The organism is Gemmiger formicilis (assembly GCF_018784445.1).
GTDB lineage: Bacteria > Bacillota > Clostridia > Oscillospirales > Ruminococcaceae > Gemmiger.
The window spans coordinates 1-57,671 of sequence record NZ_WQOH01000010.1 but is presented as its reverse complement, the minus strand read 5'-3'; the positions used below and the strand labels follow the sequence as shown (position 1 = coordinate 57,671).

General features: G+C 52.2%; 56 protein-coding genes and 1 pseudogene. 19 read left to right on the top strand and 38 right to left on the bottom strand.

Annotated features, from left to right (window positions below):
* Window positions 1–197 precede the first annotated feature (197 nt).
* The 6 genes from GPK89_RS04090 to GPK89_RS04065 all read left to right on the top strand — a co-directional run bounded on the left by GPK89_RS04090 (window position 198) and on the right by GPK89_RS04065 (window position 8,059).
* Window positions 198–2,171 carry a hypothetical protein gene (locus tag GPK89_RS04090; RefSeq protein ID WP_215691692.1) on the top strand — a complete coding sequence of 658 codons (1,974 nt, stop codon included), beginning with the start codon at window positions 198–200 and terminating at the stop codon, window positions 2,169–2,171.
* A 188-nt stretch (window positions 2,172–2,359) separates the two neighbouring features.
* The gene (locus tag GPK89_RS04085) at window positions 2,360–3,019 is read left to right on the top strand and encodes a response regulator transcription factor (protein ID WP_078785444.1); all 660 of its coding nucleotides are present in this window, start codon (window positions 2,360–2,362) and stop codon (window positions 3,017–3,019) included.
* An 89-nt stretch (window positions 3,020–3,108) separates the two neighbouring features.
* Window positions 3,109–4,458 (top strand): hypothetical protein, encoded by a 1,350-nt coding sequence (locus GPK89_RS04080; RefSeq protein WP_215691691.1) that lies wholly within the window; start codon window positions 3,109–3,111, stop codon window positions 4,456–4,458.
* Between the two features lie 10 nt (window positions 4,459–4,468).
* A complete protein-coding gene (locus GPK89_RS04075) occupies window positions 4,469–5,914 on the top strand; it encodes a sensor histidine kinase (protein WP_215691690.1) in 1,446 nt (481 codons plus the stop codon).
* Window positions 5,898–6,683 carry a hypothetical protein gene (locus GPK89_RS04070; protein ID WP_078785441.1) on the top strand — a complete coding sequence of 262 codons (786 nt, stop codon included), beginning with the start codon at window positions 5,898–5,900 and terminating at the stop codon, window positions 6,681–6,683. Before GPK89_RS04075 ends, GPK89_RS04070 begins: the two co-directional genes overlap by 17 nt.
* The gene (locus GPK89_RS04065) at window positions 6,680–8,059 is read left to right on the top strand and encodes a hypothetical protein (protein WP_078785440.1); all 1,380 of its coding nucleotides are present in this window, start codon (window positions 6,680–6,682) and stop codon (window positions 8,057–8,059) included. Before GPK89_RS04070 ends, GPK89_RS04065 begins: the two co-directional genes overlap by 4 nt.
* 324 nt (window positions 8,060–8,383) lie before the next feature.
* On the opposite strand, the gene GPK89_RS04060 is transcribed toward GPK89_RS04065, so the two are convergent.
* A complete protein-coding gene (locus GPK89_RS04060) occupies window positions 8,384–8,599 on the bottom strand; it encodes a hypothetical protein (RefSeq protein WP_215691689.1) in 216 nt (71 codons plus the stop codon).
* Window positions 8,600–8,774: 175 nt separating this feature from the next.
* Between GPK89_RS04060 and GPK89_RS04055 the strand changes: the two genes are divergently transcribed.
* The 6 genes from GPK89_RS04055 to GPK89_RS04030 all read left to right on the top strand — a co-directional run bounded on the left by GPK89_RS04055 (window position 8,775) and on the right by GPK89_RS04030 (window position 12,927).
* Complete coding sequence (locus GPK89_RS04055; RefSeq protein ID WP_215691688.1) at window positions 8,775–9,692, top strand: ParM/StbA family protein; 918 nt, start codon at window positions 8,775–8,777, stop codon at window positions 9,690–9,692.
* Between the two features lie 6 nt (window positions 9,693–9,698).
* Window positions 9,699–10,019 (top strand): hypothetical protein, encoded by a 321-nt coding sequence (locus GPK89_RS04050; RefSeq protein WP_215691687.1) that lies wholly within the window; start codon window positions 9,699–9,701, stop codon window positions 10,017–10,019.
* Window positions 10,020–10,286: 267 nt separating this feature from the next.
* Window positions 10,287–11,213: a helix-turn-helix transcriptional regulator gene (locus GPK89_RS04045; RefSeq protein WP_215691686.1), complete on the top strand. Its 927-nt coding sequence runs from the start codon at window positions 10,287–10,289 to the stop codon at window positions 11,211–11,213.
* Window positions 11,206–11,844 carry a hypothetical protein gene (locus GPK89_RS04040; RefSeq protein WP_215691685.1) on the top strand — a complete coding sequence of 213 codons (639 nt, stop codon included), beginning with the start codon at window positions 11,206–11,208 and terminating at the stop codon, window positions 11,842–11,844. The genes GPK89_RS04045 and GPK89_RS04040 overlap by 8 nt, the downstream gene beginning before the upstream one ends.
* Window positions 11,845–12,043: 199 nt before the next feature.
* Complete coding sequence (locus tag GPK89_RS04035) at window positions 12,044–12,361, top strand: hypothetical protein (RefSeq protein WP_215691684.1); 318 nt, start codon at window positions 12,044–12,046, stop codon at window positions 12,359–12,361.
* Between the two features lie 128 nt (window positions 12,362–12,489).
* Window positions 12,490–12,927, top strand: coding sequence for a hypothetical protein (locus GPK89_RS04030; RefSeq protein ID WP_215691683.1), 438 nt, complete (start codon window positions 12,490–12,492; stop codon window positions 12,925–12,927).
* 107 nt (window positions 12,928–13,034) lie between these two features.
* Here the strand turns inward: GPK89_RS04030 and GPK89_RS04025 are convergent, their stop codons facing one another.
* From GPK89_RS04025 to GPK89_RS03995, 7 genes are read right to left on the bottom strand one after another with little or no spacing between them, the layout of a single operon-like run.
* On the bottom strand, window positions 13,035–13,418 hold the full coding sequence (locus tag GPK89_RS04025) for a hypothetical protein (protein ID WP_215691682.1): 384 nt from the start codon (window positions 13,416–13,418) through the stop codon (window positions 13,035–13,037).
* Between the two features lie 51 nt (window positions 13,419–13,469).
* Window positions 13,470–20,594, bottom strand: coding sequence for an MSCRAMM family protein (locus tag GPK89_RS04020; RefSeq protein WP_215691681.1), 7,125 nt, complete (start codon window positions 20,592–20,594; stop codon window positions 13,470–13,472).
* A gap of 43 nt (window positions 20,595–20,637) precedes the next feature.
* Window positions 20,638–21,405, bottom strand: a complete 768-nt coding sequence (locus GPK89_RS04015) for a class B sortase (RefSeq protein ID WP_215691680.1) — start codon at window positions 21,403–21,405, stop codon at window positions 20,638–20,640.
* A complete protein-coding gene (locus GPK89_RS04010; RefSeq protein ID WP_215691679.1) occupies window positions 21,402–21,803 on the bottom strand; it encodes a recombinase family protein in 402 nt (133 codons plus the stop codon). Before GPK89_RS04010 ends, GPK89_RS04015 begins: the two co-directional genes overlap by 4 nt.
* Window positions 21,804–21,816: 13 nt before the next feature.
* Window positions 21,817–21,957, bottom strand: coding sequence for a hypothetical protein (locus GPK89_RS04005; protein WP_215691678.1), 141 nt, complete (start codon window positions 21,955–21,957; stop codon window positions 21,817–21,819).
* Window positions 21,941–22,744 (bottom strand): hypothetical protein, encoded by an 804-nt coding sequence (locus tag GPK89_RS04000; RefSeq protein ID WP_215691677.1) that lies wholly within the window; start codon window positions 22,742–22,744, stop codon window positions 21,941–21,943. Before GPK89_RS04000 ends, GPK89_RS04005 begins: the two co-directional genes overlap by 17 nt.
* Window positions 22,744–25,653, bottom strand: a complete 2,910-nt coding sequence (locus GPK89_RS03995) for a VirB4 family type IV secretion system protein (protein ID WP_215691704.1) — start codon at window positions 25,651–25,653, stop codon at window positions 22,744–22,746. Before GPK89_RS03995 ends, GPK89_RS04000 begins: the two co-directional genes overlap by 1 nt.
* 258 nt (window positions 25,654–25,911) lie before the next feature.
* On the opposite strand from GPK89_RS03995, the gene GPK89_RS03990 reads away from it, so the two are divergent.
* Complete coding sequence (locus GPK89_RS03990) at window positions 25,912–26,214, top strand: type II toxin-antitoxin system RelB/DinJ family antitoxin (RefSeq protein ID WP_147610283.1); 303 nt, start codon at window positions 25,912–25,914, stop codon at window positions 26,212–26,214.
* Window positions 26,211–26,522 (top strand): type II toxin-antitoxin system RelE/ParE family toxin, encoded by a 312-nt coding sequence (locus GPK89_RS03985; protein WP_215691676.1) that lies wholly within the window; start codon window positions 26,211–26,213, stop codon window positions 26,520–26,522. Before GPK89_RS03990 ends, GPK89_RS03985 begins: the two co-directional genes overlap by 4 nt.
* A gap of 53 nt (window positions 26,523–26,575) precedes the next feature.
* On the opposite strand, the gene GPK89_RS03980 is transcribed toward GPK89_RS03985, so the two are convergent.
* The 9 genes from GPK89_RS03980 to GPK89_RS03940 all read right to left on the bottom strand — a co-directional run bounded on the left by GPK89_RS03980 (window position 26,576) and on the right by GPK89_RS03940 (window position 33,088).
* A complete protein-coding gene (locus GPK89_RS03980) occupies window positions 26,576–27,796 on the bottom strand; it encodes a M23 family metallopeptidase (protein WP_215691675.1) in 1,221 nt (406 codons plus the stop codon).
* Window positions 27,797–28,951: a hypothetical protein gene (locus GPK89_RS03975; protein WP_215691674.1), complete on the bottom strand. Its 1,155-nt coding sequence runs from the start codon at window positions 28,949–28,951 to the stop codon at window positions 27,797–27,799.
* 11 nt (window positions 28,952–28,962) lie between these two features.
* Window positions 28,963–29,673, bottom strand: coding sequence for a hypothetical protein (locus GPK89_RS03970; protein WP_215691673.1), 711 nt, complete (start codon window positions 29,671–29,673; stop codon window positions 28,963–28,965).
* A 34-nt stretch (window positions 29,674–29,707) separates the two neighbouring features.
* Window positions 29,708–30,094, bottom strand: coding sequence for a fimbrial protein (locus GPK89_RS03965; protein ID WP_396347129.1), 387 nt, complete (start codon window positions 30,092–30,094; stop codon window positions 29,708–29,710).
* Window positions 30,095–30,219: 125 nt separating this feature from the next.
* Window positions 30,220–30,729 (bottom strand): hypothetical protein, encoded by a 510-nt coding sequence (locus GPK89_RS03960; protein ID WP_177716117.1) that lies wholly within the window; start codon window positions 30,727–30,729, stop codon window positions 30,220–30,222.
* Window positions 30,730–30,923: 194 nt separating this feature from the next.
* A complete protein-coding gene (locus tag GPK89_RS03955; protein ID WP_215691672.1) occupies window positions 30,924–31,235 on the bottom strand; it encodes a hypothetical protein in 312 nt (103 codons plus the stop codon).
* 68 nt (window positions 31,236–31,303) lie between these two features.
* Window positions 31,304–31,591: a winged helix-turn-helix domain-containing protein gene (locus GPK89_RS03950; RefSeq protein ID WP_215691671.1), complete on the bottom strand. Its 288-nt coding sequence runs from the start codon at window positions 31,589–31,591 to the stop codon at window positions 31,304–31,306.
* On the bottom strand, window positions 31,578–32,159 hold the full coding sequence (locus GPK89_RS03945; RefSeq protein ID WP_215691670.1) for a hypothetical protein: 582 nt from the start codon (window positions 32,157–32,159) through the stop codon (window positions 31,578–31,580). The genes GPK89_RS03950 and GPK89_RS03945 overlap by 14 nt, the downstream gene beginning before the upstream one ends.
* Before the next feature lie 152 nt (window positions 32,160–32,311).
* Window positions 32,312–33,088: an RICIN domain-containing protein gene (locus GPK89_RS03940; RefSeq protein ID WP_078785205.1), complete on the bottom strand. Its 777-nt coding sequence runs from the start codon at window positions 33,086–33,088 to the stop codon at window positions 32,312–32,314.
* A 141-nt stretch (window positions 33,089–33,229) separates the two neighbouring features.
* On the opposite strand from GPK89_RS03940, the gene GPK89_RS03935 reads away from it, so the two are divergent.
* Complete coding sequence (locus GPK89_RS03935) at window positions 33,230–33,688, top strand: phage holin family protein (protein WP_078785204.1); 459 nt, start codon at window positions 33,230–33,232, stop codon at window positions 33,686–33,688.
* A gap of 149 nt (window positions 33,689–33,837) precedes the next feature.
* Here GPK89_RS03935 and GPK89_RS03930 read toward each other — a convergent pair whose 3' ends face one another.
* Genes GPK89_RS03930 through GPK89_RS03920 form a run of 3 tightly spaced genes read right to left on the bottom strand, consistent with a single transcriptional unit; the run spans window position 33,838 to window position 35,360 of the window.
* Entirely contained in the window at window positions 33,838–34,524 is a 687-nt protein-coding gene (locus GPK89_RS03930) for a VanZ family protein (protein ID WP_078785203.1), read from the bottom strand.
* A gap of 59 nt (window positions 34,525–34,583) precedes the next feature.
* Window positions 34,584–35,033 (bottom strand): ATP-binding cassette domain-containing protein, encoded by a 450-nt coding sequence (locus GPK89_RS03925; RefSeq protein ID WP_078785202.1) that lies wholly within the window; start codon window positions 35,031–35,033, stop codon window positions 34,584–34,586.
* 24 nt (window positions 35,034–35,057) lie between these two features.
* A complete protein-coding gene (locus GPK89_RS03920) occupies window positions 35,058–35,360 on the bottom strand; it encodes a hypothetical protein (protein ID WP_078785201.1) in 303 nt (100 codons plus the stop codon).
* 11 nt (window positions 35,361–35,371) lie between these two features.
* Here GPK89_RS03920 and GPK89_RS16730 point away from each other — a divergent pair, with 11 nt between their 5' ends.
* Complete coding sequence (locus GPK89_RS16730) at window positions 35,372–35,521, top strand: RNA polymerase sigma factor (RefSeq protein WP_078785200.1); 150 nt, start codon at window positions 35,372–35,374, stop codon at window positions 35,519–35,521.
* A gap of 37 nt (window positions 35,522–35,558) precedes the next feature.
* Here GPK89_RS16730 and GPK89_RS03910 read toward each other — a convergent pair whose 3' ends face one another.
* The 9 genes from GPK89_RS03910 to GPK89_RS03870 all read right to left on the bottom strand — a co-directional run bounded on the left by GPK89_RS03910 (window position 35,559) and on the right by GPK89_RS03870 (window position 44,227).
* Complete coding sequence (locus GPK89_RS03910) at window positions 35,559–36,239, bottom strand: LytTR family DNA-binding domain-containing protein (RefSeq protein ID WP_078785199.1); 681 nt, start codon at window positions 36,237–36,239, stop codon at window positions 35,559–35,561.
* 52 nt (window positions 36,240–36,291) lie between these two features.
* Entirely contained in the window at window positions 36,292–37,269 is a 978-nt protein-coding gene (locus GPK89_RS03905) for an ABC transporter permease (RefSeq protein ID WP_215691669.1), read from the bottom strand.
* 23 nt (window positions 37,270–37,292) lie between these two features.
* The gene (locus GPK89_RS03900) at window positions 37,293–38,852 is read right to left on the bottom strand and encodes a biotin/lipoyl-binding protein (RefSeq protein WP_215691668.1); all 1,560 of its coding nucleotides are present in this window, start codon (window positions 38,850–38,852) and stop codon (window positions 37,293–37,295) included.
* 17 nt (window positions 38,853–38,869) lie between these two features.
* Entirely contained in the window at window positions 38,870–39,724 is an 855-nt protein-coding gene (locus tag GPK89_RS03895; protein ID WP_215691667.1) for a carbohydrate ABC transporter permease, read from the bottom strand.
* The gene (locus GPK89_RS03890; RefSeq protein ID WP_215691666.1) at window positions 39,721–40,590 is read right to left on the bottom strand and encodes a carbohydrate ABC transporter permease; all 870 of its coding nucleotides are present in this window, start codon (window positions 40,588–40,590) and stop codon (window positions 39,721–39,723) included. Before GPK89_RS03890 ends, GPK89_RS03895 begins: the two co-directional genes overlap by 4 nt.
* A 76-nt stretch (window positions 40,591–40,666) precedes the next feature.
* Complete coding sequence (locus tag GPK89_RS03885; RefSeq protein ID WP_078785194.1) at window positions 40,667–40,951, bottom strand: ABC transporter ATP-binding protein/permease; 285 nt, start codon at window positions 40,949–40,951, stop codon at window positions 40,667–40,669.
* Complete coding sequence (locus GPK89_RS03880) at window positions 40,932–42,086, bottom strand: radical SAM protein (RefSeq protein WP_215691665.1); 1,155 nt, start codon at window positions 42,084–42,086, stop codon at window positions 40,932–40,934. The genes GPK89_RS03885 and GPK89_RS03880 overlap by 20 nt, the downstream gene beginning before the upstream one ends.
* 169 nt (window positions 42,087–42,255) lie before the next feature.
* Window positions 42,256–43,572 carry a sensor histidine kinase gene (locus GPK89_RS03875; protein ID WP_078785192.1) on the bottom strand — a complete coding sequence of 439 codons (1,317 nt, stop codon included), beginning with the start codon at window positions 43,570–43,572 and terminating at the stop codon, window positions 42,256–42,258.
* Window positions 43,541–44,227, bottom strand: a complete 687-nt coding sequence (locus GPK89_RS03870) for a response regulator transcription factor (protein WP_159447036.1) — start codon at window positions 44,225–44,227, stop codon at window positions 43,541–43,543. Before GPK89_RS03870 ends, GPK89_RS03875 begins: the two co-directional genes overlap by 32 nt.
* Before the next feature lie 210 nt (window positions 44,228–44,437).
* On the opposite strand from GPK89_RS03870, the gene GPK89_RS03865 reads away from it, so the two are divergent.
* The 3 genes from GPK89_RS03865 (at window position 44,438) to GPK89_RS03855 (ending at window position 47,770) form a co-directional block, all read left to right on the top strand.
* Window positions 44,438–46,609 carry an extracellular solute-binding protein gene (locus GPK89_RS03865; RefSeq protein WP_215691664.1) on the top strand — a complete coding sequence of 724 codons (2,172 nt, stop codon included), beginning with the start codon at window positions 44,438–44,440 and terminating at the stop codon, window positions 46,607–46,609.
* Window positions 46,610–46,781: 172 nt separating this feature from the next.
* On the top strand, window positions 46,782–47,096 hold the full coding sequence (locus GPK89_RS03860) for a hypothetical protein (protein WP_143402746.1): 315 nt from the start codon (window positions 46,782–46,784) through the stop codon (window positions 47,094–47,096).
* Window positions 47,093–47,770: a hypothetical protein gene (locus tag GPK89_RS03855; RefSeq protein ID WP_215691663.1), complete on the top strand. Its 678-nt coding sequence runs from the start codon at window positions 47,093–47,095 to the stop codon at window positions 47,768–47,770. Before GPK89_RS03860 ends, GPK89_RS03855 begins: the two co-directional genes overlap by 4 nt.
* Before the next feature lie 178 nt (window positions 47,771–47,948).
* On the opposite strand, the gene GPK89_RS03850 is transcribed toward GPK89_RS03855, so the two are convergent.
* From GPK89_RS03850 to GPK89_RS03810, 9 genes and pseudogenes are all read right to left on the bottom strand, one after another.
* Entirely contained in the window at window positions 47,949–49,226 is a 1,278-nt protein-coding gene (locus tag GPK89_RS03850) for a tyrosine-type recombinase/integrase (protein ID WP_215691662.1), read from the bottom strand.
* A gap of 79 nt (window positions 49,227–49,305) precedes the next feature.
* A complete protein-coding gene (locus GPK89_RS03845; protein ID WP_009296579.1) occupies window positions 49,306–49,509 on the bottom strand; it encodes an excisionase in 204 nt (67 codons plus the stop codon).
* Window positions 49,510–49,943: 434 nt separating this feature from the next.
* Window positions 49,944–50,186: a helix-turn-helix domain-containing protein gene (locus tag GPK89_RS03840; RefSeq protein WP_004611627.1), complete on the bottom strand. Its 243-nt coding sequence runs from the start codon at window positions 50,184–50,186 to the stop codon at window positions 49,944–49,946.
* Between the two features lie 6 nt (window positions 50,187–50,192).
* Complete coding sequence (locus GPK89_RS03835; protein ID WP_055201460.1) at window positions 50,193–50,624, bottom strand: sigma-70 family RNA polymerase sigma factor; 432 nt, start codon at window positions 50,622–50,624, stop codon at window positions 50,193–50,195.
* A 514-nt stretch (window positions 50,625–51,138) separates the two neighbouring features.
* Window positions 51,139–51,910 (bottom strand): annotated as a pseudogene (locus GPK89_RS03830) (response regulator).
* A gap of 186 nt (window positions 51,911–52,096) precedes the next feature.
* A complete protein-coding gene (locus tag GPK89_RS03825) occupies window positions 52,097–54,475 on the bottom strand; it encodes an ABC transporter permease (RefSeq protein WP_215691661.1) in 2,379 nt (792 codons plus the stop codon).
* Window positions 54,476–54,489: 14 nt separating this feature from the next.
* Window positions 54,490–55,155 (bottom strand): ABC transporter ATP-binding protein, encoded by a 666-nt coding sequence (locus tag GPK89_RS03820; RefSeq protein WP_005927557.1) that lies wholly within the window; start codon window positions 55,153–55,155, stop codon window positions 54,490–54,492.
* Window positions 55,156–55,160: 5 nt separating this feature from the next.
* A complete protein-coding gene (locus GPK89_RS03815) occupies window positions 55,161–55,421 on the bottom strand; it encodes a hypothetical protein (RefSeq protein ID WP_155177826.1) in 261 nt (86 codons plus the stop codon).
* 129 nt (window positions 55,422–55,550) lie between these two features.
* Window positions 55,551–57,605: an FtsX-like permease family protein gene (locus tag GPK89_RS03810; RefSeq protein ID WP_430750594.1), complete on the bottom strand. Its 2,055-nt coding sequence runs from the start codon at window positions 57,603–57,605 to the stop codon at window positions 55,551–55,553.
* Window positions 57,606–57,671 lie beyond the last annotated feature (66 nt).

Here is a 57,671-nt window from a genome sequence, read left to right as displayed (position 1 = left end):
AGGTCCTCTTTCGCTGTGAAAGAGGACCTTTTGCGAAGTGGTGCAAATATATGACTGGGTTAGCGTTCGGTGCAGTATCTTGCCAATCATGTAAAGCAGATGTAAAATTTATGGCGACCCGTTGTGCAAATGCAGAAAGCTATGGTATGCTAATTATATAAAGTGTACAGGAAATAATCAGAGCGCGAGGGGACATAATGATGGAGAACAAATCGGATAAAGGCGGCTTCTGGAAACGACAATCTTTTCTTTTGCCTCCATTGACTGCGGCGGTGGTTTTGCTGTGCCAGCAGATGGCTTCTTCCAATCCATCCGGCGTGGTCACCGTGAACATTTTGCTGTTGGTACTGAATTTCTTCAGCTATGTGGGGCTTTTGCGTGGGGAAAAAAGCACAGAAAAATCCGTGGCGATCGCCGCGGCAGGTTTTATTACACTGATGGCATTTGTGTTCAATACCTGCGTAGCGGGAATTCCCACCCCTTTGAGCGATACGGGAATCTTTATGAACAGTCTCTGCGGTATGTGGGTACTGGTAGCAGTTGTTCAAGGAATTTCGCTGTTGATACAGGCAGTGTTGCAGCCAACGGTTGAGCAAGAGACAGGAGCAAGCGAAACCAATGTTTGGAATCGCCTACAAAAAGTAGGGGGACAGCTAAAACCAAAAGCCACAAACTCGCAGGGAATGATTTTGACACTGCTGCGCCTTGCCACAGTATTGTTGGCAATCGTTTCCTGGTGGAGTACCGCACAGGGCATGCGGGACTATGTGTTTTCACAGGCGTGGCAGGCTAATCTTGCCTCGTTTGCCATACAAAGCATCCTGCTGGGACTGAACTTTTACCTGCCGACCTTCTGGCGCTGGATACATAGTCTGCGCGGCAAAATCTGCGTGCTGGCGCTCAGCGGCGTTGTCTTGTTCTGCTCCTCGTGGTTCAGCTATGTTTTTATCGTTGGCACGGTCTATGAAAAAAGCTGGCAGACCGAAAGCCGCCTGTTGGTTCAGTCCGTGTACCGAAACGAACTATACAAAGCGGATGAATTTGTACAAATCAGCAGTGATGCACTGCGGGAAACACTGGGCGACGAGGTGGCGGCTCTGTACACTGCCAGCAAGACCGCCGATACCGAAACAACACAGAATCCTTCCGGCTTAGATCTGACAGCGGACAAGGCAAGCTACGCCGATAATGCGGACTTTGCGGCAAAAAATGAAATTGCTTCGGCAATCCAAGTGATGCAGACCGCCACGCAGGAGGGAACATCCTCCGGCGTGCGCGAACAGGCTGCCGCAGCACTGACACAGCTTACCGAACAGGTGGAAACGCGCATCGAACAGCTGACGCAGCAGATAAGCCAGACGCAGGACGCCTTGACGGCAGCAGCAGATGCGCAAACCAGCGCAGCCAGTGCGTTGCGAAATGCGCCGTATGGAAGTAATACTAACGCTTTGCAGAGTGCCTATAACAGTGCGGCATCCCGATTGAGTAACTTGCAGGATACGCTAAATCAGCAACAACAGGACTTACAGGATTATCAGCAGGCGCAGGGAATCCTGCAACGATACGCAGGTGTGCTGGGAATTGCCGGAAATGCAGCCTCCGTGCAGACAGGTCAGGCGCTGCGTAGTATCCAAAGTGCGCTGCTCCAGACAGATGTGGATACGGAAGCTATTGAACAGCAGGCACGCACTGTGTTTGAACAGCTGCAAGCCGCACAGGACAGTGGATTGGATGCGGATTTTCAGACATTATTGAATGATATGGACAGTTTTATCCGCAAGGTACAGGATTACGCAGTCCTGAAATCATCAGGTGACGCGCTGCAAAACCAGATTGACAGCATGACGGCAGACACTGCACAGGATACGGAAAACTGGGAGCCCCTATGGACAGAGAAAAATGAGCGTCTGAAGGCAACAATCAGTGGTCTGCCTGTCAGTGACAGCGGGCAGGAGTATGACCGTGCAGATGCCCTTGATAAGCTGGACGATGCACAGCGCCTCTATATTTCAGAGCATAACCCTGTTGATCAGGCACTGATTTATCTGGGAAGCCCATATTGGCAGCTGGCAGCATTTTCTCTTGTATTGGCGTTCTTCTTGGATATTGCCGCCTTTATTACCGGGCTTGTCATTGATGTGGCAGATCGGCGTAAAATGTTGGAAAAATGAAGAAAACCACATAGGTTAAAAGGACAGCCCCTTCCGCTGATGTGATTTCAGCAGAAGGGGCTATTACTTTATGCTCACGTGTGACATGGCAAAGTAACTTGCAAAAATGGGTTTGTAAATTTTGGCTAAAAGTTCACCGAAATGTAACATTCTGTTGTACAATAGGGATTATAAAGGGGGATTGTTGAATGAATCCGATTTTGATTGTGGACGATGAAGCCGCCATTGCCATGCTGGTGCGGCGCATCCTGACGGAGGCGGGTTACCGCTGCCAGGCCGTGACCGACAGCCGTGCGGCGGCAAATTTGCTGGAAAAGAACCGCTATGATCTGGTGCTGCTCGATGTGATGATGCCCCATCTGGACGGGTACGATCTGCTGGCGTACCTGCGGCCCACGGGCACGCCCTGCATCTTCATCACGGCGAAGGACGCTGTGGCCGAGCGGGTGCGCGGGCTGAACAGTGGCGCGGATGATTATATTGTCAAGCCGTTTGCCCCCACTGAGCTGGTGGCCCGGGTGGAAAGCGTGCTGCGGCGCGCCGGGCGCAGCACCGCCGTCTATACGATGTGGGAGTACACAGTGGACGCTGCGGCCTGCCGTGTGCTGCGCGGTGAGGAGGAAATGCACCTGACCCGCAAGGAATATGACTTACTTCTGTTATTTTTGCGCAACCGGGGCCGGGCGCTGTACCGGGATTACCTGTACGAAACCGTCTGGGGCGATGACGGCACGGGCTGTGACACCCGTACGCTTGACACCCACATTGCCCGCCTGCGCCGCAAGCTGAACCTTGGCGACCGCCTGCGCAGCGTGCGGCAGATCGGGTATATGCTGGAAAAGGAATAAAATGTAACCCGCCCGTGACGAAGCTGTAACCAACCGGAAACAATCCTGCGGTATGCTGGGGGTACAACAAACAAAGGAGGATAACTACGATGAAACACACCACAAGGCTGACCGCCTGTCTGCTGGCGCTGGCGCTGACGGCCTGCACGGCCGCGCCGCAGGATATGCCTGCAAGCACGACCACCGAGACAGCCGCCGCACCCGCGCAGACTGCAGAGCCCACCACAGAAACACCCGCCGTGCAGGACACGCTTACGCCCATTTACACGACCTGGGGCGCGGCGGTGGGCCAAGATGCCGTCTATAGCGCGATGAACATTGACGATGCCGGGCAATACTTCGCCACAACGATTGATTTTTCCACGGGCGAGCAGCGTATTCTCTGCAAAAAGCTCGGCTGCAGCCATACGGATGAAAGCTGCCCGGCCTACATGACGGCCATCCGGAACGGCTGCGTGCCGAAAGCCATGCTGCTGCCCGTGGGTGACCGGCTTTACTGGCTTGTGGATGGCCGCTACAATGAGAGTGACGGCGCGTATCTGGATGTGAGCAATCCGGACGGCAGTGAACGCCGCCGCGTGGCCGAGGGCAACGCCCTGCCCGATTTGACCAATGCCTATGTCTGGTACACGGATGGCACAGCACTGTATACATTTGTGCGCAGCTATGACGAATATTCCGCTTTTCGTCTGGATGAGGGCGGTGCGGTGTGCTTCTTTACCCGCAGCATACCGGACGGCGAGGACTATTTCGCCTTAGGCTGCTGGCAGGACAAAATCGTTTTGCAGCACAGTGGAGGCTATCAGCAGCAGCCCTTGAACCCGGCCGGAGAGGCCGCCACGGATGAGGAACTGCGCGCATGGCTGGCCGCCGACGAGCAGGCGCGGAACGCGCAGACGAAAAACCTCTGTCTGCTGGATACGGCGGGCAGCATGACCGACACCGACATGACATGGAGTGGCGATGCGGGCAATGTCCAGCTCGTCCGCAACGGTGCGGCCTATGTGCTGAACGAATCGGGGCTGGTGACAAAATTTGACCTGACTGCGGGCACAGCCCAAACCCGACAGCTTGACCTGCAGGGAGTATCATACGGTGTCGTGGAAGGCGCAAGGCTGGACGGCTGGATCCCTGTGATGGTGCGCGATGACAGCGAGGGGCTGCTGAACCCTGAGACCGGCGTCTACACCCCGCTGCCGACCACATGGCTAAAAGACCAATCCATCGAGCGCAGTCCGTTTATTGTGGCAGCCAGCGACACGATGCTGCTTGTGAAATACGGCGAGATCTACTACACAACAAATGACATCGGCACGGACGGCGCACCTTACAGCTTTACCACCTGCCGCGGAGAGTACGGGATCATTTCGGTTAAGGACTATCTAGCGGGCAGTCAGGATTGGGTGCAGGTGACGCTGCAGGGCCGCGATCTGGTATGAGGAAACAGTGATGAAATTTGCAACCAAGCTATCTCTGGGCTGCATTGCGCTGCTGTCCTGCGCGCTGGGCGCGGCAGGGCTGCTGCTGACCGGGCAGAGCTTTTCCGGCAGTCTGGCCAGCACCCGCACGGCCCTGCAGGCCCAGCAGGAAAAAGAAAAATACGCGCTGGAACGGTTCATCTTTCAGGCCACGGACAGCGCGCAGTTTGAAAATTACATTTTGGCGTCCGCTGCCCAGCAGTATGCCGAGCAGACCGCCGATGCGGGCAGCAGCATGGCACTCTGGCTGGACGGTGCGTATTCGCTCTACTCCGGCCTGCCTGCGGCACTGCCGCGCACCGCACTGAAGCAGGCCCTGACTGACGGCGAAAACGCCTGGCAGCTGACCCGGGCGGCCGGGCGGTGGTATCTGCTGCTGACCCAGCCGCTGGACCTGCCCGGTGTGCGGGCCGATATGCTCTGCGCCTACGATGTGAGCGCGGTGTTCGCCACCCGTGACGCCCAGCTGCAGGCGTGGCTGGCGGCATCGGCGGCGCTGCTGGTATTGGGCGGCGGGGCAGCTGTGCTGTTCAGCCGCCGTGTGACCCGCCCGCTGACTGCGCTGCAGACGGCCAGCGAGAAAATTGCCGATGGTGAGTACACCCAGCGTACTCAGGTCAAGACCGATGATGAAATCGGCGCGCTGAGCCGCAGCTTTGATGCAATGGCCGCAGCGGTGGAAGGCAAGATCAACGAATTATCAAAAACAACGCAGAGCCAGCAGGACTTTATTGCGGCGTTTACACATGAGATCAAGACCCCGATGACCGCGATGCTCGGCTATGCCGACCTGATGCGCGCCCGGCCCGATGACACCGAGACTCAGCGGGAAGCAGCGGGCTATATCTACCACGAGACGCAGCGGCTGGAGAACCTGAGCCGCAGTCTGCTGGCCTTGATGGGGCTGGATCAGGCCGGGGCGCTGGAGCTGGTGCCCTGCCAAGATGCCGGGCTTTTGCTGCAGACCGTGCGCAGCCTGCCGCAGGGCAGCACGCCTGTGCCGCGGGTCATCAGCGCGGGGTGCGTGGTGCAGGTAGACCGCAGCCTGTGGGTGGATATGCTGCGCAACCTGACCCTCAATGCCCAGCGAGCCTGTCAGGGCATCGAGGGTGCAGCCATCACCCTGCGGTGTGAGCGCCGCGCCGGGCAGGTGGTTTTCACCGTGACGGATACGGGCTGCGGCATCCCCGCCGCCGATCTGCCCCGCGTGACCGAGGCATTTTACATGGTGGACAAGTCCCGCAGCCGGGCCGCAGGCGGCAGCGGCATCGGGCTGGCACTCTGCGCCCGCATTGCCGGGGCACACGGGGCAAAGCTGGAAATCACCAGCACCGAGCATGTCGGCACGACTGTGACCATCGCCGTGCCGGAGGTGCTGCCGAGCGAAAGGGAGGCTGACAATGACACACAAAGCTGATACGCTGCGCCCCTTCCTGCGCTGCGCTGCTGTGGTGCTGTGCAGTCTGGCGCTGCCGCTGGCGGTGTTCGCCCTGTGGGACCGCGCACTGCTGGCAGCGCCCCACATCCGCACGGACGGGGAGCGCTTTTCGGCAGCCGGGCGGGCCAATGCCACAGCCTGCACCCTCTACGCCGCCGAGCATGTGACGAAGGTGCCGCTCGGCAGCAACAGCGTCTGGGACGGCGGCTGGACGGCGGGCACGATGGACGGCAGTGCACTGGCCCGCGCCCGCCGGACGCTGCGCGCCCTGCACGAGGCCGGGCTGCTGTGCGATGACAGCTATGCCGCTGCACTCTCGGTCTGCCGTCTGGACTACGGCAGCTGGGAGCTGTACACTGCGCCCTGCGGCCTGACGCAGCTGGTGCGCAGCCCGGAAGAGATCTACACAGGCGCGGATACCGAGCATGTGTATATCCAGCTGATTCTTTCTGATGACGATGCACCGCTGTATTTTAACTATCAGAACGATTTAGGACAGGGTGATACGCTTGCTGATGACGCTGTGGCGCAGTATTGCGCCCTGCTGGGGCTGGACGAGTTTACCGACTGGCAGTACCCGGACTGGGGCACAGCCGTGCGGGATTTCGGCGCAGCAGGCTACAGTGAGACTGCGCAGGTCTACGCCGTGGCGAACGCCAGCGGGTACAGCGTGACGCTCTCCGCCGCCAGCATGACGCCGCAGACCTTTGCCGCACTGAACACGCAATACGGGGAGGAAATATCATGAAGAAATATCTTGCTATCACTGCCGCGCTGGCGCTGGCCCTGACAGCCTGCGGACAGACCGCAGCGGACAGCACGCCGACACCGACTGCGGCCACGGAAGCCGCAGCAGCCCCCGCCGAGCAGCTGCAAAGCATCGGCAGCGGCACCCTGCGGCTGCTGACCGCCGCTGCGGACGGCGTGTATTATCAGGCGTTCAACGACTGTGAAATCAACTATACCGACACGATGGGTCGTGCGCTGATCTATGCCATCGACGAGCAGACTGGCGATGCGCGCCCTGTCTGCAATCTGCCCGGCTGCGCCCATGACAGCGCAGCCTGCCCCGCGTGGAGCGACGGCAACGTGACGCTCTGCTACGGCGATGGGGATGAAGTGTATCTGTTGGCGTTTTATTATAACGATGAAACCAGCTATTATCGCTGGGAAAGAATCAATTCCGACCACACGGAGCGGATTTTGCTGGCGGAGGTGGAGCCAGGTTTGTCCGTTGTGGGGCGCGGCGTGGCTGTGGATGATGCGAACCTCTATTACAGTGTGCTGACCGATGATAACCGCCGCCAGACGCTGTGGGCTGTGGATAAGACCGGCGGTCAGGCACAGAAAATCTGCACATGGGACGATCTGCCTGACGGGACAGGGGAGTATGCCCCCGAAATGTACACGCTGTTGGAAGTAGGCGGTCAACAGATGACCTTTGCCAAGATGATACAGTCGAACGATGCGCTGACCAAGGCTATGCAGATTTGCACAGTGGATCTGGCCAATGGGAGCTGTACACCGCAGCAGCGCTATGAGCGCGATGCGGGCACGGTGTTTGTGACAGGGGACGGTATGGAAAAGCGCGACCTGATCAGCTACCGAAACGACTACCAAATCCTGACCGAGGGCAGCCGCAGCGGCCTTGCCAACTGCAACTACCAGAGCGGGGAGGTCGGTTATCTGAACGCGGCAGCAGATAGCTTTACCCCCGTAGCAGACGGCTTTCCCACAACCCGCGCAGGGTGGGAGTGCTACTACTCCCTGACCGGCTTTGCCGATGGCTGGCTGGTGTGGGTGGACGAGTGCGGCTGCGATGAAAACGGCAACGGCACGGGCGACAACACGACCCGCCAGTATTTCTGCCGCAACGGCGTCAAGACAGAGCTGACACAGCAGCGCTATGTGCCTGGCAAGGACGTGCGGAATATCCGCATCCTGGACGCTCAGCAGGGCCGCGTGCTGGCCGCCTACGACACCAAAACCGGCACGGTACACGACGTGGACAAGGACGGCACGACCTACACCCGGCCGATGAACTGGGACGTCTACGGCGTCATAGCGCTGGACGACCTGCTGGCAGGCAGTACAGACTTTACGCCGCTGAACTTTGCAGAATGACAAAAAAATATGATCAGGTACAATTTGTTGCTTACTAGGACGGGAACTCACTGCACCTGCCAAAATGCCATCGCTCTGGAAAGCCAATATTGGCAGTTTGCGATATCCTCTATTATACTGGCATTCTTCTTGAATATTGCTACGTTCATTACCGACATTGTCCTTGATGCGGCAGATTGGCGCAAAATGTCGACAAGATGAAGAAGATCATATAAGAGGTTAGAAATACCGATAAATCATAATAACAGCCCCTTCCGCTGATGCGATTTCAGCAGAAGGGGCTATTCCTTTAATTATATTGAATTTTCCCCGGCGGGTCACAAATTACCGATTCCAGATGTTGTTTTCAAGATCGACAAGCCGCTTTTTATACTCGGCCATCCGCTGGTCGACTTTGCCGTCGTCATCGGGAAAGCTGACGAGGTAGCCTGTGTCCGTGTCATGGAAGCCGATTTCTCCGGTAAGACCGCATATATCGGAAACTTTCAGCAAGGTATGAAAATCATACTGCATAGCACTGATTTCAAGCGTTTTGTTCATGGTGGACTCCTGTGTTTTTACTTACTTTGCCCATTATAGCGCACCCGCCGGGGAAATGCAAACAAATAAATAATGCGTATTATTGCGTATAAGAAAAAATAATGCGTAAATTTGTTGGGAAATGACGTATTCAAAACGTATAAGGTAAATATAAGCATCGAAGGGAGTTGATGTTATGCTTATTGCTATCGACCACGGCAACAAACAGGTCAAAACCGTTCACGGGAACGCCATCGTTTCCGGTGTACAGAAAAGTAAAACCAGACCTTACGGCAGGGATGTACTGAAATACGGCGGCAGTTACTATACGCTGTCCGCACAGCGCATCCCGTACCAAAAGGACAAAACCACAGACGAGCGTTTCTTTATCCTATCGCTGTTTGCCATTGCGGAGGAAATCGAAGCGCAGGGCGCGTATATCTCCGGGCTGATGCCCATTGACCTTGCCATCGGTCTGCCGCCCGCACACTTTGGCGCGCAGAACAAAGCGTTCATGCGCTACTTCAAGCGCAAGGAACCGATCTACTTCTCCTACCGTGACAAGCTGTACAGCATTCTGATCCGCAATGTGCAGTGCTATCCGCAGGCATTTGCAGCGGCGGCCATGATGTTGGGCGAACTGGCAACGGTGCCGCGCGCACTGATTCTGGACGTGGGCGGCTTCACAGCGGATTATCTGCTGCTGAAGAACGGCCGCGCTGACCTGTCCACTTGTGATTCACTGGAAAATGGCGTGATCCTGCTGTACAACCGTATCCGCTCCAAGGCAAGCTCGGACTTGGATGTTCTGTTGGAGGAAACCGATGTAGATGCCATTCTCTTGCAGGAGCAGGGAAACAGTTACGGGGAAGAAGTCGCCGCGCTGGTAGAATATCAGGCGCAGGAGTTCGTCAACGATATGCTGGGCGCGCTGCGCGAGCGGCAGCTTGATCTGCGCACGGGACGCGTGATCTTCGTGGGCGGCGGTGCCTGCCTGCTGCGGCGGCAGATCGAGGTCTCCGGCAGAGTGGCACATCCCATCTTTGTGGAAGATGTGAACGCGAACGCCAAAGGTTTTGAGTATCTTTACCGCTGCACAGTGACAGGGGCGTGATGAACCATGAAGCTAAAAAAGGACAGGGGGCGTTTTACGGTTCGCTTTGACATGGAAAATCCAGACCATGCGAGGGCTGTAGAATACTTGGAACGGCAGCGTGACAGGGGCAAAGCACAGTATCTTGCCGATGCGATTTTGTGTTATGAAAAAGCAGAGACGAAGTCTTTCCCGCAGGTAAACCGCGCCCTGATTGAGCAAATCGTACAGGAATACTTAGAAAAACAGAACGCTGGGCATACCCCGGATTTGCAGAAAGAGGAGCCGTCTATATCCTCGCCGCCAATAGATTTAATAGCCAGTGCTTTGGCTGATTTTAGAGGGTAAAGCACTATACAGAAAAAGGGCTTCCGCCAGCAGATGCGGAAGCCCTTTTTGAGAAGGAGAATAGTGAATATCAGTTTTTCATTTCGGCGCGAATCTTATCGTTGGCCTCCTCGACCTTCATGCGGGAGAGGATATGTTTTCTAAAAAGATTGTCTATAAAGCAAGGCGTTGACACAAAGTAGTCACAAACTTGCTTGAAAGTATGCGAAAAATTTGATTTAATTAACATTAGAGAAAAACACTTTCAGGAAAGGAGATGTGCAGTGTATGTTGTCGGGTAAACAAATCTCGGAAGCAAGAAAACGAAAAGGATTGACACAAGAAGCATTGGCGTCAGAACTTGGAGTATCGAGACAGACGATTGCAAAATGGGAACAGGAAATTTCAACACCAAGTGTTGCAAATGCATATAAACTGATGGATATTCTTGGACTACAGGATATAGAGAAGAAATCGTCCATAGATGATGTTGAGAGTGAAGACAAGAAAAACAGTATTTCTAAAAAGAAAATAACAAAAAAATTGATGATTGAACTTTGGGCAATATACGTTGGTATTGCATTTCTGTGTTTTTTCTTTATTGGAATTGCAGCATTACTTTTTTTGCCGATAATATCAATTGTCCTAATATTACTTGTTATTGTAGTACGCGAAATAAAAGGAATGCCAATCGAGTCGCCAAAGAAGTTCTTCTTTGGTGGAATATGCTTTATCGGACTTGCGCTACTGACATTAATTGCTATACTTGCGAGCTGGATTATTCTAAGAGAAAACTATCGGCACAGAGATTTTTATTCAATTCCTGCCACACAACTAAGTAAATATTCGGCAATTAATGAATGGATAGATGAATGCGAAACACTGGGAGCAGGAATTTACGGACAGTGTATTGAACTGCCTTCGGATAGGACAACATATCTCTATATTGTATATAGACACCAAGTGACAGACGCATCGGATGGTATCGTTATTTCGGATCCATTACATATGCGATTTGTCGTAAAATACCATAGCGGCGATAAATATGATGGCGTAGATTTGTATTTCCTGCAGGGGAGAAGCAACTATCAGATGTTTTTCTCTCTTGATGGAAGTGAACCTTATTATAATGGTATGGCAACTGTTAGTCCAAGGTTTGATAATGATGTGGAGGCACTATTTAGCGACATGCAAGGAGATGAAAGAAATGACTAAAATGGTAAAAAGATTGGCCGCTCTGATTATGTCAACACTAATACTTTCTGTGCTGTTTGCAACAAGCGCATTTGCACAGGAGAACCGTGCGATGGATGTTAATGAAGAAGAGATTCTTAAGGAAATTGTTTCGCATTTGGAAAACGGTGTGACGATAGATGTTGTACCCAACGAAGTAAAGCAGATTGAAATTCCGCTGTCAAATGGTAAAAGTGCATGCCTTGAGATTGGATGCGCACCGATTACATTGACACGGGGGTCAACAAGCGCTAGTTATAATTACAATTCGAATGGAGACTATGTCTTTTGGGGCAACATAAAGTATGACTATATTGGGAGTTATAGCCATAGGGTCAACTTCAAAATAACCGCATTGTCACCCACATGCGAATTCTACATCACATCAGCAAGTGTTGAATCACAGCAACCATCAATTGGACATATAAATTCTGGAGCAGGCGTAACTGAAAATAAAAACTATAGCGTAAAGACGAGTTCTTATTCCAAGGCATATGCCAGCTTCAGCATCAATGGATATGCCAATAATGTATATTCGAAAATTCTTATGAACTCTATGAATCCGAACAAGATTACCTTTACGGTATATTATTCGCTGACACCAATTGATTAGTGCCGTAAAACAAATAATTACACTTATGTCTCCAGCTATTATTATAATACCAGAAAATGAAATTAAGACAGTTGCCAATAATATTGATGCCACAACAGTAAAAAATAGAGATGGATCTTTGTGAAGAAAGGGTAGGTGATTCCGATGCAGAAGGAAACGATAGCCGAAATCAACCTATAAATTAGACAAGGAGTTCAAGATGAAAAAGGTTACCAGTTTGCTTATGGCAATTTTCTGTGCATTTACGTTCAGTATGGTGGCCTTTGCGGACTCAGCAGAAGTTCAACCTCGTGCGGCAGAATGTCCGTTTTGCGGAAGCAATGGCTGGAGCGTGACAAGAGTCGGCCGTAGAGCCAATGGCTCCACTGAAGTTTCCTGCACACATTATCAATATGGCACAGATGTGATTACGAAGTATATCGTTGACTATTCTGGCTCGTGCTATGCGTGCGGCCAAACTCAAGCAACGCAATCTACAGAAACTGAATTGGTATGTCATGGACGTTCGCATATATAAAAAATGGCAAATTTATTGACGAAGGCACGGCCATCAAACTGCGTATATTTGCTTCCTTATGTACATTTTTGATTCCATAAAAAAATCAAAGCCGACTTTACCGCAGGCATCCCAGAAAGGAGTCAATTATGAAACGAAAAACTTTATCCATGCTGTTAGCGTCGGCTGGTGTGGCGATACTGGTCTTTGCACCAACGGTCTTTGCCATAGATACGGAAAATCAGAAGCAAGAAGATCTCTCCAGCTATAGCGTACGGGTGAACGGGAAGCGAAAAAACCACTGCACTACCATCGGACTGAAGGAACCTGAAAGTGTGACATGTCCAAGTTGTGGCACGCAGACTACCGACATTACCCGTTCCTATATCTTGCCTGATGGGTTTGAGGAAGTAGCCTGTGATAGCTACCAATATGGCACGGATATTTTGTATCACTATGTGGACTGCTACCAGGCAGTGTGCCATGATTGTCCATCAATGGAAGATCCAGATGTATTGGAGGATCAGACTTTTTGCTTTGAGCAGGAGCGTACCCTGATTTTTTGTGAAGGACGCAGTCACATCTGATGGTTTTTCATACAAAAGATAGCGGGTATAACACCTACTAATACGAATACCTCCCCAAAGTGGAATGAAGCATCACTTTGGGGAGGTGTTGTTATTTGGTCTCTATTTTACCGATTCAGGAATATTCTTGCCGCGCAAGGGTCTGGAACATCCCAGTTGACATACAAATCATTCAACGGGCAGGCGTGAGGGTTACGGATATGCTCGTCGATCCAGCCTTTGTACAGCTCACAGAAGTTGGCTTTCGTGAGGATGGCGCGGCATTCGGACTTGTCCACAGTGGTGCTGAACAGGTATTCCACATCATGAACCGGAACAATCACCGGCGCGCCGGCTGTGTCAAAGGCACAGAGCAGATTTTTACAGCCGCGGCTCACAGCGCGCTGGCAGTCGCCGCACTCGATATAGATGGTGTTGCGCCAGTCGCGGCCTGTGGTGCGCAGGAACTTGCAGAGATGCGAATTGGTGGAAGTAAAACAGGAAACGGACAAAATATCACTCCAATCTCAAATTGTGCGCAGCGTAACAACTCGGCACAGTTTTTATAAAATATTGCCGGTCTGCGGGAAAGTTTTCATAAGGGGAACGGGTGTGTCGGTGCGCTCATCATACATGGCAAGATACCCTTCGGAAGATTTCTGCCAACCGCCGTCCTGCCATACGAACACAACAAGGGTATCGTTCATCTGCATGACTTTGAACGTAATGCTCTCGGCAACCAGATAACCGTTCGGGGCCAGTTCCTCCACCATCGTGTAGACGTGTTCGCTGGTGTCATCGGACAAAAGCAGCAGATTTTTGTGCGGGTCTTTGGCGGCGGAGCGCTCCGGCAGTACGCGAATGGCATGGTCGCCGTCCGTAGTTGTCCAGCGATCAATGGTCGTGCCGTAGGCATCGCGGATCGTTAAGCGGGCATCTGTCAGCTTTGCATTGGTGGCAATATCTCGTTTGGTGAGAATCAGCGCGTGCGCCGGGGCATCATACATCGTGACTTTCTGAATTTCCCCGGTCTCCTGCACGGTGAAGTGTACTTCTTCGCTGAGCAGATACCCGGCAGGGGCAGCAGTCTCGGTCAGCGTATAGTCACTGGGCTTCAGGCGCTCGATACGGTGGGGCTGGCCGTTGGTTTCCCACTCGGCAATGGTGTTGCCGCTGGCATCGGTAATTTTCAGCTTTGCACCGGGCAGCTCGCGGCCGTCTGTCATGTCAGCTTTGGAGATTTCGACTTTTGTAAAGTCATCTTTCATCTCCACGCGCTGAATATCCCCGGTAGGGCCTACCTCAAAGGTGATGCTCTCGGCGCGGACATAGCCCTGCTCGGTGGGAGCCATCGTCTCGGTTAGAGTGTAAGTACCCATCGGGATGCGCTCCATATAGTGGGGTGTGCCGTCCGTGACCCATTCGGCAATCGTCTTGTCGTCTGCGTCCGTGATTTTCAGCTTTGCACCGCTGATTTCCTTGCCAGTAGCAATATCGGTCTTGGAAATCTGCACTTTCGTGTAGTCATCCTGCATGAAAACATGCTGGACCTTGCCGTCATCCTCGACCGTGAACTGAACGGCATTGGCAGGCACGTACCCAGAATTATCCGGCACAAGGGTTTCCTCCAGCGTATAAGTCTCGCCCGCAACCAGCACGGCCTCCATGTAGTGCGGCGTATCTTCGGACACCCATTCGTCCACAACATTGCCGTCTTTATCCAGCACGCGCAGCGTTGCACCGGGAATTTCCTCGTGGGTCGTAATGTCGGCCTTGCTGATTTTTACGCGGGTAGGGGCATCCAGCATTGTAATGGTTTGGCTGAACCCATCGGAATCTTTCAGCAAAATCCAACTTGCAGAGTAGGTGATTTCGGCATTGGCGGGCTTGTCGGCAATCTGCTTATCGGCAAAGAATGCAGGAGCCGCCGCGCCGGTCAAGTAGACCTTATCAAACGTCAAATCGGAGAAATCGCTCTCCCGCAGGCATTTGGCAATGGCGCGGTCATTGGCGGCATCAGTGAAATTCACCACCAGTGTGCCGTTCACACAGTACCAGTTGGCAATGACAACGCCGTCTGCATCAGGATTCTTGCCCGTCAGCTTATCCCAGAAAGCGCGCAGCTTGGCGGAAATCGTAGCCACAGTGTCATCGGAGAATGCGGTGGGGGAGATAATGCTGCCGGACTGGTATGCGGCATCTTCGGATTCATGCAGCACCCAGACCGCCGTTTCCTGTAAGTAGCCGTTGTCATCCGTGGCCTGTTCCAAGTGGAACTGAATCGAACGGGCGGTGGTATAGCCGTCTGCCGGGCGGGTTTCGGTCAGGGTATAGATTTTGGTGCTATCGCGGTTCCCGGCAAAGTCGTGGGAAAGATGCAGCCCGCGAATCACATGGACCGTGTCACCGCTCTCCCAAGTATCCACCATATTGCCGTTCCAATCGGTCACGGTCAAGGTTGCACCGGGCAGGGCAAAGGTGCCATCGGAATCAGCCGTGAAGGCACGCTTGTCGATCTCCACGGTGGTCTGCTTGTCGGAGTGCAGGCAGTCAACGATCTGCCACGCGATGAACTGGTTCTCGTAGGTGAACTCCACAGGAATCACGCTTTGCTCGATCAGGTAGCCGTCCGGCACACTGACCTCGAGCAGATAGTAGCGGCCACTGTTGGTCGTCCAGTCGTGGGCATCGCTGCTGCCATAGTGTTCGCCGCGCAGGGAAACATCTACGTCAAAGTAGGCAAGGCCGTTTTCATCGGTGGTGGCGGTACCCAGCAGCGTATCAGCGGTTGCCAGCAGCTCGCCGGAGATACTGTAAATGTCGTCTGTGGTGTACAGCTCATAGACGGCGCCCGCGACCATCTTGGCATCAGCCGGGATGTCGGCGCGGTTGCTGCCGCCGTTCAAAAGGGAGGCGCGGGTCTTACAGCCGTCTGCATAAGGCGCTTCATCGGTCAAATCGCAGGTGTCGCGGTCTATCTTATACAGCCCGACACCGACTTTGCCCTCCTCAACGACCGGCAGCACACGGGCGTTCTCAAAGACAAGGACCTGCTTCTCAATCTGCTCGGCGCTGGCGTTGCCTACATTTATAATAGAGTAATCATACACAACATCACCGTCCTGCGTGTGGTCGATGATTGTCTTAGCAAGCACTAAATCGTTGTATTGGTTATCCCAGTCCAGCACCACCGTGTAGGTATGGTCGGTGTGAACAAAGCCGTAGGGGGCCTGCACCTCGGAAATCGTATAGGTACCCAGCGGCAGCGTGATGGTGACTTCGCCCTTGGTGCCATCGTGGGTCACTTTCAGAAAATCGTAGGTTGCAGTGGTTCGCGTGGGGCTGAACCGGACTTCGTCCACCTGTCCATCTTCGGCAGTGGTAACGGTGGCGACAAGGTCGCCGTCTGCGTACCAGAGCGTACCTTGATTGTCCGGCGTGGGAATGTCGCCCTGCGCGTGGATCTCATAGGTGGCATTGGCAAGGTTATCCGTCTCGTACACGAACTGCCCGTTCTCATACCCGGTCAGCACGTTGCCGATTTTGCGGATCTTGATTTGCCCCAGTGTCTCGTGGTTATAGTAGTTTTCAGTGACAACATAGTCATCCATGCCATCGGCGCTGCCGCCGCTGACCTGATACACACGGTCCGAGGTCAGCTCAAACACGACATTGTACTGGCGGTCGTTGAAATACCCGCGTGGACCTTCGATCTCGACGATGCGGTACCTGCCCAGCGGCAGTTTTTCCGGGGTCTTCATTTCGCCGTTGGAATCGGTATAGAAAGTGCTGGTCTTTGCCCAGGCATTGCCGGATTTCGGGTCGTTCATCTCCAAAAGTGTTTCACGACCGTCCTCGACAATGTAGTAAATGTTGAACGCAGTGTCGGCAATTTTGACAGGCTTGCCAGTTTCAATGTCGATTTTGACAAGCTGCAAGTAACCCTCCAACTCTTCGTCCAGAATGTTGTAGGTCATGTAGCTGCCGCTGGGCGTTGTGATACTGCCGGCAGGCATAGTAAAGCTGCTCTGCGGGCTGGACGCATTGACAGTGACAAGGAACGGTTCAGCCTGAAAAACATCTTTCGGTACGGTGGTTTCCACGACGATGTACTGGCCGTTGGGGAGCCCCTGCACACGCAGGATGCCTTCTTCGTTCGTAAAGATTTCGGACAGGCGGTATTCCTGCGAGTTGTTGGTCGGAACCCAGCCAAGGCCCTGCCCGTTGGCAAAATCGCTGTCTGCGGTCAAGGTGGCATTATAGCGGGTAACAGAGGTGGTGTCGCTCTCGTACATCGTGGCAACAGCCTGTTCTTCGTTAGAAAAATCAAATTTCAGCGTGTCCTGATCGTAGCTGGATTTACGGTAGGCTTCCAGAATGCTGGCGGCATCGTAGCTGCCATCGGCATTTTTGGTGAACTGGTCAGCCTTGCTCAGCAGCGATACACGGTACACCTTGAACCCGGCACCGCCCAGCTTGATGGCGGGCGAGGGCTGCCCGGTGGTGGACACCAGCTTTTGCAGGCTGAACCCGGATTTCAGCACTTCATCCTGCGTCTGGTCTTCGGTGCGGACAACGTAAGTGGATTCATCTGCATAAGTAAGGGATTGATAGTGGTTGACTTCATCACAGAGATAGCCTTTTGCAAAGGAGAGGTAGTAGCCGTCATAGGTCTTGCTGCCGTCCAGGGCGCGGCTCTCGGCAACAGCAGAATACTGATTGCGGTAGACATAGTCGGTATATTCCGTACCGCTGCCGGCGAGGGCGGCATAGCTGCCGGTAGGCTCCAGCTTTTTATTGAGAAGCGGATACTTGCCGGAGAGGTAATACTGCCCGTTGGAATCCACCGGGATCACGATGCCGGTGGTGCGCTCCACAAGGTAGTAACGACCTAAGTAGAGATTGGAAAACGCCAGCTTGCCGTCCTTAATGGCGGTGGAGGCAACAAGATGGTCTTTTTTCAACACCGGGAGATAATCGGACTTCCAAGCGCCGTTGGTAAGCACGGTGGTGTGCCAAATGGGTGTGCCGCTGGCATCTGTGATTTTGGAGTAATCGACGATGCCGGAAACGCCGTCCGGGTGATAAATATCCTCGGCGGCGTACAGGTCATACACGGCGCCTTCGAGTGTTGAGTCGCCATTACTGCCTGCGGCCAGATACCGCGCGGCGTCCAAGTCTACTTTGGAGAGCGTAATGCTGCCGAGAGCGTGGTCGTTCTGCATGGTGACGGAATCAGCGCGCATGGTGTAGGACTTCTCATTGCTGGCAATTCCAGTAGGGTCAGTATTATAGACTTTGTTGCCGTTGCGGTCACCAAACGTAATGCTAACAATGCCCTCGCCGGTGTCGATGAGGGTGCCACCATTATCGGCTGTTCCAACGTCAGCGTTGTAATCAGCATTGCCCAATTGGATGGTCTTGCAGTCTAATGCCTTGGTGATTTCAAGGGCATAGGCGCGCTTGCCAAGAACAGAACCGGCTGTGCCGGGATTGGTTGAATTCGTCCAATCGCCATAGTAGCCGTTGGGAGCGCGTTTTTCAACGATAACAAATCGGCCCTCGTTGCGCTGGGTATAGAACAAATCATCCGAACCGCCCGCATAGTCGCTGTGGTTGATGACTTTGTAAGTGCCATCCGACTGGCGCTCAACCTTGTACCGGTTGTATCCGCCAAACGGGATATAGCACTGCCGAACGGTGTCCCACTCAAAAATCTTAAACTCAGCATCACCCTTGATGCGCTGCTTGGTTTCGCTGTCGATTTTGTCGACGCTGACTTTTACCGACCATTCATCGTTCTGCATTTTATAGTCGTTGGAACTGTTGGCAGGAACCGTAATGGTCTGGTGGCTGCCCAGCGCACCGGGCGTTGAATCAAAACCGTGCGGGATGGTGACCTCGTCATAGCTGAATTTCAGGCTATCGAAGTATCCGTGTACCGCCGACAGCGCTGCTTCGATTTCACCATTGACCTGACTTTCACAGGCGCTCTGCGCAGCAGATTGTGCCGCAGATGCCTGTGCGTCTGCATCCTGCTCACTGTTGGCCGTTACGCTGCCGCTTTGGGATGCCGACTTGCTGACGCTGTAATGCACCGTCCATGTAGCGGAGGCATCGCCGCCATTGAGATGGTAGCTGTTATCCTGCGTGTGGCCAGAAGTGGTTACCGACTGCTTGCCAGCCGGGGTAATCGTCCAACTGCCACCGTTGATATCGGAAGGGATGCCATCCAGAATCGGGGCGATGTCAATGCCTGCACCGTCAACTTTTTCGAGAGTCTCCAACTGAATTTTGTTTGTGTTGATGGTATACGAAAAATCCAGCGTTTCGGTGCGCTCATAGCTGGCGCTCCACGGTTTATCTATGGGCTGGCCTTCCGGAGTAAGTTCGGGGATCTCGTTATCTCCGCCCAGCGTGACCGGGGTATAATCCAGAATGACAAACCGCTGCCACGCAGCGTTGCTAGGAACGTACAGTGTTCCAATGTACACCGTTTCGGCGGTATCATCGGCATAGGTCGCCGCACCGTTCACGATTTCACCGGCAAGGCTGTCCGGAAACTGCTCTGCCTGCCACGCAAGGCGGTCAAGATAGGCGTTGTTGTCGGTGGCATCCTCGACCTCGCAAGCAGAAACCGCGGACGGTGCGCCGCTGTTGAAGCCCTGTGCCCACATGGTTGCCTGATCCGCTGTCCAGCCTTTACCAAAGAACGAGGCCAATACCCAGACACTGCCCGCCGAGAAATAATTTGCTACCGGCGGATACTTGTTGGCATAGGTTGCACCGGGTCCCCACGCCCATTTGCCGCTATCGGCACACAGGGCGGGCTGCCCGCCGAGATAGTTCATCCAGCCCACGCTGGTGTAAACGCATTGCGTGACCTGCAAACTTGCGTAAGCTGCAACACCTGCGTCTGCCGAGCAGGTGGCAGGTTGTGCCTCTTGTGCAAAACGATCCTGCAGGATGCCAGGGAACGGCGCAGAATCGTCGAGCGTGACATGGAGCGCTTTTGTCAGGCTCTTTTCCGAGTCTGTATAGGTCAGCGTAACGCTGAAATCCTCGGTAGCTTTGACATAGATGCCCGCCACCGATGCCGTGCCTTCGGAAAAATCATAATGGAGCTGCCGCTGGCGTTCTTCTTCGGTGGCGGCACACAGGTCGCCACTGGTGAAGCTGTATCCCAGCAGTTCTACATTGTCGGGCAATGTGATGTCCGCACTGCCGCCGTTGGCAGGATACAGCACCTGCATACTGATGGGGACGATGGCGTAGTCCTCACCGTCCATGCGGGGAAAAGAGGCTGTGGCGCTGTCGGTATTGAGCAATCCCTCATCAAGTGCGACTTGAATCGTGCTGTCGGCATCGTAGTCACGGTAATCCTCATCGCCCCAACCCTCGATGCTGATTTTTGTCTCACCGGTCAGCACCGGCAGACCGTTGGAGTCGAGGTAGTACCCGGTAGCCGTCTGCGGCAAGCTGGGATACATCCGAGATTGGATTTCTTCCACGGACAGCCCGCCGTCCGATGCCGCAGGCTGTTCTACTTGGTTGGTGGCTTCTGCGGCTGCGGCTTCTGCCGTTTCCGGCGTGGCAATCTCATCGGCCGAGGCGGCGGGAATCATCGTGCAGCACATAGCACCCGCCATAAGCGCCGCAGATAAGCGATGTTTGCGTTTATATTGCATTTGCATAGCTCCTTCGTATTATTTTTACATCAAATGCGAAAAATCACGATGCTACATCTACATCACCTCCGTCAATCAGCTTGGCAACGACCAACAGGCGGCTGTTGGGGTCTGCCGTGCAGGTGGAGAGCGTCAAGATATGGTCAGCGGTCGTCACGTCCACACCGTAGTCGAACGCACAGCCGGCAACAGCCTTGTCCAAAATCTGCTGAAATGCCGCATCGTCCGGGTCAGCCTGAATGCAGTCGGTATCGGCGTTTGAATCGCAGACCCACACACTGAAAATCTGATAGGTCAGCTTTTCATCTGCCAGCGAGACATAAATGTACGGGTTCTCCTGCCCAAACTCGAACACGCGGTATTTGTGCAGATCCTCAAACCCGCCGGTATAGTCTTCGTCGGTAAAGGTGTGGCCGTAAAAAATCAGATTGCGAGAAACTTTTACGCCACTATCCATGCGGCAGGCGTAGTCGGCATAGAGGCAGCCGTGGTAATCCTCAGTGCCTTTTTCATCACGACGCAGATAATAGTCATTGTCACCGTACTGCTGCACAGGCGCGTCAATATTGGTGCCGGGAATCGTAATCCACGCCACGGTGTCCGGATTTTCTTTCTGCGCGGCGGCAAGTCGTTCATCGGGTGGCTCCACGTGCTCAGCCTGTGCCCATGATGGCAGGATAGAAGCACCATCACCGGAACGTCCGAAGAGCAAGAACTCGGCCAACAGCAGCCCAACCAAAACAAAAATGATGATAAGCCGCAGAAAATCGGGATTGGCGGTATCGCAGAAGCGCTTGAATTTTTCTCTCACTGCGGCACCTCCGCAACATCATCCTCCTGCCACGGCAGGCGGGGCAGGGGGGCGTAGTGACGGCCGTTCGGCTCGACCCAGTTGCCCTGGTCGCCGGCAAAGATGTGGATGTTGAACGAGTTCAGCACAGTCAAAAAGCTCTCCATGTCGGCCACATCACAACAGAGAGAATCCCGGTTACCAATCAGCAGCACATCGAAGCGGTGCTGCTCGGCATCCTGCAGAATTTCCTTGACGGCGGGGCGCATGAGCAGCGGCACGGGCTCGTTTGTCTCGGAAATGCGCTCTTTCTGTACGCCCCACTGCAATTTGCGAGCAGCGCGCTGACAAGCGAGGCGCTGTCTGCCCATACTGGCAAGATTCTTCGGGTCGGACTGGTAAAGGCATTGTGCAATCATGGTGTTTTCCTCCTTAATGGTGCGGTTTGTGGTAGACTTCTTTGTGCAGCACCACCGCATGGCGGCGCTCATGCCATAGGAACAGGTAGTGCAGAACCATCCCGCTGCCGACCAGCGGCAGCAGAACTTTTGCCCAATCAGAGATTTTCTTCATCGTCATCCTCATTTCTACCGCCAAGGACAATGTCCCCGGACGGTACATAGACTTTCGGCGCAGTGGTGGGCTTTGCGGGTCCTGCCGCATGGGAGGGTTCTTTGCGCAGCAGGTGGGTGATAATCAGCAGCACCGCGATAAAGAGCAATGCGCAGGCAATCCCCATAATCAACAGGGCAGGGGTGATGCCACTTTCTGCCGCAGCAGCCACCACAGGCACAGAAACTGGGGCGTACAGCAGTGTGTAATGCACGGTTCCGGCTTCGGTACGGGTGACCGTTCCGGCGTAGTGTGCCGTTGCCATGTAGGTGCTGTCCGCCTGCAAGGTTTCGCCAATCGTAATGTCCTGCAAGGTCAGTGAGCCGGAAAAGCCGTACTCATCGTCGTAGGCCACAGACTCTTTCACATCATTGCGGGCAGTTTCGGCATCGGCGCTGCGCACAGACAATTCAAAATCCTGCGTAACCTCTTTTTCTTCGGTCACACCGCCCTCCACAGACTGCGTGACACCCCATAAGGTGTAATCGGAGCCGCCCCACTGCATACCGCTTTCGGTCAGATCGGCAACGGCTGTGTCATACGGCACGTTGTACTGCTTGATGACAAGCATCTGGCCGCCGTCCTCCTGCCATGAGATGCTATCCGGGTAAAACTGCGGCGCAGTATCTTCTGGCGACAATTCAACCAACTCCGGGGCAGGGGTGGGTGTGGGTTCCTCGGCAAAGGCTGCGGTGGCGGTGCCCAATGCCAGAAAGCAGCACAGGGCGGCGATAACAGGTTTCTTCATTAGGATTCCTCCGTTTCGGTTTGATTTTGCATTTTGCGTTCTACAATACGGCGCAGCTCGTCCCGGTCAGTGGTGATCAGGTCTTTTTCTTCCTCGCTGCATCGCATATCAACGGTGACATTGTTGGAGTTTGTGACGATCAACGCACTGCCGCGCTCGAAGCGGGTAATGTTGTCGATTTCGGCATCTGTCAGCTTCAAGACGCTCTGTACGCGCTGCGCTTCCTCTTCCTCCAGATTCAGAATGATTTTGATTTTGCAGTTGTTAAGGATGCCGCGGCCGTATTTTCCATCTTCCAAGGAAAAGAAGTCGTTCAAATCCTGCGTGGCAACCAGCACACCGCCGCCATAGCCGCGAATCGTCTTGACGGCCTCGAACACATAGTTGGCCGCCAAAGCGTTGGACGATGCGCCGATGATTTGCCAAACCTCATCTATAAAAATCTGCTTGCGGCGGGTCAGGTCCTCTTTGGCCTTATCCCACATATAATCCAGCCCGATGTACATACCCACGGTCAGCAGATCGCCGGACAACTCACTGATGTCGATGACAACATAGCTGTTGTCAAGTTTCACGTTCGTCTGGCGGTTGAAGCTTGATGCCGAGCCGTGTACAAGACGATTCAGAATATTGGCGATACGCCGCGTTTCCGGGGCGGCGGACAAAACAGTGTGCAGGTCGCCCAAAATCGGCATTTCGCGGTATTGACCGGGGTTTGCCGGGTCATCCAGACTGGCATTGTCGTAGGTGATGCCCTTGTTTCGGTACGTTATAACGATGGCTTCGTCCAATAACTGGCGCTCTTCGTTGTTCAAATCGGGGATCAGCAAGGAAAAGAAAATGTGCAGTTTCTGAATCTTAGCGGCCAGCTCCGACTGCTCCGGCATGGGACCATCCAGCAGTTCGCTGCTGGTGTGGTCGTTTTTGCGAATCTCCATGACGTTGATACAGTCCGGGCTGCCCGGCACGATGCGAATAATGGTGCCTTTCAACGCCTTGGCCTGCCTATAAAACTCATGCCCTTTCAGCGGTGCGATGATGTAAACCGGAGTTCCTGCCAGCCGCATACGGCGGGCGATAAGCTGCATGGTAAATGTCTTGCCCGCGCCGGAGGTGCCGAGAATCGCCATATTTGCGTTTTTGTAGATGCGGGTATTAAAGTTGTCGAGGCTGACAAGGGAGTTATTGTACTTGTTCACGCCCAGCAGTACGCCGTTGGTATCGCACAACTCAAAGCTGACAAACGGATAAAAGCTGGCCGCAGTGGAGGTAAGGATATTGCGGCGGTACTTTTTGAACAGCGCCGCGTCCGGGGCGCACAGCGGTAGAGAAGAGAGGAAGGCCGCCTCCTGCCGGAAACTGCACAGCTGCAAATTCATATCCTGTGAGACCATGAGCTTGCGTATCTCCCCGATGCGCCATTCCAAATCCTTGACGCTGGCCGCGGTGACGGTCACGAGGATGGCGGCGTAGTAGAAATCCTCGTTGTTGGCGAGGCCGTCTTTCAGGTAGTAGCCGGAACGGATAGCGTTGGAGAGGTCATCAAAGTCCGAGTTTGTGTCGCTGGTATCCTTGATTTTGCTGCGGTTGATGCGGATCTGCTGCCCGATTTTCTGCATCATGCGTTCTTTGGGCTGTCGTTCCAGAAACAGATCCACGTCAATGCCCTCGCCGGCGTTTACCAGCAGCGCCATCCACCCGGCTGTGACCTGCGCACGGTAGCCGTCTGCGGGAATCATCAGGTAGGCATGGTAGGTGCCGTCCATGTAGAGATAATGTCCATGCTTCAAATCCAGCGAGGGTGGAATCATAAAGGCGGCGGGAGGTATCTTATCCAGTGCTGTGGTATCGTTCTGGGCCAGATAGCTGGCAAGTACGTCTTGGATGCGCTCCTGCAAGGGCATCTGTACCGCCGTCCGCCTGTTTAATAAGGTATAGAAAACATCGGTAAGGAACTCGTCCTCATTCTCGTGCTCTACGATGGCATTGCCGCACTGCGCCAGATAGGTACGGAAGTTGCGAGCGGTGGTTTCGAGCGTGGAGACGATTTCAGCATAGGAGATGTTCCGCTCGTTTGTAGGGGCCTCGTATTGAAAAATCACGAAAAAACGACGGCTGACAGCATCGCGAGAGCCAAGCCGTTTGACAAAGCGAATATAGCTCATGTGGCGCTTGCGCACCGCTGCATCCGGCTCGTTGGCGGCATCCCGCCGCAGCTTGTCCAGATAGGCGTTGACATCCGCCTTGCGGGAGAACGACTTGAATTGCAGCCGTACCGGGCTGACTTTCAAAAGGCTGGCGAACGAGTAGATGACGCTGCGCTGCTCACGCGGGGAGCGCAGCAGGAAGTTGATAGGTTCAATCTCCAGAATCTTGATGTAGCGGTCATCTGTGGTGTGCAGGATACCGTTCTCGATTTTCTCAATAGGGAGCAGATCGTAGAGCGTCTGTCGCTTAACCAGCTTTCCGTGGCGGTCTGTTTTTCGATGCAAGACCTGTGCGTTGTGGGGCAGGGTGCCGTCATCGTCGTAGTAGATAACGCGATACCGCTTGCTGATGAACCGCAAGTGCCGGTGTCGGTTGGCTTCAAGATTGCCCTGAGGTGTGGGTGTGACGATACGGCGGCGCTTCATAAAACGGAACCAGTGTGCTACAAACTGCGTCAGACTGTCACCGCCGATGCCGACCACACCGAAAACACCCAACGGTACCGACACCGCAATGACGATCATCAGGCGGATGTTGAACGCCAACGGCAGATAAAACAGCGGCACCGCACTGCCCACGGCAAGCACAGCCGCCTCCACTGCATTGCGCAGCTTGACCGTACCGCCGAGAATCGTGCCGGTGTCCACAAAATTCTGCGGGATCAGGTAAACATCCCGCTCTTCGCGTGAAATTTCGACCACCTCCAAACAAAAAGAGCGCCCTCGAAAAAAGGCGCTCTTGCGTTTCTGCTCAATTTTGACGATACTATTATAGCAGAGTCATATTGCAGCAAAAAAGACTTTTGCTGTGCGGATGTTGTGCTGATTTACTGCATTTCGGCAGATAAATTTTCAAATGCATATTTGTGGCATCAATGTAGCTACATAGATTGACAACCCGACAAGATGAACGTATAATGGAGATAAGAAGAAAACCATGGCAGGAAGGGAGTTTGTTTTATGGAAAATATTGTTTCGGCGGCCAAAACGGATGTGTTCCGTGTTCGCATCAACCCGGAAATCAAGCAGGAACTGGAATCTGTGTATGCAAAGAACGGCCTTACCCTGACCGATGCCATCAACGTGTTTTTCCAGCAGTCGCTGAATGCGGGAGGCTTTCCCTTTGCCGTAACCGAGGACAACGCGGAGATCATCAAGGCAAAAGCACTCTCCCGCCTGACAAAGCAGTTGCAGGAAGCGCAGGATGACCCTGTTTCTTACTCCGAGGATGAAGTATACAAGATGTTCGGAGTAGAGAAATGAGGGTAATCTATAAAAGAACCGCCGTTAAGGATATGGAAGCAACCCGCGACTACATCGCCGGACGGCTGAAAAATCCCAAGGCCGCCAAAAAGCTGGTGACGGCACTGCTGAAAGCAATATCCCTGCTGGCGGATAATCCTTATATGGGCGCGGCACTGGCAGAAAAGTTTGAGATCACCACAGATGTGCGTTATTTCGTGGTGTCAAAGCAGCTGATTTTCTACCATGTGGATGAGGAAAGCGGCACGATAGAGATTCTTCGAGTATTGGACGGCAGGACAGATTATTTGTCTGTATTGTTCGGATAAATAAAAAATAGGAGGGCTGCTCCTGCGTGTTGGCAGAAACAGCCCTCTTTGTTTTAGTGCAGATACCCTTTTGGGTTGACGTAGACCCCGTCGATAATGACGCAGATATGCAGATGATTTCCGGTCACATCGCCGGTAGCACCGACTTTGGCAATGGTGTCGTATTTGTTCACCGTATCGCCAACCTGAGCCAAAAGCTGGCTGCAATGGGCGTAAAGGGTGCAATACCCGCCGCCGTGGTTGATGACGAGATAATTTCCATAACTGACATGGTAGCCGGCCTTTATGACCGTACCGGCCTCCACCGCCAGAATTGGTGTGCCGTAAGGATACGCAATGTCCATGCCATTATGGTTGGTGGTATCCTTGCCGGGAATGCCGACATCATCACGTTTACCAAAGAAAGAAGTAATGTGCTGTTCCCAGTTGGGGTCATTGAACGGATTGCCGAACACGCCGTTGGGGGCAGGGGAGTCATCATCAATAAGTGCATCGTTGATTTGTCCCAGAATCGAGATACCTTCGCGTTCTTCAATTTCGTGGAGGTAGACGGTCAGGTTATGCGCATAGGCATCGGCATAGCTTTTCTGCTTGTCGTCAAGCTGCCAGACCGTGTCGGCAAAGTAGTCATCGCCCACATAGGAAAGCGCGAAAACGGTGTAGGTGTGATCCTCTTGTACAGTTATAGTCTGCCCACGCACCTCTTTCTGTACAGGCTCAGTGCGGACTTCCTCGGAAGTGGTGTAGGCATAATATTCTGTCTGGTGCGCTTGCACCTGTTCAGAAAGGTCAGTTAGGCTGATTTTGGTATAGTCGTCCTCTCCTTGATAGGCGCAATACATGGAAATGAGCTGAAAGGCATTGTAGGAGACATGACCGCCCACGGAATCGACCACATCGCTGTAGGTAAGGTTTGCACGCTCGGATTCTATTTCGGCAAGGGTATCCTCGTAGGCTTCCTGCAAAATATCCGATACGGCATTGCGAAGCTGTATCACGTTGGCGGCAACTTCTAAATCGTTGTTGACCGCCGTACTGGGCTGCGTTAGCGTGCCGAAAATCGCACCGGGAAGCATGAGCAGAACCAGAACCGGCAGCAGCAAGACAGCAATGACAACGACCAGTACTTCCTTGCGATACTGCACCACAGCTTCGGCAGCAGCCCCAGCGGGGCCGCCCTGCACTCCCGCTTGCGCGATTTTGGCAAGTTTGGGCGCGTTACGAAGTGCTGCTGAGGCTGCCTGCCGTGAATTTTGAGTATCATTTTCAATCATTTAGTGTCTCCGCGCCGGGGCTTTGGGCATGGCGGCGACCTTGCGCTCATCATACTGCATACGCCCACGTTCGTCCTGAATGGTGGGCGTTTTTTCTACGCGAGTCGTGGCATAGACCTTGTACCACTTTTCGCCGTCGCGGGAAGTCTGCTCTGTGAAGTGACCCTCCGGCTTCTCATACTGACGGGCATTGTACATGGCAAACTGAATCTGACCGCGTCCGGGGATGATCTCGCGCCCCTGAATTTTTCCGCCGCCGATTTCTACGTCCGTGACACTGTTGCCCATCTGCCCCAACAACACGCGGTTCATGGCGGCCTGCTGAATAGAGGACGAAGTGGGAATGGTGGTCTGCTCCGTAACAGCAGGACTGCCACCGGCGTGCATGGTAATTTCGCTGTCGCGGGTAGGCGAAACATCAACCGTGCTATCGCCCTCCAGCGCCAGCGGCGTGGCGGGGATAGGAGAGTCTGTTACGGTATCGCTTTCAGCTGTTGCCATTGCAGTGGGAATATTTTCACCGGTGGCAGGAATCTGCATAGCGTCCATGTCGCTGGTACCTGCAAAATAACCATTGAGCGCTTCCACGGCGCTGTCACCTGTAATGCAGCCGCTGGTTTGCCCGGTGGCGATGGAGCCGATGACCTTGCTGGCAAAACCGCCATCTTTGCCAAGGCTGTTGTGATACATGGTTCCGCCCAGTGATGCGCCGATGCCGCCGGACTGCCCGCTGATGGAACTTGCCGTGCTTTGCTGCACATGGCGGCTTACCATGCCGGAAAGCCCGCCTGCATAGGTATTGCCGGGTGTGTTTTTTGTGGCAGCAGTTGTGGCGGCGGCTTTTGCAGCGCCCAGCCCCATAAAGGCTTTGCCAATTTCAAAACCACGGAAAGCCAGCAATGTCTCGGACAGCATTGAGCCAGGCGAACGCGAAACGCCGATGCCCAATGAATGCAGGATGCCGTCCAGTTTGGTGCTAACTTTCAAAAAAGCGATAGCGCACAGCAGCCACAGGAACAGATTGCCGGATACGGCATCCTTGCCCTGTGCGTCCACGGCCGCAGCAGCTTCATCCTCGGTCAAAGCAAGAGCGGCTGGGCAGTACAGAAGTACAAGGTTGATAACGGTGAATAGGGTAAACAGAGTTTTTTTCATGCAAAAATCTCCTATAAGGACAGCGGATTAGCGAGAAATTCACCGACCATATTGACGAACAGTTTCAAGCACCATGCGTTCATAATCAGCAGCAGAAGCTGCCCACTGAACATTCGGCACCAGCTTTTGAACATATTGTTTGTGCCGCGAGCCGCGCCCATGGCAAAAGCCATTGGTGCAGTAAAAACCAGAATTCCCAGTACAACATAGCGCTCGGCAGCTTCCAAAAGCAGCTTTAAGTAGTTCCACGCAAGAATCACAACAAGGATCAGCGCAATCAAGGCCACAGAACCGTTGGCAATCACGCCAATAATGACGAGCAGCACAGAATTGAAGTCTCCGAACTGCACACCGGGCAGGGTGCTGTCCAGAATCCAGTTGTAGGGTGTGCCGCCAATCCGCAAGGCAAGGTTGACGATGTCATCACAGTACCAAATCAGCAGCAGAAAAATCACAGAACGCACCACCAGATTGATGGGATTCTCGGTGTCAATGTCAAACCCTGCACCATAGCAGCGGTAAAGCTGCCACACAAGGTTCAGCAGCACCAGCCCGATGGCGGTCCAAATGAAGATTTCATACATAGCCGAAGCAGTAGGGAAGTACCGCTTGAACGTGTCCATATTGCAGCCCAACGCGCCGAGTACCGAGGCAGATGCCAGATCCAGCAGGTTCATCACCTGCGTTGCTAGCCAATCGACAATGCCGTCTAAAATGCCCAAAGGCCGTCACCTCCTTTTGTGAGCAGGGGAGTGGTTACGGATTCCAAGTGCCGCCCTGAAAGAACGGCGTGACGTAGGCCATGATGAAGCCAAGACCGTTCAGAATCGCCCAGGTGATGGCAATGCGCTTGAGCCACGCGCGGGAATCGTCCACTGTCTTGCCGTTTTTGGAAAAATTCATCAGCAGCAGGGCAACGGCCGCACAGACCACAGCTGTGACGGTGGAGATAGAGATGATTTGCGAGTAGACATCCTGCATGATCTCGCTGGCTTTCGTCCAGACGGTAGTGCCGGCTGCGGCGGCGGAATTATCCTCGCCAGTTGCGAAAGCTGGCATTGCGGTCAGTACGCTGCACATGGCGGCGCAGAGGGTTGCTTTTATGTGCTTATGGGAGTCGGAACGTGTGTTTTTCTTAGTCATTGAAACCTCCTATGTGCAAAAACACTTTAAGAATCGCCAAAAGTAGGCTACTACCATGATAACAAATTGGCTGTGCAGGAAAAAAGGCTTTCGCTCTGCTGATTTTGTGCGGATGTTGTGCAGGGTCAATCAGGGGTCAGCAGATTGGTGATTTTCTCGCAATCCTGAGAGGTATAGCCCCACAAAATGGAGCTGAGGACCTCGATAGCTTCATCCCGGTGGACATAGTAGGTGCGCAGAGAAATGGAGATGCCCTTAGATTCGAGTGCCTGCAAAATTGCACCCGCATTCTCGCACTGCTGGGGGGATAGATAGGCGTAGTATAAAATCCAGTAATAGAATTCGCCTTTCTTGTGTTTGCGGCGCATCAGGTCAATCGCGGTGTCGATGATCTGCATCATCTTTTTGCTGCGCTCCAGGGCGCGGGCATAGTTTTCCAGCCGGTTGCCGCTCTTGTTGACCTCGCTGTCCACAAACAGTGCATCCGTGGATAGCCCGTACTCAGCCTTGAATTCCTCTTGCAAATCGAGATCGGATACTTCCAAATTCCATATGACATCCCGGTACTTCCGCAAAAGCGTCCGTGTGTCGTGATAATGCGGGGATACATTGGATTTCTGTCTTTTGAATGGCATAAAAATACTCCCTGTTTTAGTTTGTCGAAAGAATTCTTTCAATTACTAAACAGAGAGAAATCAATGATTTTGACGCACAATTTGCAAAGAAAAAGAAAAACTCCGCATCGAAATCGCACATGTCGGCAATTTCGATGCGGATTTTGGTTTTGTTTACAAGGGCATTGGTAAGTTGTGCAAGGACCAAGCTATTATTAGAACCCGTCAATCGCACGCTCAATCACGGTGGGGACAAAAATGGACATCACAACCAACCACACGGCTGCAATAGCTTGAATAAGGTTGTCTGGCAACCCAAGAAGGATGTCAGGAAACCAAACAAAGGCAGGGGCAACAAGACTCCGTATCAGATAGCCGACAAATTCGCCGATGCTGAATAGACCTAAATAATCAATTGGCTTATATAGGTCGCGTTTGCGCCGTGTGTAGCCATCGACATACATACGTTGTTCAATATACCAGCCTATTGCAAAAATTGCGACAGCACCCCAATATAATTTATCCATTTTTATCACCTATACCTGCAATCAGAACAAAACGACTCTCATAAAGAATGTTTTTCTCTACAGCTTTCTTACATAGAAAGCGCATACCCCCGTCCCATTACGGTTTTCAAATCATCCGGGCCTAAATCCAGTTTCTTCCGCAGCTTTGCGATATGCACATCAACCGTTCGCGTCTGAATTGGCACTGTGATATTCCATGCAGATGCCAGAAGAAAGTTTCGGGAGCAGATGCACCCGGAGTGGTCGAGCAGCGTAATGAATAGTTGATATTCTGTGGTCGTCAGGTGAATGCGGCAACCTTGCCTTTGAACGGAGAAATCACTTTCATCGATGGACAGATTTTTATAATACTTCATCTGGAACACCTATCATGTCATAATCGTCAATAAGAGCCTGACCAATAGCCCATGCGAGGAAGAATGCTGTGCATACCAGAAAAATCGGAATCCACATTGCGTTGTAGCTTTCTCCGTTGGCGTTATAGCCTTGGTTTTGCCAGAGCGCTGCAGCATGGAATAGAGGATAGAATCCCAACCACTCGATACCATTTTTCATTCCGGAAAGGCTCAGCAGCGCGGGCAGGCAATAGGCAACTGCACTGATAAAGAGCGCGGTCAGCAAATTCCCCAATTTCTGTCCAAGCCATAAGGTGATCCGGCTCATGCAGAGGCAGGCCGCGAAACGACAGATTAACCAGAAAATCAGCAAATCCGACAGGGTTATAAACTTGGGTACAGCCTGCAAGTCGGAGATACTCATCGCTGGTCCCAGCAAAGAGTGAAGGCCGTAGTCGCGCAGAACCTGCCATAGATGAGGCAAAACAGTTCCGAAAGCTATTACTGCCGCAACCGCGGTGCTTTGCCACAGCTTTGCTTTCACAGTGTATTTCCGGCCCAAAGGGGTGGATGCCAGAATTTCATCCATGCCGCCCTTGCGCTCCATTGCAAATAGACCGCTGAAGCATAGGGCGCACAGCAATCCTGCTAAAAGTGTATCTTGCACATCACTTGTGCCGGTAAAGCCGAACAGCTTCTTGTAGCCGGTCTCATAAACAAGCCACGCACCGGGATTCTCCTTTAGATAGTAGATGTCTCAATTGTTACTGCGCGGCAGTTTGCTTCCCAGTTGCCGTTCGTCCATGCCACATCACTTTCATGGACATACTGTCCGATATTCGTTTCAGAAACACCGTAGTGGGACGATCCTTTTCGACCTTCGCGCTGCCAAAGTGCGCCCAACGCCTCAATCGTCAGAATACTGGCACAATGGTGAATCGTGATTTCGGAAATAGTGCCGCCCTGCGCTTTGCGATTTTTAGTATAGTTATCCTTGTAGGCCGGGATAAATTTGGTAACCAACTTTGAGTCAGACGCGTCAGAGCCAGCGTCACTATCGCTACCATCGCTGCTGGTTCCGGGTTCAAGAATTGTAAACATCTGTTCTTTTTCGCCCGTGTAGGCCGCCCATTTCAGTGCTGTACCGTCCGCTGTTAAATAGGTATCCCGATCCCGCAGTTTAAGATAGTAGGTATCAGTCAGACTCTCTACCTGTACCGCAGTTATAACCGTGTCGATATCGTCTGCCGTGTTCAGATGCCAAACAATACAGTTGGCATTGCGCGTGTTGTAATTCAGCGCGTACCAGCCTTCACCACGCTGCAAAACGATTCGGACATTGCCATTACCGCCGTAATTTTCCAGCGCCCAGCGCTGATCGGGATTGTTGGTGCGGTTAAACAGGTTGACTGTTTCACCATTTTTTACAGTACCATCTTCGTGATTGCCCAGAACATTCACATACTTACCTGTTGCCACATTCTGCAGCTCATAGTAGTGGTTAAATTCGTATGCCATTTGTGATTCTCCTTTTTCACTTTTTGAGCGGCCGCTCAAAAAGTAAAGAGAGCAAATCGTGCAAAATGTAAATTGAGTTTACATTTTGCGGAATTTGCTCTCTTTTGATAATAAATCTTATAAAAGGAGAATCCGAAGAATATGCAAACAGATTCTATTGAAAAGGCCGTTGGTATCGGCGCAATCGGCCTATGGGCCGCATTGCATGGATGGCTTGGCTGGCTTGTTGTTCTCTATGCCGTCTGCATGATGCTGGATTGGGTAACCGGCACTGTTCTTGCTATAAAAAATGGTGTTTGGAGTTCCCATAAAGCTAGGCAGGGGTTGTGGCATAAATGCGGAAGTATTATAATGATTTTTGTCAGTGTCTTGACAGATATCCTGCTTGGATTGACATTAAATCATATTTCCGGGCTCACGCTTCCGTTTAATTATGATATGCTGCTCACACCAATTGCTTTGTTTTGGTATATTGTATCCGAATTAGGCAGTATCCTTGAAAATGCCGAAAAGATGGGTGCTCCTATTCCTCCACTACTTAAAAATGTTCTTGAAAAGATGCGTGACAGTAACGATGATAAGAATGCCTCCTCGCTATAGGCGTTCATTTTTTCTCATAAAACGCGCAAATGCCCATCGGCTTTTGAACCGATGGGCATTTGTGCGTTTTATGGCTTTCTATACAATGTACTTTATTTTTCTAGTTCGTGGTTTTATGGTTTGGTCAAAATTCTATTTCTCTGTTGTTTCTACAGTAACACCCGACTCAGACAAAAGATTCCCACATAACATGCCAGATAATAAACTTTTGCTTTGCGAGTAAAATCCCCTATTAAAAATACGTAGACAAAAATTCCATAGCACAGTAACACTATACCGTGAACTGGCAACAATTTTAGTGAACCATCTCCCAGAAACATTTCCGCAACAAAGGCAATAAACATCGGCGGAAGCATTGTCGCACTTATATCAATCAATTCGTGAATCTCAAACTTTTGATTTTTGAAGGATATCTGTTGTAGAATAACATACGCCATAATTCCCATCAAACTTCCCAATGTGTTTACAATAAAATCATCTATATCTACGACACCGGTTTTTAGAATGAACTGCGCACTTTCTATGAAGAATGTTGTCAAGCATGACATTCCAACTGCCTTATATACGCGAAAATGCTTCTGGTAATAGCAGTAAATTATTCCAAACGGTACAAACATTACCATATTATAAAGCATATCCCATGAAATAGGATTGCGACCATATTGCAAGTTCTCTCTAACACTATGGAACGGCAGTAGATTAATTTCTTCCACCCGTGTTAGTTGACCACCCATAATTGTCATAATCACGTTAAAACGAGATACACACATACTAAATACTATCATAAAATATAGTATAGTCATAAACTGGAAGCCATGCTTTCTTCTGCTTTTCATGATCGGTTGCCTCTCCAATCGTTTTAATTTATCATAGCTTTCTTTAAATTTGTTTATCTTTACTGCTGGGCATCATATAGTTCCTTATAGATTCTACATGTATCATATAGTCTATCATGTTTTCCGCGAGAAATCAACTTTCCATCGTCAAATACACAAATTTCTTCGTTTCCTCCAATGAAGTTCACAAAATGTTGTAATAACATCACACATACTTTTCTGTTTGCTTGAGCATTAATTTCATTGTACAACATTCTAAATGTGATTGCATCTAACGCCGCATTTGGTTCATCTAGCAAGAGGATTTCATTATCTCTTGCCATTGTTCTGCAAATTGCAAGCCGTTGCCATTGTCCCCCCGATAACTGCACGCCATTCTCAAACCAATATCCAATTTGCTGCTTTGGGTTATCACAAATCGAATCTGGCATCTTGTACTTTTTCATAAGTATTTTTATTTCTTTTTCACTTTTTTTCGTTCCTGTTTGTCCGATATTTACATTTTCCATTCTCTTGCCCGTTCTGCATCTTCTTCACCAGAGCAGCAGCGGGGTGTGCGCGTGCAGCAACCGGGTCAGCGCGTCATCCACGGCATCGGTATAGCCGCCCTCAGCCAAGCGCTGGGTGCGCAGTTGGTTGAGGGCTGCTTTTGCCAGCCGATACTCTGCCGCCGACATCGTCAGCTTGCCGCCTGCGGGCAGATTGTTCACCCGCAGGATGAGCCGTCCCGTTTCTTCGGCACTGCCGCCGCGGGCGCGCTGGCCGTAGTAGACATCGCCCAGCGCCCGGAGCAGGATGCTTTTGTTGGCACGGTCGAGTTTAACTTTACGTTTCAATTCTTTCTTCAATGCCAATTATATATCGGCAAGCGCTTACGCTTCGCGTTAAAGGCTATTCAATTAAAGAAATTTCAGAAATGACAAAAACCAGTGAAGCCACCGTGAAAAGTCGAATTCACCGTGCGTGGAAGCTTCTGCTTGAATCATTTGATGAATAGCCTCTTGAAGTTCGAATACTTATGCTTTGCCATATAGTTAACGGCCTCGGTAAAATTCCAATTTTGCCTTGCTGAAATATTTCCTTGATCCTTTCAATGTCATTCCTGTATCCAGAAGGACCTTGTAATTAGACATTTGTAGAATATGATCGCCGTTTATAAGGTAACTTTTATGGATTCGTAAGAATGCAGATGAAGCAAATTCATGTTCCGCTTCGTCCAATGTAGCATAGAACGACGGAGAGCCTTCCGGCGTTTGGCGTATGCCATCCAAATGGACAAGGACACAATGGTTTTTGCTTTCCAAATAGATGATGTCACGTTCTTCCTTTTCGTAGTCCGCCAGTATCCCTCTGATGGCTCTCTTTACTTTTTCCTCCTTGCCAGGAATTGCCTTCAAGTACTGCGTCCAAAGGGAACGTGCCGTTTCCCAATAGAGAATATCCCGTACAATGAGAGTGTACCTCGGATCATGTTCAACAAGCGGGAACCGATTATATCCGCAGGATAAACTGCACACTACACTATTGTGGGAATTGCAGTAATTGGGAAAAACAATGCAGTCGAAAGAACTATCTCTGCTGGCATCCAGCAACTGTTCCATATTCCAGAACTCATAAATACGACTGATACGGTCTGAAAGTCCTTTATCATGGTACAATATCGTCTTTATCGCTTCGATAGCAATCCCTTTCGGGTCACAAACTGCGATTATCATAAAAATCCACCTTATCTTACAAATATTATCCGTAAGATAAGGTGGATTGGTTTCATAAATTTGTGGAGTTTTTTTGCTGCCTGCTGAGCATCAGCTTTCCGGCCGCAGCATTGGCGAGCGTTGCGGCAATGAGAAGCCCCAGCGTGTTCCATTTGGCGAGGACATCCTTGGCACAGGGGTTCAGGGAAAAGCCGGTTTCTATGGCTTTGCCCACTGCGGGCAGCAAGCCGCCCCAGTAGGAAAAGTCGCTCCACCGGGCGGGGGTGATCCAGGGCGGGAGCAACCGTAGCAGGGCGGGCAGGACGAGCGCAAGCAGAAAAGCGCCGCCCAAAACAAACCAGCACGTTTCCTTTGGGCACCCCCTGCGCACTCGGCCGCCCAGGGTGCGGGCGGCGGCCAGCAGCACCAGCCCCGCCGGGCAGAGGGCATAGGCCGTCAGGGCGGCCATCCAGGGGAAAGGGAAATAGAGGGTCACCTGCTGTGCGATCCCCGCCGCACGCAAAAGCTGCTGCACCGTCTCCACCGGCGGCGCAGCGTAGCCGCCCCAAAACTCGATGTTGGAAAAGCCATGGTCAAGGCTTTCCCCGCACAGGGCCAGGCTGGCGCTGCTGCGAAAGAGCCCGCACACGCGGTAGATGTCTCCTTCTATCTCCAATTCCTGCCCCAGCACGTCCTCGCTGCCCCAGAGCTGCCACGCGGCAGCGGTTGAGACCGCGCATTTGCCATTCTCCTGCGCAGCGGGGAACCGCCCCTCCAGAAGCACGGCAGGATACACCGCGTCATACTCGCCGCAATATAGAATGGCAGTGATCCCGCAGGTTTCCCAGCGGCTTTCCGCCGATCCCTCTGCCTGGCTCCAAAAAGCGGGAACAAGCGCGCTCGCCCCATCCTCCTGCCGCAAAGCAGACCGCAGCGCTTCCAGCTGCCGCCCCGTGACCGGCACGTCGGAGCGCACCGAAACCAGCGGATAGGCTGCCCACAGCCTCCCCGCAAACCAAACAGCGATCCCCCAGGAAACCGCGCATGCCAAAAGCAGCACCGCCTTTCGAATCTTCATCCCGCTGTACGCACACGTGCGCCCTCCTGCAAGCTCTTCGTTGTGGCGGCCACCACCGGCGCACCGGTTGTATAATTCCGCAGGGCCGCCAGCTCGTTGTTGCGCTCCACGACCTCCACATAAACCTTGCGCACGATGTTTTGCAGCCCCAAAATAGTGTTGCGCTCCTCCACCGAATAGACGAAATCCCCGCCGTTATCACTGTGAAGGGCGCTGACCGGCAGGCAGCAGTCATATTCCGTCTCGGAAAGCCGGATTGTGAGTTCCGCTTTTCCCACCTGCCAATCCGACCCGGTCAGCGCAGCGGAAAGCACCACGCCTCCATCCTGCTGAGAAACGGACGAATTGATTTTCACGCTTTCGGACTTTGCTCCCTGCATGACCGTCACCGTAACGCCGGCGGTATCCTGCACCGCGTCCTCGGCCTCCAGCGCAAATCGGATCTGATACCCTCTTTCGGGGTCGGAAATACTCCCGCCCACCTGGCCGCTGGTCTGCCCCTGCATAAGCTGCAGAGATTCCACGGTACCCGTCTGCGGCGCACAGAAGACGCCCTCCTGCTCGTCCAATTTTTTCAGCGTCTCCACGCTACTTTCAATTTCCCGGATCTGTTCCGCCAGAACCGTGGCACTGGCCGCATTGGCGGCGGCTGTTTCACTGGCGGCTTCCACGCTTTTCTCGTAGGCGTGCCGGGCGTCGTTTCGGGCCTGCTCCGCCTGTTCGGCGGCCTGCGCAGCCGTGCGAGCCGCTTCTTCCCGTTGGCTTTGGACGCTTTCCAGCGCTGCGTCCGCCTCGTTGAGCCGGGCTTCCGCTTCGGCCAGTGCCTCCCGGTTTTGCGTTTCCTCTGCCGTAAGCTGCGTCAGCTCCGCTTCGATCCGGCTGATGATTTCCTCGTCCGGCGATTCTTCCTGCTGCAGCAACTCCCGCTGTGCCTGCTTCTCTGCGATCTCGCGGGCATATTGGGCGGCCTTTTCCTGCCGTTCGTTCAGTTCGCGCTGCAGGGCATCCCGCTCGCTGCCGGCGTTCGCTTCTTTCTCCGCCCAGGCTGCCGCGCTGTTCTCCGCTGCCTGGTAGGCGGCCTGCAGGGCCTGCTGGGCTTTTTCCAGATCATAGCTGTCCGCCGCCACCGGTTTGGTAAGCCGGGCATATTCCGTCTGTTTCTGCGCAAGTTCTGCCTGAAGGCTCCGCAGCTTCTGTTCCACATCCTCCCGGCGGAGGGCCGCTATTTTGTCTCCTTCCTGTACAGCCTCCCCCTCCGAGACAAAAACCGCCTCCACCAGCAGCCCTTCGGGCAGATAGAACAGGCTGCCCGCCGCCCACTGAATGGTTCCTGTCGCCGTTAGGCTCTGGGTGATGGTATTGGGCGCCGGCGTGGAGAGCTGCACCTCTGGCAGCAGCGCGCCGGATGTTCCGCGGGCAAGCAACGTAAAAGCCAGCATCCACAAAAAGAAAAGCGCGATCTGCCGGGGGCGAATCGAAAACCTGTTTTCCTCCGGCGATACGGCCTGCGGCTGCGCCGGTTCCTGACGAACGGCAGAATCCCTGACGATTTTCACAGAAAATGTCTCCTTCCTTATGCCTTGATGCCTCCGGCCTGGATGCCCAGTTCCAGATAGGTTTGCCCATACAGGAACACCAGCATCGCCGGAATCAGCGAGAGCAGGCTGGCCGCCATGGCGATCCCCAGGTTGTCTGTCACAATATCGTTCATATACATGGAAAGCGGCCAGTTGGATTGGGATTTCAGAAAGAGCAGCGGCTGCTCCACCGCGTTCCACCCTTCGATAAAATTCAGCACCAAGGCGGCAAAGATTCCGGCATATCCCAGCGGAACGCCGATCTTCCAAAAGATCTGCCAGGCCGTTGCGCCGTCCAGCTTGGCCGCCTCGAGGAGTTCATTGGGAACATCCTGAAAGCTGCGGGTCATGATAAAAACCGGGAACGCCGAAAACACCCCTGGCAGGATGACGGACAGCGGCGTATCGTAGATTCCAAGGCGTGTGGCGATCAGGTAGTTGGGTACCATCAGTACCTGAAAGGGCAGCACCATCAGCGCAATGTACCCGAGCAGCAGGAAACGCCTGCCCGCAAAGCGCAGCTTGGCAAACGCCCACGATGCGGGGGCGGCGACCACCAGCTGACCGGCGATCTGTGCAAAGGCCAGCAGGCAGGTGTTCCAGAAGGCCGAAAAAAACTGCGGGGTGTCCAGCAGCAGCTCCGCCAGCGGTTGGAGCGTCGGCCAGGAAGGCAGGATCGTCCACACCGCATACCCGCCGTCTGCTGTGTCCAACAGGGCCGGCCCCAAGGCGGCTGTCAATTCGTCCGACGCCATCAGCGCACCGTCGACGGTAAACCACAGCGGCCAAAGGACGGTGAAGGCCAGCAGGCCAAGGATCAGCACCGGCAAAAGAAGCTCCTTTTTTCTCATTCCTGCCCACCACCCCAAAAGTGATACAGTAGATACACGACGCAGCCAAGCCCCAGCGCCAGCAGCACGGCGGCGGCAGACAGCTTGCCGATGTCCAGCGACAGGAACCAGTTGTTGAAGAGGTGCTGCAGCAGATATATGCTTTCCTGCGGGTAGTTGCCTGCCACCAAGTAGGCCTCCCGAAAGACCTTAAAGGAGTTGACCAGGCTCAGTATGGTGGTCAGCACCACCGTTGGCAGCAGATTGGGCAGCGTGATAAAGACAAAGGTCTGAAAAGGGGTGGCTCCATCCACCGCTGCCGCTTCATACAAGGGCCGGGGGATGGTCTCCAGACCCGCCAGCCACAGCAGCATATCGTACCCGTTGTTTCGCCAAAGGTAGGTGAAAATCAGCACCCAAAAGGCCGCGCTGCTGCCCATAAAGTCCACGGGCCGGCACCCCAGCCCCACCAGCAAGCCGTTGACCAGCCCCTTGCCGGAGAAAAGCGCCCTCCATAACACAACGATGCTGGCAACAGGGATCGCATAGGGGAGCAGGAGGACGCTTTTGAAAAAGGCCGCCCGCCGTTTTGCCGCGCCAAGCAGCACCGCACAGAGCAGGCTGACGGCCAGCAGCGCCGGGATGCAGATGCAGAGAAAGCGGCAGGTGTTGCGGACAGCCAGACGGAACGCAGTATTTTGAAAGAGCGCCCGGTAGTTCCCCCACCCGACGGCCCGGCTGCGCAGCGGGTCCATAAAGCTGGCCCGAACCGTTTCGGCCAGTGGGAACAGATAGAACAGGCACAGCCCCAACAGGCTGGGCAGCAGAAAAGGCAGTGCCTGCCAGCTCTCCCTCCGGCGCAGGCCAGTGACCTTTGGCCGTTTCATCGCCTTCACCTCCCTGCCTACACTGTAGCACAGGGAACCTGAAAAAAACCTGAATACCTTTCTGCCAAAACAGCTTTTAGGTCTCATCCAATTGCGCCAAATGGTCGATTGGTTCGATCTGCGCTTTGATTAATTCTGAATAATACTTCCCAGCTTTCTGCAGTTCCTGATGGGAACCGGATTCGACTAATTCGCCATCTTTTAATACCAGAATGAAATCCGCCAATCGAAGGCTGGAGTATCGATGTGTTATAAAAATGGTAATAGACATTTTTGTTTTCAAGTTAAGCCGCTTAATAATGTGCTGCTCTGAAATAGCATCTAACGCCGAAAAAGGTTCATCAAACAGGTACACATCCATTTAATCCCCGGCGCAGTGTAGGTTCATCAACGATAATGCGATTGTTGATTTTAACCAAGTCGTCAAAGATCGAATGGTAATATATGTTTCTGGCTTTGTAGGCGTCAAGCCCGTCGGTTTCTGCCTTGCGCTGTTGCCATATCATAAGGGGGTTGCACATACCATGAAGAGCATACTTGGGATTGCCGGTGATTTTGTCGTAATACTCATCCAAGCCAGGACAAGTTCCATACGATGGATAAGTAATATTTACATGGCAGGTTGCCGGAAGCCAGTCCAGCGATTCGAAGTATGCATTTACCTGCTCCAACTTTTCAAATCCAAATGGAGGTGTCAACACAGCGTTTATATTAACCGGCATGTGGGAACCTGCGTAGGCATCCGCCAAAATTCGAAGACCGCCAATGCTGTCTTCAAACGTGGGGGCATCATTTGCGTACACACGATATGCGTCGTGGACAGTGCGTGGGCCGTCGATACTGGCCATAATATATAAGTTCGGAACTTGAGCCAGATAGGTGGCGATTTCGCGTGTCATGAGCGACATATTGGAAGTAAAGCTATAAACAATCTCTTTGTTCCCTCTCTTGGCCTGAGACCTCTCAATCACAGCTTTCATCAGCTTAAAGTTGAGCAACGGCTCGCCGCCGTAGAAAGTAATTGCCAGTTTAGCGCCGCTGTTTTCCAACGCCCAATCAATTGCCTTAAAGGCAATTTCTGTCGGCATCCGCCGATTCCCAAAATCACGGTTCCCTGAGAAATCCTCTGAGTAGACGCAGTATTTGCAGCGGAAATTACATTGCTCCGTCACTTCAAGAATGATTTGTTCAACTTTCTGCTCCGTATCGGTTACACCCGCCGCAATTTCTTTTCCCATGCTCAAAAGCGGCGGTCGCTGGAACAAGCGCTCTGCGTCAATTGTCTGTAGGAGGTTTTTCACTGCATTAGGATCGACTTTTGTCAGTGATATCAAAAATGTTTCGGCGCTCAACGTGGGGTCAAACAATACGCGGAAAATGTAGCTGGTATCATCGTCCAACACAATTACCTTTCCGGTGCCTGTATCATAGTAGTAGTTGTTTCTCTTGGTGGAAAACAGTACTCCTTCACGCAGAGCAGACTGCGTAGTTTTCATATCAAAGTGCTCATTCGAGCGAAAACGCGCGTTTCTTTCATCGAAAATCGACGATGCCGACGAGTGATTTCTTGTTCGGTATGTACACAAAAAGTGCTGTGAGAAAACCAAAAGGCTCTCACAGCACTTTTTACAATGATGCGACAAACGGTTGTGGATTCTGCCAATATCACGCCTGTGGAATTGTGACCTGCAGCGTAGCGCCGCCGCCCGGCGTATCCCGGATCGTGATGCTGCCGTGATGCAGCGCCACAAGCTTCTGCGCGATGCTCAGGCCCAGACCCAGGCTGGCATCGCCGGTTTGCGGGTCTGCGCGATAAAACTTTTGGAAAGCCCGTTCCTTATCCGCAATGCCCGGCCCCGTATCGGCCACCGACAGGCAGACCGTTCGCCCCGCCGCCACGGCGGAAAGTTCGATCTGCGTACCGCTGGGGGTGTGCTGAACGGCGTTGGACAACAGAATGGCCATCACCTGCTTCAGCGCGTCCTCGTCTGCCCGAATGGGCGGCAGCGCGCCGTCCGGCAGGCGGAGGGTCAGCCGGTCACCGGCCTTTGCCGCCACCGGCTGCCATGTCTCGTAAACTTCCCAGAGAAAGGCCTCGGTGTCCAGCTTTGCCGGCATGATCTGACGGGCAGCGGTCTCCAGACGGGAAAGGGATAGAAGCTCCTGCACCAGCTGCGCCATCCGGTGCGCTTCTGACAGAATGTTGGCGCGGTATTTTGCCTCCTCGCCGCCGGAAGGCAGCAGTTCGGCGCTGGTGATGATCACTGCCAGCGGGCTTTTCAACTCGTGGCTGGCCGCCGCCAAAAACTCCCTCTCCATCCGCTCGGCCCGCCGGGCGGGCTGCATGGCCCAGCCGGTCAGCGCAAAGGCCAGCGCCCCCAAAGCCAGCACGCCGCCCGCCGCCACCGCTACGTACAACAGTTGCATCCTGCCCCATTCCTGCCGGAAGGTCGCGGCATCCTGAAACAGGTACATCTCGATCCAATTCCCACTGGCCGTGGGGATTGCACAGTATTCCGCAAACCAGAGGGCACTCCCGTCCCGCAGGGTGTATGCCTGCCGGACAACCGTTTTGGCCCACAGGCCGTTCTGCCCATCCACGCTTTGCCGCGCCTCTTCCAGCATTGGTTCGCTGAGAGTGAGCAGCGGTGCGGCATCATCGCCCTGCAGGTAGGGATTCTCGATGGGGGCTCCCTTCTCGAATAAGGCGGGCACCAGGCGGTTTTCCACCGCGCTGCTGTAGATTGCCTTATGGTCGATGGTCTGTGTCTCCAGGATCGGCTGTTCCAGGGCGGAACAGAGGGAGGCGAAGGCCAGCCTATGCTTCTCCTCCAGGGCGTTCTTTCCCTGCCGGGCGGCCACGAAACAGAGGGTAGCCACCACCATGGCGGCAAACAGGATGTTCACCGCTACGATCTTCCACCGCAGAACGTCCAACGGCGCGGCCGGTTCAGCGGCCTTCTTTTTCTTCCACAAGGGCATACCCAACACCTCGAACGGTCCGCAAGCTCATCTTGGAGTGGATCTGGGCCAGCCGCCGGCGGAAAAAGCCGATGTAATTGTCCAGAATGGCCTCCTCCACGTCGGCGTCCGCGCCCCATACGCGGGCAAACAGGGTGGCTCGTGCCAGCGCCTGACCCTTGCTTTTCATAAACAGTTCAATCATAAGGCCCAGCTTTTTGGAGACCGCGATCTCCTCCCGGCCACAGGCCAGCAGCAGCGCCTTGGTGTCGTACACCAGATCCCCGTACCGCAGCACCACCAGCTCCTCGATGGGGGCCTGCCGCCGCAGGTTGGCCCGGACACGGGCCAACAGCTCCCGGCTGTCAAAGGGTTTACCCAGATAGTCGTCGGCGCCGGCATCCAGGCAGGTCACCTTGTTTTCCACGGCGGTCAGCGCCGTCAGCATCACCACCGGCGTCATGATTCCCTTGCGGCGGCTTTCCCGCAGGATGTCCGGCCCGCTTTCGCCGGGGAGCATCCAGTCCACCAGCGCCAGGTCGTAGGCGTTCTGCTGCAGATAGTAAGCGCCTTCCTCCCCGTCGGTGCAGGCTTTCACCGTGTAGCCCTCTTTTTCAAGGATTTCGCACAGCATCCGGTTCAGTTTCCGGTCATCTTCGATCACTAGCAAGTTCATGTATTCTACCTCCCGGGGCATATCTCGCAGGCCGTATCAAAAGCGGCAGATTATTTAATTTATAGCACAAATTCTCCCGGAGCGCAACCAAGGCCGGAAAGAGCCGCAGGCGCATTCAGGATTTTTTCAGGTTTTGTGTGGTACAGTGGTATTACCAAAATTGCCAGGGCAGCGGCCGCCTGCGCCGCCGCCCCGTCAGGAGGAATTTGTATGAACCGAATTCGATCACGGCTTGCGCCGCTGGCCGCCCTCATGGCTTTGCTGCTGGCGCTGGCAGGGTGTTCCGCCGCTCCTTCAACCGAGGAGCCGGGAACGGCCTCCCAAACGAAGTACGCCACGGGAAAATACACCCAGACGGAGGTCACCCCCGCGGTGGACAGCGGCTTCGCTCCCGCCAAGCTACAGATGCTGGACGGCGTTCCCACGTTATCGCTGTATAATGACGCCCAAAACACCGCAGCGGCGTTTTCCTGGACGGGGGATGGCTGGGAAACCATCGATCCCTCCACCGTACAAGCCTTTCTGGACGGGCTGGACAAAACGCAGGTGGAAACGCTGACCGCCTGTTACGGCGGCAGCGGCCGGTGGTGGGTGGCCGCCGCCGAGACCGGCGGCGCGTTGACGCTCTACCGCGTCGATTCGCAGGGAAGCGTCCGCACAGTGTTGACGTATACGCCGCCTGCCGGCGGCACCGCGCCCTACATCACCGACTTTGCCGCCGCCCCGGGGTATGCGGTCGTCTGCCTGGCGGACGGCGCAGGAAGCTGTGTTCTGCAGATTGTGGACGGGCAGAGCGGGGATATTTCCGCCACGATCCGTCCCAGCGTTGTGGATTATACCTTTGCGGTATCGGGCAACCGGCTGTATCTGCGCAACCGGAATGCCGGAACGATGGATGTCTATGCGCTTCCTTCCGGTGAAAAGGCCGATTCCTTTGCGATTGTTCCTGAGGCACAGGAGGTGGCCGCCTATGCGGTGGACGGCGAGAACCAGCAGATCGTTTTCCTCACCATGGACGGAGTTTTTCAGGCGGGCTTTGGTTCCTCGGTCAAGCAGGCCATGGTGCAGGAAAAAGGCTTTGTCTACGCCGCACCGCAGACCACCGACTATGAGATTCTCCCGCTGGGGGATGCCGCCTTCCTGGTGTCCTGCCTGCAGAACGGCGCGCCGCTGACTGTCCTGATCCGGTTGGACGCCACCCTGCCCACACAGGCAGCGCAAAGCCTGTATATTTGGGCGCTGGAGGACAGCGATGTCATCCGCAGCGCCGCCGCGGTCTTTGCCAACCAGTACCCGGATTGTGACGTTCAGTTGGAATTTGGCCGCGATGCCACCAGCCAGGCCCTTTCCGACGAGGATATCATCAAGAATCTAAACACCCGTCTGCTGGCCGGTGAAGCGCCCGACGTGCTTTTTCTGGACGGCCTGCCCATCCGTTCGCTGATGGAGAAAGGTGTGCTGGCGTCGCTGGATGGTGTTGTTTCGATGGACGGATACTATGAAAACATCCTGACCGCCTACTCGCTGGACGGCAGGCCCTACGCCTATCCGTCGGTGTTCCGCGTGCCGGTTTTTGTAAGCGGCAGCAGCGAGATCAACGTGGATGACTACGCCTCGCTGGCGTCGCTGGCCGCGCTCTATCAGGAGCAAAGCCTGATTTTTAACACCTCCTACGAGGATATTTTTGATTCCTTCTATATTGCCTCCAGCGCCGGGCTCTTCCCGGAGGAGAAGCGCATTGACGAGGACGCGCTGCGCGCATTCCTGCAATCCACCAGAGAGATGATCGATGGCCAGCAGATCACCGCCCAAACCAACGAGTATGTGATGGCCAGCGGCAACGGACAGAGCGTGGCCCAGTCGGAGTTTGCCATGAGCCTGATCAAGGTGGCCGAGGGGAGTTACCCCTGCGGTACCGGCGTTGTAAGCAGCCGTTCCGACGCGCTGAAGCTGTTTTGGAGCTACCCCGCCGTTGCCATCCGGCCGCTGCCCGGCAGCGGCTTTGAGGCCAAAGAGATCGTTTCCATCCCGGCTAACGCCGCCAACCCCACACTGGCAAAAGCTTTTGTCCAAATCATGCTGACAGACCCCGTTGTGCAGTTGAATTCCCTCTACAAGGGCTTCTCGGTACAGCGGGATGTGGAAAACGCCTATCTGGCGCAGACCATCGCGGACGGGGAGCAGACCTACGCCGCCGACCCGCTGACCTGCGATTGGGATTCCCTGATCGAAGAGCTGGGCGCGCCGTCCGTCAGCTCTGCCACGATTTATGATGTAACGCATGAGGCTGCGTTTGACTACTACGGCAACGAGATCGACCTGGACACCGCCGTCCAGCGCATCGAGGAAAACCTGGGACTCTATTTTTCCGAGCAGCAATAAGCAAAGCAGTAGCAGCATCGCCGAATCATTCTACTTGGCATTATAGCGGCGTTGTGTGGATGCTTTTCAAATGGCGATTTTCAAAGTCTTACTGCTATAATTTAATTTCTTTTTTCTTACGTTTACAAACCGTCCGCTGTTTTCTCCTTACCCTTCGGGGTGATAGAAGAAAATGGTCCCGGAAATTTATCAAGGCATTGTTGCATACCAATCCGGTGATTCAACCGCAGCATGGACACTCGTTCAAAAATTCACACCGCTATTGAAGCACTACGCCTTTATTTTACATCGAGAAGATGGTTTTGAGGATTTGCAGTGCTACTTTTTATCATTACTCAAAACTCTATCCCTGGAACGGTTGTCTTCGACGAGTGACGGCGCTATTATAAAATACATTGCGATCTCTATGCACATCTTCGTATTTTCCCTACAAACGTCCTTTTTCCGTTTGTGGTTAGATATTATTGAAGGAGGATTTCGATTATGACTCAGAAAAGCACAAAAGCCATTCTTTCTATTGCATTATGCACTTGCTTACTGTCGGGATGCAGCATTTCTATTACACCTGCATCGTCCTCGGCATCATCCACTCCTTTATCAAATTCAGAAAACAATTCGGACACAAATTCGACGGATACATCCGCTTCAACACCCCCATCTCCAACTCCTGCTGCCACGGCTTCCGTTGATGAACCTGTCGAGTCGGCATCTGGTGATGTGCTTCCGGAGAGTACTCCCGCCCAAAATGAACAAATTTCCGTATTTCCTGATAATGAAGCGCAGAAATCCGATCTTGCTTTATATACCCAAACTTTGGGACGTTTTTTCCATTCCCCTATGCAAAGCACCAAAGATATTCCTTTAGATTATTCTTTGTCATTCTTTTTGCTATACCAGACTTTTGAAAGAAACGGCGAGGGTTCTTCTTATACACAGAATTCCAATTTTTTCTGGGAAATTCCCGAAAGCGATATTCTGCAAACCGCCGATTTATATTTAGGGCTTTCTGATCTTTCTATTTCGAGTATAACCGAGTGGCCCTTTGGTGATCCGCAAAACGGGACTTGCTATTACAGCCAAGAAACCTCTCTCCCCTACGGCGATATTACGGTAACAGATGTAACGTTCGATACGGCGGCTTCTGAAGCTCTAGTTTTTTGAATTAATCATTTAATAGATTTCTAATTATCTCTTTAGATGTTCTTATATGCCGGTATAGCCCGTTATTCCGGGCTTTTCCGGCACTTTTCATATCGGAAGAACCTCACAAATCTTTTTATTACCCCTTATGTTGTCGCTCTCAAAAGTAGTAAAAGCAGTAGTAAATTCTGCGTACTACTTATGCCGCCTTGGTTTCCTCGGCGCTTTCCGCCGCAGGCTCCGGCTTGGCCTCTGCGGTGGATTTTGCCTTGGCTTGCAGCCGTTCCATTTCCTCCTGTGCGGAATGGAAAGTAGCGTGGGCGTAATAGTTCAGCGTCATTACAATGTTGGCGTGTCCCATGATGTACTGCAATGCCTTGGGGTTCATGCCCGCGTTTGCCATTCTGGTACAGAATGTATGCCGCATGGTGTGCGGCGTCATCACATCGGGCAGCGGCTCCTTGTGGCACTTGTTGTACTTCTTGGCAAGGCACTTGAACATGGCGTCATAGTTGACGGCGGTTTTGGGCAGGCCGTCCCGGTTCAGGAACAGGAAGTCCTTATAACCGTCAACCTCAATGCACCTGCCGTCCCTGCGCTTCTTCAACACGCGCTCAAACGCTTCATAGGCGGCTGCGCTCATAGGCACTTGACGGAATCCGCTTTCTGTTTTTGGCGCTTCGGTATAGTAACCGTCCTCGGTGCTTCTCAAAAGCTGGTGGTCTACATTCACAAAGCGCTTCTCAAAATTCAGGTCGGCTGGCGTCAGGCCGCAGAGTTCGGAAATACGAAGCCCGGTTTCCAGCAGGATCACCACCTCGTCATAATACTTGGCATAGACGGGATCGTTCTGCATGAAGTCCAAAAGCTCGTTTTCCTGTGTAGGGGTAAGCGGCACCTTTGGTACGGTATCGTCGTTGATAACCTCATTGATCTGGAAGTCAAAGGGATTCTTGCGGAGGCAATCGTCCTGTACGGCCATATAAAAGATGGCTTTTAAGGAACGCTTGCTGTTGCAGATGGTGTTGTAGGCAACGCCCTTTTCCTGCATACGCAAGGCCCATTCTTTCGCGTCAGACAGCTTCACGCTGTCAATGCTGGCCGCGCCCAGCTTATCTTCGGACAGAAGTTTCATCAACTGCTGGCGGCTCTTTTGGGTTCCTTTCCGCACATTCCCGTGCTGCCGGGTGTACTTTTCATAAAGCTGGCACACGGTCATTTTCTTGCCGATGGTGTCTATCCCGTCGTCAAGGTCTTTCTGTATCTGCTTGATCTTCTCGCGCAGGGAAAGACAGGGCCGTTTCCCGGCAGGTACTTTGTCGGTAGGTACTAACTTCCATGAGTAAACAAACTGGGTTTCTCCAAAGGTGTCAATGTATTTGTAAGCGTATCTTCCATCTGATCGCTGGCTCTCTCCAGACTTCAAAAGGCGGCCTTTGTTGTCCCGTCTTTTTTCATCTCGTTCTTTTCTTGGCATTTCGTCATGCTCCTTTCCATGACGGAAAGAGCCTTGACACGCTTATAACCTATTATAACACGCGCAAGGCCCTTTTTCACTATATTGTGTCAAGGGAATCAATGATTTTTTCAAACTGCTTCCGTTTAATCTGGATGCGGTTGCCGTTCAGGATCACCCAGCCAGCGGTGGGGTTTTCCTCGGCAAGCCGACGCAGTTTGTTTTCCCCGATCCGAAAATATTTGGACGCTTCCTCAATGGTAAGCGTGTATTTTTCCCAAATAGGCACATCGTTATTACTCATAACATGGCCCCCTTTCTTTTCAAAACAAAGGTTGTTTTTTGCGAAAGTGAGCAGAAAAGAACGGACGGCTGCTGGCACAGCTCCACGGGAATCTCACCCCCGCGTGGTTCTCACGCGGCCCTGCTCGTTGCCTGCGACGCTTCAAACGCTCGGACTACGACGGCAAGGGAGTATCATTGTCCTATCTGCGCGTCGTCGCCCGCAGGCTGCCACACCTGCTTTACGGCACGGTAAAATCGCTCCGCTTACCCCAATGAGGGAAAGCCTCTTGGCGCACCTGCCGCCCGGCTCGGCACAGACAGAATGTATCCGTCTGCCCTATGACGCGCCGCCATTGTCCTGCGGGCGTATTTGTCAAGGAGCAAAGGGGCCGCCGGGAAAACAGGCAGGCGGGGAAAGGGAAAGCCGCCTGTCTATGGCCGGGGCCTTAACCGTCAGTCGCCAATGGGACTAACGATGGAATGGATCAGCTTGATTTGCAATCGGCGCTTCATATACTCGTCAATGCAGATATGAGGCTGGCCGCTGCCGTCATAGAGCGTCCGGGTACACAGCTTATTGATATAGCCGTCGTAATGCTGCAAGACACGCTCCACGGCTTCGGCGTTACCGGCGCAGGCCGCGTCGATCACAAAATCAGGCAGAGGGCTTTTGCCCTTGTAACTGGATTGCTTCATCCGCGTTTAACCTCCCTCCGGCATGAACGCCATCAATTTTATACGCAAGTCTTTCAGGGTGCTTGTCCTGTGGCGCTGTACTGCGCTGCGGGACATTCCCATCAGGCGGCCGATTTCTTCGTCAGTCAAATCCAGAACAAAGCGGAGAATCAAAATACTCTGCTCGTCTTTTGGCAGGCTGGCAAACGCTTCGGCCACAAGCTCGTTGTCGATATGTAGGTCATAGCCATGCGAACTGAATGTAAAGCTGTCGCAGGAATACCGATCTACGGTCGAGAGCTTGTCCCAATCAGCCGGGGAAACAGCGTCCAGCGACACTTCACGGTCGCGGCGGCACTTCATTTCCCGCAGATAATCTATCGCCTCATGGTACAGAACCAGCTTGCAATAGCGGTCAAACTGGCTCCATTCACCGTATTTGCGGGGGATCGCTTCCATCTTCTCACCCCCTTTCTATGGGGGATGTGGTGGTTCTCTCCCTTTCCGCCAATAGAGCGAATGGAATCTCTCTGGCTGCCCGCTAAACGCCTCCTTTTTTCATTTTTTTGAAATTTCTTTTTGCGCCGGATAGCAGGCCGCAGGAAATAACAAAATTCGCCCGGCAGGTCAAAGACCCACAGGGCGAAACAAAAAGCAATATGTTCTTTTCCTACATGGTATAGTACATACTCATAGCCGCTTGTCCCCGCTGCCGGGGGACGGCTTTTTTTGACAGGCTAACCCCTGTCGGATTTTGTCGAAGTAGTTTTCGTTGCATAGCGGCTCCCTCCTAAAGCCGCCATGCCAGAACACGGTGCAGGGGTCGTCGAAGCAAACAGAAACGGCGGCCTTGATCTACTCAAAACCGCCGTATCGTCAGTGATACAGGAAAGCGCACGAAATCCTCTGCCCGTCAGCGGTTTTTTTTCTTTTCCCCGCTGTGGAGGCAGATGTTTTAATATGTAAGCTCGTTTCATTCCACAAAGAACAGAACCCGCCGGATCAGCTCCGGGATATTGCCTGGGGGGCGGTGATATAGTCATTCACGCCCTCATGCCGGTATTCATATTCCGTAGCAAGGTCGTTGTTCTCGGTGAGGATAAAGAACGGCAGAAGCCGGACAGGGGGATTCTTCATTTGGAACATCCCCGCCACCCGCCGCGGCGTATGAAACAGCTCCATTGCTGTGCCGTCCGGCAGTTCCAGATCACACAAGATCAGGTCTATTTCCTTATCCTCAAAAATCCGGCGCTTGGCCTCCCCAATCGAGGAATCCAGAATCAGGTCAAAGCCCTTTTGCAGCATAGCCGCCCGCAGCACTTCGGCGCTGGTATCTTCCGCATGGACAAAGAGCAACTTGTGAAAAGTCGGGGCCTTTTCGTCGGATAACTGCCGGTAAGCGTATTCCACCAGCTTATCTTGCAGCAATAGCCCTTTCATTTTGTCCATGCACAGCGTCGCGCCCCGGCGTATAGCCTCTTGTTCGTAGTCGTCCCTGTCATGGCAGGACGCCAGAATAAAAGGCAGCTCCTTGTCTGCGGCCCGCACCTCGTCCAGAAAGTCCATGCCGGAACCGTCCGGCAGGTCGAGATCACAGCAGACCACCAGCGGCATTTCCTCTTGGATGGCGGCCCGCGCTTCTTTCAGAGTGGAAGCCGTTTTTACCGGGTAGCCCCGGTGCTGTAAGTATTTTTGCAGACACCATGTATAGTGTCGCTGTCGTCAATCAGCAGTATCTTTTTCATGTGTCCTCACCCCCAATATTGATTTACCACAAGCATAAACTACAAATGTTACACAAATGTCCGAGGTGCCTTTGATTTCGACAAAAAAACAGGCTGAATTGTTACAAAGCTCGGACATTTCAAAAATTTTTTGAGAAATGGCGAAAAAAGCGGGGCAGCACACGCCGCCCCGCCGATCCCATACGGTTATTCCATTGCCCGCATTTGTTCAATCAGAGATTGTTTTTTCTGTCTGCGGATTGTCCATACAGACAAGATCAGCTCCATTCCGAACAATACCAGAATGAACAGCCCCATTTCCAAAACCGGGAATTGATAAGGCACTACATTTCCGGCAAAAGCACCTACACTCATTTTTCTGCAAGCAAAGATGGAAGCCGGAAGCCCAACGATCAGCGTTGCCAATGTTGCAAAGAGCGCATAGCACAGCCCCTCACAGATGTTCATTTTACATAGCTGTTTTTGTGTTAGGCCGATAGAACGCAGAATACTGTTTTCCTGCTTTCGGGCTATCTGGTTAGAGAGTGTCGTATTGATAAGGTTGATAACGCCAAAGAGAAATACCAACCATGAAAGTATCTCCATACTGCCAAACGCAAAAGAATTTGTCATTTCTTCATATTCAATCACTGTATTGATTTCATCTAAGGCAATATTACTATGGCTGGCAACAATATTTTTCAATTCAGCTCCCACATAGTCCGTTTTTTTAGGGTCATTTACAATGCTCCATGAATAGTAAAAAGAGGTGATTTCCGGGTGCAGTTCGTGGAACAACGCTTCTGGTGCAAAAAGAGTTGCCCCATCTAAGTGCATCCTGCCATGTCCTGAATATACCTTTGCAGGAGCGTATAACCCCGATATGGTAACAGAAACGGATGGCTGTTCTTCTCCCAAAGAAATCTCAACCGTTGAACCAACACCCATATCCTCATTCTGCTTTAGCACATTATAGTCAATTACAATACTACGGGAATCTGTTGGCATGGTTCCCTCTGTCAGAGCCGCTTCAACTGCCGCATAATTCTGGTCGGTCAGCATATCGCACATACCACCGGCTTGATGAATCTCTGTTTTATAAGTTGCATGGAGAGATTGCCTGCTTGGAATTATATCTGTAACGCCATCAATAGATAAGATTTCCTGCTTTAATTCCTCATTCAATGGATTTCCCGCTGCCATAACCTTTTCTTCTGTCATTTCAGAATCCAAATAAATTTTATAGTCGCCGTCTGGGAAAAACTGTCTTGCAAGCGCCTCTGGTGAGCGCAGCAAAACAATGGAGGATACCACAAGCAGGATAATTCCGCCCAAACTCAATGAGGCTACAATAGCAACGGTCTTTTTTCGGTCACGCCTAAAATTTGCAATTCCCATTGAAACAGGATTGAGCTTGATATTCTTTTTCCGGCTGCGGATGTCCTTTTGCGCCGGGGTAAAACGGACGGCTTCAATGGGGGAAATCCCTGCCGCAATTTTCACCGGCTTACGGATGGAAACAGATACCATGATCCAACTGCTTATAAGCGTTAAAATAACCGTTGCCACATAGGAAACAGCGTTAAAACCCTTGGAAAACAGGAGGAAACCGCCGCATACGCCCAGCACTGTGCCAATCAGAATCCCGATACTGCCGAGTTTGCGTCCCTCGTTCTTTACAATCCGCTTGATTTGCTTTGGTGTCGCACCAATCGTCCGAAGCTGCCCGTAGCTTTGGATTTTGTCATTGATGGAGATACGGAAGATACTCTGGATCACAATATAGCCGCCAATCAGAACAAGGGCAATCACACCTGCCATCAGTGCAAAATCAAAGGATTTAGAAGCATAGGCAAAATACTTACTGTTCATTTTGGGCATAGGAAGCTGATATTCCTCCGCAATCTCCCTGCAATAAGAGGTCATCAGTTCTTCGCCCAACTGGTCGCTGTTTTTGAAATGGACATAGGCGCGATAGCCAGTCGGGTCAAACCCTTTCCATTCTGTCAGGGCAGCGTTGGAAAGAATGATAGCGCAGGTATTCGCTTCTTTTTCATTTACGCTGTCCATAATGCCGGTAACGACATAATCACCATGAAAACTCTCTGTATCTAAGGTCACAGTGTCCCCAATTTTGGCATTGTTTCCATAGGTGGAAAGAAAGTATTCGCTTACGACAACTTCATTTGCTTTTTCAGGAACCCTCCCCTCTAACAACTCCATCTGCGCCTTGGTAATCTCCATCATTTGCGCGTCGCAATACACATAAGACGCATGATAGCCCTGTTCCGAAAGTTCCTCACCCAGCATATAGTAGCCGCCTACGCGCTCAAACTCCGGCAGTCCTTTCAGGGTTTCAATGTCGTTTTCCTCCACGCCCAGCCAGACCGCCTCATAAGTATCGACAACCTGATTGCGTTGCATTTGTGTCAGGGAAGTAGACACAATTCCCGTAAAGCAGATCAGAAACGCCGCCAGTGCAACGGCAATCACCACCATCAGATTCCGGCGCTTCTCGCTTTGCAAACTTTTCTTTGCCAGCTTCTTTGTAATGGCGCTGGTATCATTCTCAAAAGGCCATGTCATAGCCTGCCACCTCCTTACTCCACAATCTTGCCGTCCTCAATGCGGACAATCCGATCTGCAAGGCGGGCAATGTCGTTGTTGTGGGTAATCATCACAACAGTTTGCCGGAACTCTGCACTGGTGCGCTTGATAAGCCCCAGCACCTCGGCGCTGGTCTTGCTATCAAGGTTGCCGGTTGGCTCGTCGGCCAGAACAATAGCCGGTTTGGTAATCAAGGCGCGGGCGATAGCCACACGCTGCTGCTGGCCGCCGGAAAGATTGTTCGGCATATTTTTCAGTTTATCTTCCAGCCCCAGCAGGTGAACGATCTCGTCCAAAAACTTCTGATCCACCGTGTCCCCGTCCAGCTCCACCGGCAGGACGATGTTCTCATACACATTCAGGATAGGAACAAGGTTATAGTTCTGGAAGATAAAGCCGATGTTGCGGCGGCGGAAGATGGTAAGCTGTTCGTCGTTCATTTTCGACAGTTCTTTGTCCCGGACAATCACATTGCCGGAAGTAGGGGTGTCCAGCCCGCCCATCATGTGAAGCAGGGTGGACTTGCCGCTGCCGGAGGTTCCCACAACGGCCACAAATTCGCCGTCATTTACAGAGAAGTTCACGCCGTCAAGGGCGCGGGTGATATTCGGCTCTGTACCGTAATACTTTTTCAGGTCGATAGTCTGTAAAATTCTCATAAAATTCAATCCTTTCTTTGTTTGTTGTAAATGCGGAACGCTGCTGCGCCGGTGGCCGCCAACTGTACCAGAATCAGCACAGCGAACAGTCCGAAGCTCTCATAGTAGAACAGTTCATCCCAAAACAGGAGAACATCACAGAGGGTAGTCAAGGCAACCGTCCAGCGGATGTGCTGGGCCAGCCTTTGCCAGAACGCCAGCACAAGGGCAACGGGCGGGACGATCAGCAGCGCCAGATTCAAAATCATGGTCGGGGTCAGTTCCATTGCAACGCCTCCTCACTTTTGTTGATAAGGTCATTGCAAAACCCAAATGTCCGCGAAATGTTACAGCGGCCAAAAAATTTCATCGAAAATCGGAGTGAAATGTTACAACGCTCGGACATTTCAAAATTATTATTCAACTACCCTTAATCGAGCTACAATACTTGTTTTTCTAAAATAGCGAAACGAAACATGAGGAACTATAATCGCCACAACGCAAATAACAATTCCCTCTAATATCAACGGGAAAATCGTAGGCTGTATTGTAAACAGCCATAAGTCAGGTTGATTAAAGAAAGTAGGAAGAATTGTATTTGCAACAATAAGAGAGAGAGGTAAACCCATTACACAAATCAGAAATGCGTAAAACAATCCCTCCAATACGGTCAATTTGTTAATTTGTTTTTTCGTCATTCCGATGCTCTCTAATGTAGCAAATTCCCGTTGCCGGTTTATAATGCCCGTTATAATGATGTTGGAAAAATTCACAAGCCCGATACTTCCTAATAGAAACCCAATAAGGCCACCTATGATAAAAATAGTTTGTTTTAATCCGTTCATAGTTTGTGCCAATGTTTCAGACGATGCGTATTCAACGGTAGGCAAAGAATTGATGTACTCGGTCGCTGGCAAAAAGTGTTCTTTTTCCACATCAAACACATAACTCATTATGGCTGGATTGTTATACAATTCCACAAACATCTCATTACTCATATAGAAAATAGGACAATCGCCGCCAACATCAGTGTAGCCAACATTCTTACCCGGAGATTCTACCAATGAAAAATCAACCACTGCACGCGCAATTACCGAAACCGTTTTATAAGGCAATCCATCTTTGTAAATGGTAACTTCCTGATTGAGCGGACAAAGAAATTCAGGAGATTCATTTGGGTTGATCGCTGAAATTTCTATAACATAGTTTCCACTTTCCAAATATGAGGTTAGTTGCTGTATATCTGTTTCTCCCTCAATGAAATTCAATTTAGGAAGTATTGATTTTTCTACCCCGTAAATATTGCAAAGAGGTCGATAATCAACACCGAGTTTTACTGGATAAGTTCTGCCATCAACCATACCACTTCGTATAAGGTGATTATCTTCTGTGTATTCGTCTAATACTTCCGTGACCAAACTACCATAATCATAAGTAACACTGACATCATCCAAAGTGTTTTTATAAATTCGACTTCCGTTCAGCACAGGAATATTATTTTCAATATCAGATATGATTTCATTACTAACAGAATCATCTTTAAATCGAAAACCTTGCACATTAGAAAATGTGTTTGGGCTTGCCACAACAAAATCAAATGAGGTAACAGAAGATACATATTTTTTAACATCAACACTATTTCCGATTGCGATTGCACTGTTTAGGAGAATAATGCAGAGTATCATGGATAAGACGATAAATATGGTACGCTTTGAATTTCTTCTTAAATTTCTCCATGCCATTTCTGTTATTCTATTCTTAAACGAAAGACGATTCTTGTTGGCACTATGATAATTGTCTTTTTCATAGTATCTGGTTGCCTCAATGGGCGAAATCGTAGCTGCAATTTTGAATGGTTTCTTTATGCTCACCCAAACAGTAATCGCACTAAATATCCCGGCAACGACAAAAATAATAGGATTAAAACTCAAGTTCACAGAAAGATTGTGATACTCGCCTTTCATAAAATTAAGAATCCACGGAAGCATAAGTATTCCTACTATATATCCTAAAATCAACCCAATAGATATACCAATTATAGACAGCCAAAATGCTTGCTTATAAACAATTCGCTTGATTTGCTTCTCCGTTGTTCCGATTGTTCTTAATAAGCCATATTTCTTTATTTCTTGAACAACAGAAATCTCAAAAATATTGCGAATGAGCAAATAGCCCGTTATTACAAAAATCATAATAAAAAACAGGGCTGCTATTATGGCAATCCAATTTACAGATGTACCAGTGGACGGGCTGGTTCCCCTAATTTGCAAAATAGTTGTCTGTATAGACTGGATCGCTCCAACACATAAAGTCGTTACAGAAGTAAAAAGCATTGATGTTAAAACGATTGCTATTACAGCAACAATATTTCGTAATTTGTTGGCTTTGAAGCTTCTTTGCGCCAGCTTCTTTGTAATGGCGCTGGTGTCATTTTCAAAAGGCCATGTCATAGTTGTATCACCTCGTATTATATAAAAGTAGTATTTATAGACCGCTCTCCAGCGGAATGCTACAATAAGTTCAGGATGCTGTGGATT

Coding starts and splice junctions, on each gene's coding strand:
- GPK89_RS04090 (WP_215691692.1), top strand. CDS start 198: ATGATGGAGAACAAATCGGATAAAGGCGGCTTCTGGAAACGACAATCT.
- GPK89_RS04085 (WP_078785444.1), top strand. CDS start 2,360: ATGAATCCGATTTTGATTGTGGACGATGAAGCCGCCATTGCCATGCTG.
- GPK89_RS04080 (WP_215691691.1), top strand. CDS start 3,109: ATGAAACACACCACAAGGCTGACCGCCTGTCTGCTGGCGCTGGCGCTG.
- GPK89_RS04075 (WP_215691690.1), top strand. CDS start 4,469: ATGAAATTTGCAACCAAGCTATCTCTGGGCTGCATTGCGCTGCTGTCC.
- GPK89_RS04070 (WP_078785441.1), top strand. CDS start 5,898: ATGACACACAAAGCTGATACGCTGCGCCCCTTCCTGCGCTGCGCTGCT.
- GPK89_RS04065 (WP_078785440.1), top strand. CDS start 6,680: ATGAAGAAATATCTTGCTATCACTGCCGCGCTGGCGCTGGCCCTGACA.
- GPK89_RS04060 (WP_215691689.1), bottom strand. CDS start 8,599: ATGAACAAAACGCTTGAAATCAGTGCTATGCAGTATGATTTTCATACC.
- GPK89_RS04055 (WP_215691688.1), top strand. CDS start 8,775: ATGCTTATTGCTATCGACCACGGCAACAAACAGGTCAAAACCGTTCAC.
- GPK89_RS04050 (WP_215691687.1), top strand. CDS start 9,699: ATGAAGCTAAAAAAGGACAGGGGGCGTTTTACGGTTCGCTTTGACATG.
- GPK89_RS04045 (WP_215691686.1), top strand. CDS start 10,287: ATGTTGTCGGGTAAACAAATCTCGGAAGCAAGAAAACGAAAAGGATTG.
- GPK89_RS04040 (WP_215691685.1), top strand. CDS start 11,206: ATGACTAAAATGGTAAAAAGATTGGCCGCTCTGATTATGTCAACACTA.
- GPK89_RS04035 (WP_215691684.1), top strand. CDS start 12,044: ATGAAAAAGGTTACCAGTTTGCTTATGGCAATTTTCTGTGCATTTACG.
- GPK89_RS04030 (WP_215691683.1), top strand. CDS start 12,490: ATGAAACGAAAAACTTTATCCATGCTGTTAGCGTCGGCTGGTGTGGCG.
- GPK89_RS04020 (WP_215691681.1), bottom strand. CDS start 20,594: ATGCAATATAAACGCAAACATCGCTTATCTGCGGCGCTTATGGCGGGT.
- GPK89_RS04010 (WP_215691679.1), bottom strand. CDS start 21,803: ATGATTGCACAATGCCTTTACCAGTCCGACCCGAAGAATCTTGCCAGT.
- GPK89_RS04005 (WP_215691678.1), bottom strand. CDS start 21,957: ATGAAGAAAATCTCTGATTGGGCAAAAGTTCTGCTGCCGCTGGTCGGC.
- GPK89_RS04000 (WP_215691677.1), bottom strand. CDS start 22,744: ATGAAGAAACCTGTTATCGCCGCCCTGTGCTGCTTTCTGGCATTGGGC.
- GPK89_RS03990 (WP_147610283.1), top strand. CDS start 25,912: ATGGAAAATATTGTTTCGGCGGCCAAAACGGATGTGTTCCGTGTTCGC.
- GPK89_RS03985 (WP_215691676.1), top strand. CDS start 26,211: ATGAGGGTAATCTATAAAAGAACCGCCGTTAAGGATATGGAAGCAACC.
- GPK89_RS03980 (WP_215691675.1), bottom strand. CDS start 27,796: ATGATTGAAAATGATACTCAAAATTCACGGCAGGCAGCCTCAGCAGCA.
- GPK89_RS03975 (WP_215691674.1), bottom strand. CDS start 28,951: ATGAAAAAAACTCTGTTTACCCTATTCACCGTTATCAACCTTGTACTT.
- GPK89_RS03965 (WP_396347129.1), bottom strand. CDS start 30,094: ATGACTAAGAAAAACACACGTTCCGACTCCCATAAGCACATAAAAGCA.
- GPK89_RS03960 (WP_177716117.1), bottom strand. CDS start 30,729: ATGCCATTCAAAAGACAGAAATCCAATGTATCCCCGCATTATCACGAC.
- GPK89_RS03955 (WP_215691672.1), bottom strand. CDS start 31,235: ATGGATAAATTATATTGGGGTGCTGTCGCAATTTTTGCAATAGGCTGG.
- GPK89_RS03950 (WP_215691671.1), bottom strand. CDS start 31,591: ATGAAGTATTATAAAAATCTGTCCATCGATGAAAGTGATTTCTCCGTT.
- GPK89_RS03945 (WP_215691670.1), bottom strand. CDS start 32,159: ATGGATGAAATTCTGGCATCCACCCCTTTGGGCCGGAAATACACTGTG.
- GPK89_RS03940 (WP_078785205.1), bottom strand. CDS start 33,088: ATGGCATACGAATTTAACCACTACTATGAGCTGCAGAATGTGGCAACA.
- GPK89_RS03935 (WP_078785204.1), top strand. CDS start 33,230: ATGCAAACAGATTCTATTGAAAAGGCCGTTGGTATCGGCGCAATCGGC.
- GPK89_RS03930 (WP_078785203.1), bottom strand. CDS start 34,524: ATGAAAAGCAGAAGAAAGCATGGCTTCCAGTTTATGACTATACTATAT.
- GPK89_RS03925 (WP_078785202.1), bottom strand. CDS start 35,033: ATGGAAAATGTAAATATCGGACAAACAGGAACGAAAAAAAGTGAAAAA.
- GPK89_RS16730 (WP_078785200.1), top strand. CDS start 35,372: ATGCCAATTATATATCGGCAAGCGCTTACGCTTCGCGTTAAAGGCTAT.
- GPK89_RS03910 (WP_078785199.1), bottom strand. CDS start 36,239: ATGATAATCGCAGTTTGTGACCCGAAAGGGATTGCTATCGAAGCGATA.
- GPK89_RS03895 (WP_215691667.1), bottom strand. CDS start 39,724: ATGAGAAAAAAGGAGCTTCTTTTGCCGGTGCTGATCCTTGGCCTGCTG.
- GPK89_RS03890 (WP_215691666.1), bottom strand. CDS start 40,590: ATGAAACGGCCAAAGGTCACTGGCCTGCGCCGGAGGGAGAGCTGGCAG.
- GPK89_RS03885 (WP_078785194.1), bottom strand. CDS start 40,951: ATGGATGTGTACCTGTTTGATGAACCTTTTTCGGCGTTAGATGCTATT.
- GPK89_RS03880 (WP_215691665.1), bottom strand. CDS start 42,086: ATGAAAACTACGCAGTCTGCTCTGCGTGAAGGAGTACTGTTTTCCACC.
- GPK89_RS03875 (WP_078785192.1), bottom strand. CDS start 43,572: ATGCCCTTGTGGAAGAAAAAGAAGGCCGCTGAACCGGCCGCGCCGTTG.
- GPK89_RS03870 (WP_159447036.1), bottom strand. CDS start 44,227: ATGAACTTGCTAGTGATCGAAGATGACCGGAAACTGAACCGGATGCTG.
- GPK89_RS03865 (WP_215691664.1), top strand. CDS start 44,438: ATGAACCGAATTCGATCACGGCTTGCGCCGCTGGCCGCCCTCATGGCT.
- GPK89_RS03860 (WP_143402746.1), top strand. CDS start 46,782: ATGGTCCCGGAAATTTATCAAGGCATTGTTGCATACCAATCCGGTGAT.
- GPK89_RS03855 (WP_215691663.1), top strand. CDS start 47,093: ATGACTCAGAAAAGCACAAAAGCCATTCTTTCTATTGCATTATGCACT.
- GPK89_RS03850 (WP_215691662.1), bottom strand. CDS start 49,226: ATGCCAAGAAAAGAACGAGATGAAAAAAGACGGGACAACAAAGGCCGC.
- GPK89_RS03845 (WP_009296579.1), bottom strand. CDS start 49,509: ATGAGTAATAACGATGTGCCTATTTGGGAAAAATACACGCTTACCATT.
- GPK89_RS03840 (WP_004611627.1), bottom strand. CDS start 50,186: ATGAAGCAATCCAGTTACAAGGGCAAAAGCCCTCTGCCTGATTTTGTG.
- GPK89_RS03835 (WP_055201460.1), bottom strand. CDS start 50,624: ATGGAAGCGATCCCCCGCAAATACGGTGAATGGAGCCAGTTTGACCGC.
- GPK89_RS03825 (WP_215691661.1), bottom strand. CDS start 54,475: ATGACATGGCCTTTTGAGAATGATACCAGCGCCATTACAAAGAAGCTG.
- GPK89_RS03820 (WP_005927557.1), bottom strand. CDS start 55,155: ATGAGAATTTTACAGACTATCGACCTGAAAAAGTATTACGGTACAGAG.
- GPK89_RS03815 (WP_155177826.1), bottom strand. CDS start 55,421: ATGGAACTGACCCCGACCATGATTTTGAATCTGGCGCTGCTGATCGTC.